This is a genomic window from Nocardiopsis sp. NRRL B-16309 (genome assembly GCF_001279585.1).
Classification (GTDB): Bacteria; Actinomycetota; Actinomycetes; order Streptosporangiales; family Streptosporangiaceae; genus Nocardiopsis.
Map to the genome: position 1 here is coordinate 57,672 of NZ_LGEC01000027.1, position 57,364 is coordinate 115,035.

A 57,364-nucleotide genomic window follows, 5' to 3' on the forward strand; every position below is an offset into this window, starting at 1 on the left:
CTCGTCGCCGGGGCGGTGGCCCTGCCCGCGCAGGGCAGCACCGTGTCCACGGTCGACCCGCCGTGGCTGCCCGAGGAGCGCCCGGCCGGCCAGCGGCTGCGCATCACCGCCAGCCGGACCCGTCCGCCCGCGTTCGTGCAGCGGATGGCCACCCAGCTCGGCGCCGAGGTCGTCCCGATGGGGTCGGCGGGCGCCAAGATCTGCGCTGTGATGCTCGGCATAGCCGACATCTACGTGCACGCCGGGGGCCAGTACGAGTGGGACAGCGCCGCGCCGGTCGCGGTGGCGCGTGCGGCCGGTCTGCACACCTCGCGCATCGACGGCTCGCCGCTGCGCTACAACGTAGCCGACCCGCTACTCCCCGATGTCCTTGTATGTCGATCGGAATTGTCGGGTATGTTGTTGGCAAGCATCCGCGACGGCGCGGACCTGGACAGCGCCGGTCCGCACGCGGGGGGCTGAGCGAAGGACCCCTCCGCCGTCGGCCGTGACAGGATTACTAAGGCGGATTCATGGGTCAGGCGAGTCAGCAGGCACCCGGGCGGTACCAGCTTTCCCAGCTGGACGTTCTCGAGGCCGAAGCGATCTTCATCATGCGCGAGGTGGCCGCGGAGTTCGAGCGGCCCGTGCTGCTCTTCTCCGGCGGCAAGGACTCCATCGTCATGCTCCGCCTGGCCGAGAAGGCCTTCTGGCCCGGCGCCGTCCCCTTCCCCGTGATGCACGTGGACACCGGTCACAACTTCGAGGAGGTCATCGAGTTCCGTGACCGGCGGGTGGCCCAGGCCGGGGTGCGCCTGGTGGTGGCCTCGGTCCAGGAGCAGATCGACGCGGGCAAGGTCAGCGAGCCCACCGGCCGCTGGGCCAGCCGCAACCGCCTGCAGACCGCCGCGCTGCTGGAGGCGATCGAGGAGAACGGCTTCGACGCCGCCTTCGGCGGAGCCCGCCGCGACGAGGAGAAGGCCCGAGCCAAGGAGCGCGTCTTCTCCTTCCGGGACGAGTTCGGCCAGTGGGACCCCAAGAACCAGCGGCCCGAGCTGTGGAGCGTGTTCAACACCCGGATCAACCGGGGCGAGCACATCCGGGTCTTCCCGATCTCCAACTGGACCGAGCTCGACGTGTGGAACTACATCCGCCGCGAGCGCCTGGAACTGCCCTCCATCTACTTCGCCCACGAGCGCCGGGTCTTCGAGCGGGACGGCATCCTGCTCTCCGACTCGCCGCTCATCCAGCGCGACGAGACCGAGACCGTGTTCTCCGAGACCGTGCGCTACCGCACCGTCGGCGACCTGACCTGCACGGGCGCCGTCAAGTCCACGGCGGTGGAGCTGGACGACATCATCGCCGAGATCGCCGCGACCCGGATCACCGAGCGCGGACAGACCAGGGCCGACGACCGGACCAGCGAGGCGGCCATGGAGGACCGCAAGCGCGAGGGCTACTTCTAGGCCGCGCGGCCCCGCCTCGACGGGGAGCGTCCGCCGGACACCGGCCGGCCCCCGCCCACGACTCGCATCCCGGCGCTCCGGGCGCACGAACCTCTTCTCCAGGGACCAGGCAAGCATGAACAACGACATTCTGCGGTTCGCGACGGCGGGATCCGTCGACGACGGCAAGAGCACCCTGATCGGCCGACTGCTGTTCGACTCCAAGTCCATCTTCGAGGACCAGCTCGACGCGGTGGAGCGCACCAGCACGGCGCGCGGCGAGGAGCAGACCAACCTGGCGCTGCTCACCGACGGCCTGCGCGCCGAGCGCGAGCAGGGCATCACCATCGACGTCGCCTACCGCTACTTCGCCACGCCCAGGCGCACCTTCATCATCGCCGACACCCCCGGGCACATCCAGTACACCCGGAACATGGTCACCGGCGCCTCGACCTCCGACCTGGCGATCATCCTGGTGGACGCCCGCAAGGGCCTGCAGGAGCAGAGCCGCCGCCACGCCTTCCTCACCACCCTGCTCCAGGTGCCGCACCTGGTGCTGGCGGTGAACAAGATGGACCTGGTGGACTACTCCCAGGACCGCTTCGAGGAGATCAAGGCCGAGTTCGCCGACTTCGCGACCAAGCTCGACGTGCCGGACCTGACCTTCGTGCCGATCTCCGCCCTGCACGGCGACAACGTGGTGACCAGCTCGGAGAACATGCCCTGGTACTCCGGGCCCTCGCTGCTGCACCACCTGGAGAACGTGCACATCGCCTCGGACCGCAACCTGATCGACGCGCGCTTCCCCGTGCAGTACGTGATCCGGCCGCAGAAGTCCGCCGACCCCGAACTGCACGACTACCGGGGCTACGCGGGCCAGATGGCGGGCGGCGTGCTCAAGCCGGGCGACGAGGTCGTCCACCTGCCGTCCGGCCTGACCACGCGGATCGCCAAGATCCTCACCGCCGACGGCGAGGTCGCCGAGGCCTACTCGCCGATGTCGGTCACCCTCCTGCTGGAGGACGAGATCGACATCTCCCGCGGCGACATGATCAGCCGCCCCAACAACTCGCCCGCGGTCTCGCAGGACCTGGAGGCGATGGTCTGCTGGATGACGGACTCGCGCAAGCTCACGCCGCGTTCCAAGCTCCTCATCAAGCACACGAGCCGGACCGCCAAGGTCATGGTCAAGGACCTGCGCTACCGGCTGGACGTCAACTCGCTCCACCGCGACGAGCAGGCCGACCACCTGGCCCTCAACGAGATCGGCCGGGTGCGGCTGCGCGCGACCCAGCCGCTGTTCGTGGACGAGTACTGCAAGAACCGGCAGACCGGCGGGTTCATCCTCATCGACGAGGCCACCAACGTGACGGTCGGCGCCGGCATGGTCGTCAAGGCGGACTAGGCACTGTTTTTTGGAAGTGGGAGCAGAGCAAGGCCTGCTCTGGCAGGCTTGGTGAACGTGCCCGGACGCCATGAAGTCACCGATGCCGAGTGGGCCCTGCTCGCCCCGCTCATGCCCGACGATGCCCCCAAGGGCAAGAAGTGGGCCGACCACCGCAAGGTCATCAACGCGATCCTGTTCCGCACCCGCACCGGGATCCCCTGGCGTGACCTGCCCGAACGGTACGGACCCTGGGAGACCGCAGCTGGACGGCACCGCCGCTGGTCCCTGGACGGCACCTGGCAGAGGATCGCCGACCGGCTCAGGATCGACGCGGCCACCGGCGAGGAACTCATCGCGAGCATCGACTCCACCACCGTCCGGGCCCACCAGCACGCCGCCGGAGCAGCGAAAAGGGGGACACAGCGCGGGACGAACCGGACGGATCTGAAGCACTCGGGCGCTCCCGGGGCGGACTGACCACCAAGATCCACCTGATCGCCGATCAGCACAGGCGGCCCCTGGTGCTGGCCACTACCCCGGGCCAGCGCGGGGACAGCCCCATGTTCGAACCCCTGATGGGCGCCCTCCGGCTGCCCCGCAGCACCGGCCGACCGCGCACCCGCCCGGACCGGGTCCTGGGCGACAAGGCCTACTCCAGCCGCGCCAACCGGGACCACCTGCGCAAGCGCAAGATCAAAGCGACCATCGCCCAGCCCCGTGACCAGCGTGAACACCGCCGGCGCAGGGGGTCGGCTGGCGGTAGGCCCCCGGCCTTCGACCAGGCGGCCTACCGCGACCGCAACACGGTGGAGCGGGCGATCAACCTGCTCAAGCAGAACCGGGCGGTCGCGACCCGCTACGACAAGCGGGCCGCGATCTTCGACGGGACCGTGCAGGTGGCCTCGATCCGGATCTGGCTTCGGGACCTGACCCGTTCAAAAAACAGTGCCTAGGCGACGAGGCCGACCCGGGCCAACCGGGCCGCCCAGGCCGACAGGGCCGCGCGCACCGCGCGCGACCGGGACGAGCGGCCCCGGACCGGGAGGAACACCCCGGCCCGGGGCCGTCGTCGCGCCGGATTCGGAACCCGGACGGGTTGTCGCGTTTCGTGTGCACGCCATGACGCAAGGTCATACCCTGGCCGGGTGGATGACTATCGTCTGGTCTTCGTGGGTGGGATGGGCCGCTCCGGCTCGACCCTGATCGAACGGCTGCTCGGGGAGCTTCCGGGCTTCGTCGCGATCGGTGAGGTCGTGCACCTGTGGCGGCGCGGGCTGCTGGAGAACGAGCGCTGCGGCTGCGGGCGCCCGTTCGCCGACTGCGGTTTCTGGAGCGACGTGGGCAAGGAGGCGTTCGGCGGCTGGGACCGGCTGGACGTCCACGAGGTCCTGCGGCTCAAGGACGGCGTCGACCGGACCCGCTACCTGCCGGCCCTGCTCAGCATCGGGCGCGACGGGGTGCTGGCGTCCCGGGCCGACCGCTACACCGAGCTCTACCACCGCCTGTACTCGGCCGTGTGCCTGGTCAGCGGCGCGCACGTCATCGTGGACGCCAGCAAGCACGCCTCCCTCGCCGCGTGCCTGCGCCGGCGCTACGGCTCCCGCCTGCACCTGCTGCACATCGTGCGCGACCCCCGAGCGGTCGCCCACTCCTGGGGCAAGCGGGTGGCCCGGCCGGACGCCTCGCCCGCCAGCAGCGAGCCGGAGATGGCCCGCTACTCCGCCGGCCGGTCGGCGGTCCAGTGGCTCACACAGAACGCGGCGCTGGACGCCCTGGCCCGGCGGGGGACGCCCACGCTGCGGGTGCGCTACGAGGACTTCGTGGCCGACCCGGAGGCGGAGTTCGGGCGGGTGGCCGCGTTCGCGGGGCACGCCGGGCGCCCCCTCGACCTGGGTACGGACGGTGTGCGGCTCTCGCGCGGGCACGCGGTGTCGGGCAATCCCATGCGGTTCGCGGACGGTCCCGTCGGGGTGCGGGCCGACCACGGGTGGCAGCGGGACCTCGCCCCCTGGCGGCGGCACCTCGTCAGCGCGATGACCTGCCCCTCACTCCGACGGTACGGATACTGATGTCCGGAATGCCGCTGGTATGTCGCACGCCCGGAAACGGACCTTTGGTGATTGACTGAGTACTCTGCGTTGTCGAAACTCACTTGGGGGCGTGGACCGTGGACAGGGGACCGGTACGGGGTATGGCGGCGGCGGGCGCACTGGCGGTCGCGCTGACGGTGACGGGCGTGGGCGACGCGCCCGGACGGGAGTCCGAGCCGGCGGCCGGGCTCGACGAGCTCCCGGTGGACGGATCGGGCTCGCCCACCGCGGCGTTCCTCGGCATGCCGGCCGAGCTCGCGTGCACGGTCTCGGACATCCTGGAGCCCAGCTGCGGGGTCTGGTGGGGCGCCAGCCCCTACCGCGACGACGTCGGGCCGCTGGAGAGCGCCGTCGACCGCGACATGGACATCGTCTACACCTGGCGCGGCATCGACCAGGCCGGTGTGCCGGGCGAACGCGAGCGCCGCATGGTCGCCGAGGGCCGCTTCGTGCACACCAACATCGAGGCGCGGCGCTTCAACCGCCAGGGCCACCCCGCCATCGCCTACCGCGACATCATCGCCGGACGGTTCGACGACAGCCTGCGCTCCCAGGCCCGGGGCGTCGCCGAGCTGGGCGTCCCCTACTTCGTCACCTTCGACCACGAGGCCGACGGCAACCAGCGCTACAACAACCGCGGCACGCCCGAGGAGTTCGTCCGCAGCTGGCGCCACATCGTGGACCTGTACCGCCGGGAGGGCGCGGACAACGCCATCTGGGTGTGGAACGTGACGGGCTGGGCGGACAACCTCGACCGACTCCCCGGCCTGTGGCCCGGCAACGACTACGTCGACTGGATCAGTTGGGAGGCGTACAACATGACCAACTGCGACTTGATGCCGCACTGGGACGGGGTGGACTCCTTCGAGGAGGCGCTCGCCCCCGCCTACGAGTGGATCCAGCAGGAGGGGCCGCGGCACGGCATCGACCCCGACAAGCCGGTGATGATCGGCGAGATGGGCACCACCGACATCGGGCCCCGGGAGACGCTGCGCTGGTACGCCGACATCCCCCGGGTCCTGCGCGAGTACGAGCGGGTCCGTGCGGTCAAGGTCTGGGACAACAAGGTGTCCGAGGGGTGCGACTTCCGGATCGGCGCCAACCACTACGCGCGCCAGGGCTTCGAGATGGCCGGGCGCGACCCCTACGTGAACCTGCCCGACCGGGTCCGCCGGCTGGCCGAGTACGCCCACGGCCGGGACGCGGACTAGGACGGGTCCCCGGAACGCGCTTGCGGGGGCTCGCGTGCTGTCCGCTGGCGCAGGCGGGCTCCGGGCCCGTGGACGAGCGGGTGGCCCGGCCCGGCCCCCGCCCCGGCCGAGGGCCCGGCCGCCTCGCTAGACGCCCTTGCCGCGCAGGTGCAGGAGCCGCAGGATCCACGCGGGCGGCACCCCGCACACCACCAGCAGGGCCAGCGCCGCGCGCCCCTCCAGGGGCCGGTACCGCAGCGTCCGCCCGATCCACCGCAGCGCGGCGCCCCGGCGGCCCGCCGAGGCCTCCGCGAAGGCGATCTGACCGCTCACGCGCGCGTAGCCGCGCGGGACCAGGCGGAACTCGGGGTAGCGCTCCAGCAGCCAGCGCAGCGCGGTCGCGATGGTCTGCCAGCGCCCGGAGAAGTAGGAGCGCCGGTGCCACAGCACCCGGACCCCCGGCTCGGGGATGTTGCGGATCGGCGCCCGCCTGGCCAAGCGCAGCAGCAGCTCGTAGTCCTCGGCATAGCTGCCCGGGATCTCCTCGCTGACGGTCCCGCAGCCGTCGATCATCGCCCGGCGGCGGATGAGGAACGTGGAGGGGTGCAGTTCGGTCAGGCGCGACCGCAGCAGGTCCGCGAACGTGATGCTGGTGCGGTCCAGGACCCGCTCCGCCTGGACGCGGTCGTAGACCACCCGGATGCCGCAGCACACCATCTCGGTGTCGGGTTCGTCGAGCATGACCCTGACCTGGGCGGTGAGCTTGCCGGGCAGCCAGGTGTCGTCGTCGTCGCAGAACGCCACCAGGTCGGTGTCGGCGGCCAGCACGCCCGTGTTGCGGGCCCCCGCCAGCCCCGGCGTCATCGAGTTCGTCACCACGCGCACCGGGCGCGCGTCCCCGGCGCGGGCCAGCGCGGGGTCGGGCTGGTCGTTGTCGAACACCACGATCGCGGTGATGCGGCCGGGGTAGTCCTGGTCGTGGACGGCCTCCAACGTGCGGCGCAGCAGTTCGGGGCGGTCCCGGGTGGGGACGACCACGGTCACGTCCGGCCACGTCCGGGCCTCGGCGGGGCCCTCCGTCGCGGCGTCCGTGCTCCCGGAGGCGCCCGTGCCCTCGGCGGTGCCGGGTCCGTCGCCGTCCGCGCCCGCGGAGATGCCGGGCCCCGGGGAGGGCGCGGCACCGGCGGGGGTGGTCAGCAGGTCGATGAGGGCGCCCGCGCGCAGGGCCGCCCGCTCGGGGCCGTCCTCGCGGTCCTCGCTCACCCGGAACTCGTCGGGGGAGGCCAGCGCCCGGTCGATGAGCCCGGCCAGCTGCTGCGGGGTGGTGCACGAGCGCACCCGCTCGGTGTCCTCCAGCCGCCGGACGAACAGGAGCTGGTGATCGTCCACGTGCTCGTCCAGTTCGGGGTCGCGGGGCACCACGATCGGCAGGTGGCCCGTCCCGCGCGCCTGGAGGATGGTCCCGGGCCCGCCGTGGGTGACCACGACGCGCGCCCGGCGCATCAGCTCGCCCAGCTCCTCGCCGGGCAGGAACGGCGTTCCGTCGGCCTTCCTCGGCGCCGTGCTGTGCCCGTGCTGGACGAGCACGCGCAGGTCGCGGTGGCGGCGGGCGTAGTCGTCCATCCACCGCACCAGGCGGTCGAAGGAGTGGTGGTCCGTGCCCAGGCTCACCACCACGTCGGGGTGGTCGCTGTCGTCGGGCGTCGGAACCTCGGTGGTGGCGTGTTCGGTCACAAGAGCGGTCCTACCGTGATGGCGCTGGGCATGAACGAGCGCTGCTCCTCCCACTGGGCGAGGGACAGCCGGGTGAAGGGGCGGCACAGGCGTGCGGTGAGGGTGGGGGTGTCGATGCGGTCGTAGACCTCGATGTAGACCGTCGGGATCCGCAGGAGCCAGGCCAGCACGAAGAACGGCACGGCCACGCCGGCGCCCGTCGTGACGACCGCCGACGGCCGGAGCCGGCGCAGGACCCGCAGCGCCAGCCAGGTGTTGCGCAGCAGGTTGCCGAGGTGGCGGGTGGTGGGGTAGTGCGCCCAGCGCACGTCCTCACCGGCCAGGGCGGACTCGGCGTCGGGGGTACGGAAGGTCACCCACACGCGCTTCCTGTCCCGCCACCACGGGCGGAGCGCGCGCAGCTGGGCGAGGTGGCCCCCGCTGGACGCCACCAGGAGAACCGGTCGATCGAACATTTCGTCATCATCCCATAACTAAGAGTAGCCAACCAAGGGATCGGGGGAACATGGAACCGACCCTCACCGGCCCGGACACAGCTCCAGCGGACCGCGCAGGTACCACACCGTCGCCAGGTGCCCCAGGGCTCCCGCGCACACCGCCGCGGCCAGGGTCGGCAGACCGGCGCCCATGACCCACGTCAGCAGCGTCGGCAGGACGGCGAACCACACCAGCGCGCTGGCCGCCGCCGCCATCACGGGGCGACTGAACGGATGCAGCACCACCAGGGACCGCAGCTGCCACAGCGGCAGCACCCGGCGCAGGAGCACCGCCCCGACCAGGGCCGTCGCGGCCCCCGTCGCCCCCAGCGCGGGCACCAGCACCAGGCACGCCAGGACGTTGGCCGCCAGCGCCAGCACGTTGTTCAGCAGGTTGAGCCCGGTGCGGCCCGTCATCGCCAGGATCAGGTCGCCCATCCCCAGCGCCGAGGCCGCCAGCTGGCCCGCGCACACGACCACCAGGGCCGCCGCGCCCGTCCGGTACTCCGGTCCGAACAGCCGCATCACCTCGGGCGCGAACACCAGGGCGCCCAGGTACAGCGGCCAGGTCAGGCAGACCAGCCACCCGGTCGCCACCTGGTACAGCCCGCGCACCCCGGCGTGGTCGCCGGTGGCGACCTGCTCGGCGAACCGGGGCTGCGCCGCGTCCAGCACCGCCTGCGTGCCGAACTGGCCCACCGCCATCACCCGCGTCGCGGCGGTGAACACGGCGGCGCCCGCCAGACCGCTGAGCATCGCCACCAGGATCACGCCGCCGCGCTGGATCCCCATCTGCGCGACCCCGGCCACGGCCCTGGGCAGCGCGAAGGTCCAGAACGCGCGCGGAGTCGCCTCCTGGTCCGACGGGACGTCCAGCGCGCCCTCCGACGCGCGTACCGTCGCCGCGCCGGGCGCGCCGTCCGCCACCGCGGCCTCCTCGTCCCGGGCGGCCCGGCGCAGGACGCGCCCCAGCCAGAACCACGCCACCACCGCCGCGGGCAGGTACGGGCCCGCCCACGACAGCGCCAGCAGCCCGCCCGCCCCGCTGAGGGCCACCGCCCCCACCAGCACCACCTGCGCCAGCGGTCGGCCCACCTTCTCCACGACCGCCGTCCCCGACATGTCGTGGTGGGCGCGCGTCGCCGCCAGCGCCGTGTCGGTCAGCACCGCGAACGGCAGGAACAGCGCCAGCAGCCGCAGGTACGTGGCGGCCTCGTCGGTGCCCAGCGCCCGCGCCATCGGCTCGGCGAACATCAGCATCGCCAGCCCCAGCAGGCACGCCGCGGCCACCGTGGGCCCCATCGCCAGGCGCAGCAGCCGCCCGACCCCGTCGGTGCGCCCGAACACCCGCATGCGCGCGATGAAGTACACGAGCCCGTCCGGCGCGCCCACGTTCGCGACCGCCACCGCGACCATGAACACCGACGTCGCCGCGAACAGCAGTCCGGCTGTCTCCTGGGAGAGCGCCCGCGTGATCATCACGATCAGGGCGAGGTTGAGGACCGCGCCCACGGCCGTGCCCATGAGGTTGACGACTCCGCCGCGCAGGACGCGCCGCAGGGCGTGCGATCCGCTGTCCGCCGCGGCGGTCACCGTCGCCATGACGGCGTCCGGCCCCACCACTCGGCCAGGCGGGCGTCGCTGTCGGCGAACCGCGCGGAGAGCTCCTCGCGCAGGGACTCCGGCATCCGCCCCCGGACGCGCGCGTTGTGCCGCCCCGGACTCCGCCCCGACCCGGGCCGCAGGCCCACGAAGCGCTCGATCTCGGCCAGGGCGCGTCCGGTGCCGTCGAACAGGTCGGCGTGGTCCACCACGTGCACACGGTCCCGGCCCAGGTGCCGTTCCATCCGCAGGAGCTGGTCGACGTAGCGGCCGCGCGCCGCGTACGCGTGGTGCTGGTGGGAGTGGGAGCGGTAGTCGGGGTCCGCCGCCAGCCGCTCCTCCTCTCCCGCCAGCCGCTGGGACTCCAGCTCCAGCGCCTTCTCGAACGGCTGGTCCTCGAACCCGCGGGCGGTCTCGTGGGCGTGCGCGGAGTAGGCGCGCTCCACCGGGTCGCGCAGGATCACCACGACACGCACCCACGGCAGGTCCCGCGCGATCCGCTCGGCCGCCAGGGGGTGGAACAGGTAGTACGGGCTGGACTCGAAGACCCGGACCCGGGGACGGCCGCCGCGGGGACGCAGGCGGGACCGCGCCGGGAAGCGGGCCCGGTAGTGGTCGAGGTCGTCCCGGTAGTCCGTGTCGAAGTAGTGCACGCCCTTGCGCAGGGTGGGTCCGACGGCGCAGGGGTGCAGGGCGAGCGCCTTGAACAGCGACGTCGTGCCCGCGCGCTGCGCGCCGCAGATCAGGAAGTCGGGCAGCGCCCGGGTCGGGGCCGTCGCCGTCCCCCACGCGTCGGACAGGGGGAGCAGGGCACGGCGTCCTCGCTCGGCGAGGCGCCGGAGAGGGACAGGGGAGCGGTCCCTGGGCATCGCTGGATCCTTTCGTTGTTTGTTTCGGGCCTCCGCTCGTTTCTCGCTTCGGCCTGGGCGCCTTGAGAACGGGAACCTTCGCGCCTGGAGGTACACTTCCTCGTTCCTCGGGAGCGCACCTCCAGGCCCTCCAGAACCCCGTCGGCGCGGTCCGGCCTCAGCTACGCCCTCGGCCCGCAGAACACTGGCGCGCCCCCCGCGAACCCCCGGTGGTCCCGTCACCGAGCCACTGGGGGCTCTGGCTCCTTCGGGCGGGGCTCACACCGCGCCCAGGGGAGGGTCGTCGGCGTGGGAGGCCTCGTGTGCGGCTCTCTCCTGGAGGCCGTCGAGGGCGGGCAGCAGCCAGTCGTCGACGGAGGCCAGGTGGCCGCCGCTCTCGGACTGGCGGTCGTGCAGGTAGCGGGTGGCCAGGTCGATCAGGTACAGGGCCATCACGGTGGAGACGGTGTGCGCGCGCAGCCCGGTGTCACGGATCAGGGGGTCGCGCAGCAGCCGGGACCCGCTGTCCAGCCAGCGGTGCACCCCGGGGTGCACGCCCGCCTGGACGCACTCGTTGAGGTCGTAGTGCAGGGCGTCGAACCCCACGGGGGCGTCCATGGCCAACCGCTCCCAGTCCCACACGAAGGCGCGCCGGGACGTGCTGGCGATGTTCCAGCGGGTCAGGTCGCCGTGCCAGGCCCCGAACGGGACGCGTACGTCGGGCAGGCGGCGCAGGGCCGCCCGCAGCGGGGCGGCCTCGGGGCGCGCGCCCAGGGCCACGATCCGCTCCTCCAGGGCGCGCCGGTACGGGCTGGCGGACAGGAAGCGCTCGCGGACGCGGGCCAGGTTGACGATCTGGACCACGCAGCGGAGCAGTTGGCGCCGGGTGGGGCGGTCGGTCTGGTCGCCCACCGGCAGGGCCTCCTGGACGAGCAGCGGCTGGCCGTTCCACTCGCCCTCGTACAGCAGGCGCGGCACGGTCACGTCGCTGAGCCGCGCGTCGGCCAGGAGGCGCAGGGCGCGGGTCTCGGCGCGCACCAGGCGCCCGGTGAGCTCGTTGATGGCCACCTTGGCGTAGCCGATGGTGCGCCCGGCGGGGCTCAGGAGCAGCAGGACCGGCTTGCGGTTGGCCCGCGGGGGGCCGACGTGGATGGCGATCGCGAGGTCGCGGTCGAGCGCGGCGGTGAGCGCGTGCTCGATCCCGGGACCGGCTCCCACGTACAGCCGGTCGCGCAGGATCAGCGGGGCCAGACCGGTGGCGAAGGCCCCGGTGAGCAGGAGCGTGCGCAGCCGCTCGGCGAACGAGTGGCCCTGGGCGAACGAGGCGATCCCGCGCGCCGCCGCCCACCGGTTGTGCGCGGGCAGGATCACCCGCGGGCTCTGCGCGTTGGGCACGGGCAGGTACTGGCTGCCCCGGTCGCGGCGGACCAGCCTGCGCACGCTCCCGTCGCCGGGGCCGAGCAGTCCGCCGCACGGCCACAGCACGGCGGCCACGTCCGTGAGGTAGGTCGTCTCACTGTTCACCATCGACCTCCGTGGCGGTGCGCGGGGGCTCCGGCCGGCACCGACGCCCCGCCCCGCCAGAGCAGGGCGACGGCGATGAGGGTGACGGCCAGCGGAGACATCAGCGCGACGTAGAAGAGCATGTACCAGAACAGCAGCAGGATCGTGAGCAGCGCGGCCTGCCCGACCGGGGTGGTCACCGCGCGGTGGCGCCAGACCGTGAACGCGAAGAAGGCGAGGAAGAACGCGGTACCGACCCAGCCGTTCGCGATGAGGGTCATCCACAGCTGGCCGGCGTTGCCGATCACGTGGTGGCCGCACGTGGGGCACTCGGGGCTGGGGCCGATCGCGATGGACTGCTCGCTGCCCAGCCCCTCGCGGGTGGTGCCCCACCCCAGGACCGGGGACTGGTCGGCGGCCACCACGGACTGGGCGTTGGTGGCGGCGCGGCCGTCGTCGCTGTGCGGGTTGTCGGCGCGGGTGCGCACGACGTCCGCCAGGGGAGAGGCGGCCAGGACCAGCAGCGCCACCGCGGCCAGGACCGCGCAGCCGCCCACCAGGGCCACCCGCCCCCGGCGCAGCGCCTGGACCGCCGCGAACACCAGGGAGAGCGCCAGCCCCATCCACAGGGCGCGGTTGAGCGAGTAGACGATCGGGACGATGGACAGGGCGGCGACCGCGACCGAGGCCCAGCGCACCCACCCCGTGCGGTGGACCGACCACGCCACCAGCATCCACACCAGGAGCAGGGACAGCATGTAGCCCCAGAGGTTGGTGTACTCCCAGGGCGCCTTGGGCCGCGCGGACTCGTAGCCGAAGATGTCCATGACCTGCGCCGACGCGGGATGGATGAGGGCCTGCATGTAGGGGTCGCCGGCCAGCGACGCCGGGAGCAGGTACTCGGACGGTGCGGTGAACTCGAACCGGGGCGCGAACATCCCGAGGTAGCCCCCGGCGATGGTGGACAGGCACAGCAGTGCCAGCGCCCACAGCACGAGGCGGGTGGGCAGCTCGCGTTCGGACAGGTTGCCGACGTACAGCAGCAGGACGGTCAGAACCAGGTAGTTGACGACCCGCAGGACCGCCCCGCCGTAGCCGCCGCTGCCGGGCACGGTGCCGGGCAGGTCCATCGGGACCAGGAGCAGCCCGACCACCGTCCACACCAGGAACAGCGCCCACAGCCAGAACCCCGGCGGCACCCGGAGTCCCACGGTCCTGTGGCGGCGCACGAGTTCGGCGGCCATCGGCACCGCGAACAGCCAGTACGCGAACTGGCCGAGCCCCAGGGCCCACCACAGCGGATACCCCGCCAGCAGCCACAGCAGCGGCCACCCCGTGACCCGCTCCGCCCAGAGGCCCACCCCGAGACCTGCCCTAGAGCCCGGCCCGGGATCGGTATCCGGGCCGACACCGGTCGGCCGGGCCGCGGCGCCGGACGCGGGCGGACGTCGTGTCATCGGCGCCCGGCCTCGGCGTCGGCGGACACGCGCTCGTCCGGACCCGTCCCCGTGGCACCCGAGGCCGCCGTGGTCCCGGCGGCGCTCGTGGACCGCTCGGCCCCACCGGACGGCGCGCCCTCCCTGGCCGCGGGCACCCGGCCGGCCCCGGCAGGGGCGCCGGGGACGGTCGAGACGGCGGCGTCGGTGGCACCGCCGCGCGCGGGAGCGGGCACGGTGTCCTCGGCGCGCGGCTGGCGGGGGAGCACGACCGTGCCCGGGACCGGCGCGCCGAAGCGGTCGGCGGTCGCCAGGAGCCCGGCCAGGGCGGCGCGGGGCGTGCGCCCAAGCTCGACCACCGGCAGCAGCAGGTCGGCGGTCCCCGCCAGGGCGTGGGCGTCGGCGCGCTCGCCGGTCGAGGGCAGGGCGACGACGACGTACTCGGCGGTGGAGCGCAGCAGGTGCAGCAGGTCCTCCATGGCCGTGCCCCGCACGGGGGCGTCCAGGTCGGCCGAACCGTGGCGCAGGACCCGCAGCAGCGGGGCGGCGTCGGGCCGGACCGCCAGGTCGGCGGGGTCCTCGCCCTCGACCAGCGCCTCGGCCAGGCCGGGCCCGTCCGCCAGCCCCAGCAGCCCGTTGACCGGCGCGGTCCGCGGGTCGGCGCACACCAGCAGCGTCTGCGCGCCCGTGCGGGCCAGGGCGGCGGCCAGGTTGACCGCGGCGACCGCCCCGGCCCGGCCGGACGTGGTGGCGGCGGTGAACAGGATCCGCCCGGGCGCGGGCCCGTCGGCGGCGTCGGAGACCGGTTCGGCGTCGCCGACGGGGGCGAGCCGGGTGCGGACCAGGTGCGCGGCCTCGTTCACGCGCTGGCCATCGGCCTCGTCGTCGCCGAGCAGGCCGACGGCGCGCTCGGAGCGCCGCCCCCCGGACAGGTCGAGCAGGATCGGGACCCCGCTGAGCCGCGGGGTCTCCTCGGTGTCGCGCAGGCACGGGTCGAGGCGGTCGCGGGCCACGGCGGCGAGCAGGCCCGCCAGCAGGCCGAGCGCGGCCCCGCCCATCAGCCACAGCGCGGGGATCGGGGAGGCCGGGCCCTCCGGCGTCGACGCCGGGGTGATGACCTGGCCCGGGTCGATGGTCTCCTCCAGCGCGCCGAGCGGGCTGATGCCGTTGCCGAGTTCGGCGATCTCCGCGCGCAGCGCCTCGGCCCGGGCGTCCGCCCCGGCCCTGGCGGTGCCGGCCGTCCCGGCGCTCTCCGCGGCCAGTTCGGCCAGCGCCTCGTAGCGGGTCTCCTGTTCCGCGCGCAGCGCGTCGAGCTGGGAGCCCACGAGTTCGCGCACCTGCGCCTCGCGCCGGTCCAGGTAGGCCCGCGCGTAGGCGTCGGCGCCCGCGCGTGCGGCCTCGGCGCTGTCGGCGGTGTAGTGGATCTCCAGCACGTTGCTGTTGGGCGGCACCGTCACCTCGACCCGCTCGCGCAGGTCGGCGGTGTCGGGCGCGGCTCCGCCGGACTCCGCGAGCGCGTCGGCCGCCTGGGCCGCGACCTGGTCGGACAGCACGACCTGTGCCTCGGTGTCGAGGTTGACGTCCCCGGCCACGCGGCCGGAGCGCTCGCCGGTGAGTTCGGCCACGCCCGTCGGCCGGACCTGGACCGCCGCCGTGGCGGAGTACGAGGGGGGCACCATGAGCACCGCGGCCGTGGCGAGGACCAGTCCGCCGAGCACACCGGCGACCACCAGCCGCAGGCGGCGGCGCAGCAGGGCGGTGTACTCCCTTAGTTCCGGTCCGGACGAGCCGGGGGTCTCGGTGTCCATCGGATCCTCTCCGCACACGCGTAGGCAACACTTTTAGTGAACGATTGCATACTAAGTGTAGTCCCTTTGGGGGTGCCTGCTGCTTTGGGAATCAGCCGTTTCCACTAGGAGGAATGACCGGAATCGGGCCCAACGGGCGGCGCCGCCGGGCGGGCGGCAAGCGAAGGGGCGGCGGGAGAACTCCCGCCGCCCCTCGGAGACCGTGTGGTGCCGCTCGCCTCACCAGCCGACGGCGGTGGGCGGCAGGCCCGTCGACTCCTCCCAGGCCTCGTCGCACTCGGACTGCGTGGCGACCGTGTGCGCCCGCGCCGAGCAGTCCCGGTAGTCGGCGACCTCCTCCTGGTAGGCGATCGCCACATAGGTCATCGTCCCCGACATCACCAGGCCCACCAGGCCGACCGCCACGCTCAGGATCGCCCCCGGCGCCGTGGTGGAGTTGGCCCGCGCGGCCCGTCGTGCCCGGAAGCCCTGGACCACGCCGAACACCGACAGGACCGCCCCGTAGGGCGGGAGCAGCAGCCCGGCCATGCCGAAGAACAACCCCCACAGGCCGCCGCGCTCCATCCGGGGAGGCTGCCCGTCGGTCCGGGGCTGAGGGCTGTTGTCGGTCACAGGTTCACTCCTTAGGAACGCCCCCAGGGCGTCATGGTCCGCTTCCGCCTGCGCGGGAGCGTATCCGGTACCGGCACCCCGAGGGGTCCCGGGGCTCCGGTCGGTCCGCGGCGGGGTTCCCGAAACGTGTGGTCCCCGTGGGGTAGACGCTACCCGGACCGATAGGGTTGGGACGCGGACGGGCCCGGTCGGCCCGCCCGTCGCCCGACAGCGCCCACGGGGGCGGCTTCGCGGGGGAGGCGGGCCACCCCGAACGACGTCCGCGGTGCGGTCCGGCTCCCTGCCCGGACTCCGTGCCGGGTGTCCCTGTTCCTCCGGATGCTGCGCCGTCCCCCGGCGCCCCCGGACGCGGGAGGACTCTCCCGCACCGTTCTCTACGACACCTGGGAGAAGCATTTGTCCGCGCGAGTGGTCATCCTCATATCGGGCACGGGCAGCAACATGGCCGCCCTGCTGGAAGCGGCCCAGGACCCCGCCTACGGCGTGCGGGTCGCGGCCGTGGGATCCGACCGTGAGGGAACCCGTGGGATCGAACTGGCCCGAGCCGCCGGTGTGCCCACGTTCGTCGTCAACTTCCGCGACTATTCCGACCGCGGCGAGTGGAACCGGGCGATGGCCGAGCGGATCGACGAGCACGAGCCCGACCTGGTGGTCTCCGCCGGGTTCATGCGCATCCTCGGCCCCGACGTCGTCGGCAGCCACCCGGCGGTCAACATCCACCCCGCGCTCCTGCCCTCCTTCCCCGGCGCGCACGCCGTCCGTGACGCGCTCGCCCACGGTGTCCGGGTGACCGGCACCACCATCCACTTCCTCGACGAGGGCGTCGACTCCGGTCCGATCATCGACCAGGTCGCCGTGCCCGTCGAGGACGATGACGACGAGTCCAGCCTCCACGAGCGCATCAAGGCCGTGGAGCGCGAGATGCTGGTCGACACGGTCGGCAGGCTCGCCCGCGAGGGCTGGACCATCGACGGCAGGCACGTGCGGTTCGGTCGGACCGCGCCCGGCCGCACAGAGCACAGCGTCAGCGACGCGACCGACACGAAGGAGAACCGGTGACCCAGCAGGCCATCAGGCGTGCGTTGATCAGCGTGTACGACAAGACCGGCCTGGAGGAGCTGGGCACCGGTCTGGCCGAGGCCGGCGTGGAGATCGTCTCCACCGGCTCCACCGCCGCGAAGCTGCGCGACGCCGGCGTCCCCGTCACCAACGTCGAGGACGTCACCGGCTTCCCCGAGATCATGGAGGGCCGGGTCAAGACCCTGCACCCCCACGTGCACGCCGGACTCCTCGCCGACCGGAGCAAGCCCGACCACGTCGCCAGGATCGAGGAGCTGGGCATCGCCCCCTTCGACCTGGTCGTGGTCAACCTCTACCCCTTCCAGGACACCGTCGCCTCGGGCGCCTCCGAGGCCGACTGCATCGAGAAGATCGACATCGGCGGGCCCGCCATGGTGCGCGCCTCCGCCAAGAACCACGGCAGCGTCGCCGTCGTCGTCGACCCGGCGAGCTACGGCGCCACCCTGGAGGCCGTCCGTGAGGGCGGCTTCACCCTGGACCAGCGCAAGCGCCTGGCCGGGCTGGCCTTCCAGCACACCGCCACCTACGACGCGGCGGTCGCCTCCTGGTTCGCCGGCGCCTACGCCCCCGACTCGGAGGCCGCCGACTCGGGCTGGCCGGGCTACCTCGGCATCGGCTACGAGCGCGAGAGCGTCCTGCGCTACGGCGAGAACCCGCACCAGAAGGCCGCGCTGTACACGGTCGCGGGCGCCCCCGCCTCCGGCCTGGCCGGCGCCGAGCAGCTGCACGGCAAGGCCATGTCCTACAACAACTACGTGGACGCCGACGCCGCCCTGCGCGCCGCCCACGACTTCGACGAGCCGTGCGTGGCCATCATCAAGCACGCCAACCCCTGCGGCATCGCGATCGGCACCGACAACGCCGAGGCCCACCGCAGGGCGCACGCCTGCGACCCGGTGTCGGCGTTCGGCGGCGTCATCGCCACCAACCGGGCCGTGGGCGCCGAGCTGGCCGGGCAGATCGCGGAGATCTTCACCGAGGTCGTCGTCGCGCCGGGCTTCGAGCCCGCCGCGGTCGAGATCCTCACCAAGAAGAAGAACATCCGCCTGCTGGTCGCCGACGCCGCCGGTTTCGGCTCGGGCGTGGAGAACCGCCAGATCAGCGGCGGCCTGCTCGTGCAGTCCCGGGACGCGATCGACGCCGAGGGCGACGACCCCGCGACCTGGACCCTGGCCACCGGGACCCCGGCCGACGAGGACACCCTCGCCGACCTCGCCTTCGCCTGGAGGGCCGTGCGCGCCGTCAAGTCCAACGCCATCCTGCTGGCCTCCGGCCGCGCGACCGTCGGCGTGGGCATGGGCCAGGTCAACCGGGTGGACTCCGCCCGTCTGGCGGTCACCCGCGCCGGTGAGCGCGTGAGCGGCTCCGTGGCCGCCAGCGACGCCTTCTTCCCCTTCCCCGACGGTCTGGAGATCCTGACCGGGGCCGGGGTGAGCGCCGTCGTCCAGCCGGGCGGCTCCGTGCGCGACGCCGAGGTCATCGCCGCGGCCAAGGCCGCCGGCGTGACCATGTACCTGACCGGCACCCGCCACTTCTTCCACTAGAGCGAGGGGAACCGCATGAGCGCGACCGTTCTGGACGGCAAGGCCGTCGCGAAGACCATCCGCGGTGAGCTCGCCGAGCGGGTGGCCGAACTCAAGGCCCGGGGGATCACCCCGGGGCTGGGCACCGTCCTGGTCGGCGACGACCCGGGCAGCCACTCCTACGTGCGCGGCAAGCACCGCGACTGCGCGCAGGTCGGCATCGCGAGCATCCGCCGCGACCTGCCGGCGGACGCCACGCAGCAGGACGTGGAGCGGGCCGTCCACGAGCTGAACGAGGACCCGGCGTGCACCGGCTACATCGTGCAGCTGCCCCTGCCCCGGGGCCTGGACGAGAACCGGGTGCTGGGCCTCATCGACCCGAACAAGGACGCCGACGGCCTCCAGCCCTCCAACCTGGGCAAGCTGGTGCTGATGCAGGACGCTCCGCTGCCGTGCACCCCGCGCGGCATCGTGGAGCTGCTCGGCCGGTACGACGTGCCGCTCCGGGGCGCCGAGGTGGTCGTGGTCGGCCGCGGCGTCACCGTGGGCCGACCCCTCGGCCTGCTGCTGACCCGCCGGTCGGAGAACGCCACGGTCACCCTGTGCCACACGGGCACCCGTGATCTCGCCGCGCACACCCGCAACGCGGACATCATCGTCGCGGGCGCGGGCGTGCCCGGCCTCATCACCAAGGACATGGTCAAGCCCGGCGCGGCCGTGCTGGACGTCGGCGTCTCGCGCACCGACGACGGCCTGGTGGGCGACGTCGCCCTGGACGTTCCCGAGGTCGCCGGGTTCATGTCGCCCAACCCCGGCGGCGTGGGCCCGATGACCCGGGCCATGCTGCTGGTCAACGTGGTCGAGGCGGCCGAGCGCCAGGCGGGCTGACGGCCGGGTCCGGACGCCGGTCGGGGGCGGAGGCGCGACGGGCGCCTCCGCCCCCGCCGCCGTGCGGCCGGGAGGGACGTGGGCGCAGGCGGTCCTGGCATCCGCGGTCCGGGCACACGCGGTCGCCGCGGCCGGCCGCCGTACGGGCGCAGGCGGTCCTGGCATCCGCGGTCCGGCCGTCCGCGCCGCGGCCGTCCGCGCGGCGGACACCGGTCGCCTCGCTCAGCCGTGGCGCGGGCCCCGTCGGAGCGGCTGAGCCCGCGCCCCGACGTCGCGGGCCCGGTCAGCTGGCCCGGCGCGCGGACCCGCTGATGGGCATCGGGCGTACCAGCCCCAGGGCCACGACCTCGTTGGCCAGGCGGGTGCGCCGGTTCTGCCCCTCGGGGATGCGGAACTTCTGGTACAGCCGCAGCAGGTGCTGCTTGACCGCCGCCTCGGTGACCACCAGCGCCTCGGCGATGTCCTTGGCGGTGGCGGGCGCCACGAACGCCTCCTCCGACAGCGCCGGGCGGCACAGGGCCGTGAGTACGTCGAGTTCGCGGCGGGTGAGTTCGGGCGCGGCCCCGCGGCGCAGTTCGATGTCCGGGCTGATCTGCTCCCGGGGGAGCCCGCCCGTGCGGCAGCGCGCGGTGCCGAAGCTCACCACGTCGCCCTCCTCCAGGACCCGGCGGGCGATGGGGCGGCCGTTGACGCGGGTGCCGTTGCGCGACAGCCCGAGGTCGACGACGTAGACGTAGGGGCCGCGCCGGACGAGTTCGGCGTGCAGTTGGGAGACGCTCGGATCGTTGAGCCGGATGTCGGCGCCCTCGCCGCGGCCCACGGTGGTGACCTCGGCGGCGAGTGCGTGGATGTCCCCGGTGTCTTCCACCCGGAGATAGGGCCCGTCCACGGTGACTCCTCCCGGATAGGGCTGGCGTGTCCGGTGCGGGCGGCGGGGGTGGGGGATGGGTGACTGTCGGGGGACGGAGGGGCGGTCGGCGCGTTGAGTGGGGTTCATAGGGGGTGGTCCTCGCTCACCGGTGCACTCATCCCAAGCTTGGTTACCCGGGTGGTACGGGTTCTACGCGCTTACTCCGGAGTTAGGCGGACAAGGCCGGGGAATACGGCTCTGTGTCGGAATCGGCAGGGGGTATCGGACACCCGGTTGATCTGATGCGGTGAGACCGTTTCCGTGAGTGCAGAGGCGTGGCGACACTGATCCCTACAATGGTGGTGTCTCTCCCGTGCCGGCGTCCGGTTCCACCGCGATTCGTGCCGGGGTCCCGTCCGCGGAGCCAGGGAGGGTCGCGCGGGCAGGTCGGAGACCGGACGGGTCGGGGACACGGTGAACGAAGCGGGGTTGGCGGAGTTGTCGGACGCGGAGACACCTGACGAGACCCGGAAGAATCGGCCCCGGGAGCGCCCGGAGGTGCCCGACTGGCTCGCCCAGGTCCCCTACTTCCTCGTGATGTCCGCGCTGGCCGCGGGCACGGTGATCGTCGCTGCGGCCTACTTCAAACGCGGTCCGGCGATCATCGCGGGCGCGCTGCTGCTGGCGGCCGCGTTCCGGTTGTTCCTGCCCAAGGACTGGATCGGCATGCTCGCCGTGCGTCGGCGCTGGATCGATCTGACCACCCTCGTCGGCATGGCGGTGCTGCTGATCGTGCTCGCATGGGTGGCGCCGCAACTGTCCGCGTAGGCGTCGAATAAGCTTGACGTCGAGATACCGCGACACCGACACGCCACCGCCTCCCCGGTAGCACGGACGCCGGGCGGGCGTGGGACAACGCCGCGCGCGGACCTGGGAACGGCCACGAACCGGGACCGGCCCGTCGTACGAGGTGGTGGCGCAGACTGAAGGGACAGCCACACAGCCATGGCCAAGATCAAGGTCGAAAACCCCGTAGTCGAGCTGGACGGCGACGAGATGACCCGGATCATCTGGTCCTTCATCAAGGACCGGCTGATCCTCCCGTACCTCGACATCGACCTGAAGTACTACGACCTCGGGATCGAGGAGCGCGACCGCACCGACGACCAGATCACGGTCGACGCCGCCAACGCCATCAAGGAGTACGGCGTCGGCGTCAAGTGCGCCACGATCACGCCGGACGAGGCCCGGGTCGAGGAGTTCGGCCTCAAGAAGATGTGGCGGTCGCCCAACGGCACCATCCGCAACATCCTCGGTGGCGTCGTCTTCCGCGAGCCGATCATCTGTGAGAACGTGCCGCGCCTGGTCCCCGGCTGGACCAAGCCCGTCATCATCGGCCGCCACGCCCACGGCGACCAGTACAAGGCCACCGACTTCAAGGTGCCCGGCCCCGGCACGGTCACCATGACCTACACCCCGGCCGACGGCAGCGAGCCGGTCGAGTTCGACGTCGCGAACTTCCCCGAGGAAGGCGGTGTCGCGATGGGCATGTACAACTTCCGCAAGTCCATCGAGGACTTCGCGCGCGCCAGCCTGAACTACGGCCTGGACCGCAACTACCCGGTCTACATGTCCACCAAGAACACGATCCTCAAGGCCTACGACGGCATGTTCAAGGACGTGTTCCAGGAGGTCTTCGAGGCCGAGTTCAAGGAGAAGTTCGACGCCGCCGGCCTGACCTACGAGCACCGCCTGATCGACGACATGGTCGCCGCGGCGCTCAAGTGGGAGGGCGGCTACGTCTGGGCCTGCAAGAACTACGACGGTGACGTGCAGTCCGACACCGTCGCCCAGGGCTACGGCTCGCTCGGCCTCATGACCTCGGTGCTGCGCACCGCCGACGGCCGCACCGTCGAGGCCGAGGCCGCGCACGGCACGGTGACCCGTCACTACCGCCAGCACCAGCAGGGCAAGCCCACCTCGACCAACCCGATCGCCTCCATCTTCGCGTGGACCCGCGGTCTGGACCACCGGGGCAAGCTGGACAACACCCCCAAGGTCGTCGAGTTCGCCAACACCCTCGAGGACGTCGTCGTCAAGACCGTCGAGGGCGGCCAGATGACCAAGGACCTCGCGCTGCTGGTCGGCAAGGACCAGGAGTGGCTCACCACCGAGCAGTTCCTCGCCGCGCTGGACGAGAACCTGAGCAAGCGCCTGGCCTAGGGCTGTTCGTCCGATCCGCACTGAGCCCGCGGGTCGGGTGACCTTCACCACGCCCGGGCGTCCCCGAGAGGGGGCGCCCGGGCGTCGCCGTTCCCCGATCAGAGGAGGGATTGCGCGCGAACGCGCCGTTTGGGGCCTTCGGACACGGGGCGCCGCACAAGTTTCTCGGTGTGTTTACCGTGTTCGCCGGACAGCCGGTGTCTGTGGGTGGGAGTATGGCCACCCCGGGTGAGGGCCACCGCGCCCGGGTGCGACGTAAGACACGTGGGCAGGATTCGCACCTTTCGCGAACTTTGACCTATGGTGGAGACACGCCGGTGAGAACCGGCAGGCCAGAGCGGGTGCGAGCCCCTCGGCCACAACAGACCGACGTGCCGGCTTTGCGCCCGCTGGGGGGTAGGCGCGCACAGTACGGAACGTCACGAAGAAGGGCCCGTCACCATTGGTGGCGGGCCCTTCGCCGTGTTCGGGGTGTGTTCGGGGTGTGTTCGGGGTGTGTTCGGGGCGCTTCATGCCGGGGCCTTCGTCGTCGCCTACGCCTGCGCTCGTTCCTCGCTCCGGCTTGGCTCCTCCTGCAGTCACCGGCGCGCCCCTCACACCTGTGCTTTCTTTGGGCCTCCGCTCGTTCCTCGCTTTGGCCCGGATCAACCCCCTGTGGTTGCGGTGAGCTGGACCGCTCACGCCTCACCCCCTGGGGTCCCGTAGTCCCGCGTGTTCACGCCCAACCCCCTGGGGCTGGGGCGGGCTGAACGGCCACCTCTCACCCCCTGTAGCCCCGCCACGTGGACGGCCACCTGCCACCCCCGGGGCTGAGGCAGCCCGCGTGTGCACGTCCAACCCCCTGTGGTCCCCGTGAGCGGAACCGGGCACGCCCACCGCCTGCGATTTCGAAGGCGCGGACGCGCACGTCCCACCTCCTGTGCCCGGGGCCGGGGGTGGGACGTGAGCCGTTCATCGGTTGGGGGCGGTGCAGGGGGTGGGAGCTGCACGGGGACGGTCTACGTCCACCCGAGGGGGTGAGAGGTCGGCCGTTCATCCTGCCCTCAACCCCAGGGGGTTGAAGGTGGCCGTTCAGCCCGCCCGGGCCACAGGGGGGCTCGCGAGGGGCGGGCCAGTGTTCTGCAGGAGGAGACGGGGCCGCCGCGAGGAACGAGCAAGGCAAGTCGACGACGAAGAACGCTGGCTACTCGGCGCCCCGAGCACGGGGCCACGAAGAACGCTGGCTACTCGGCGCCCCGAGCACGGGGCCAAAGCGAGGAACGAGCGGAGGCCCCCAGAAAGCACAGAGCGGAGGCCCCAGAAAACACAGCAACTCACTCGGCCATGACGCTCTCCGGGATGGGCTCGCCCTCGCGGATGGCGGCGAACATCTGCCCCGAGCGCTCCTCGTCCCAGAGCACGACCGAGCCGACGCCGTCCAGGGTCGGGGTGCTGCCCACGGGCACCGAGGTGGTCTCCGTGCCTCCGCGCAGGGCCAGCATCATCGTGGCCAGGTGGCGGAGGCGGTCGCCCTCGTCCACCATGAACGTGTCCGTGCCGGCGGTGACGAGCGGGATGGCCCGGACCGGGTTGAACAGGGTCGAGGGGTCGCTGGCCTTCTGCACGAGCGCGGAGAAGAACTCGCGCTGGCGCTGGATGCGGTCGAGGTCGGCGCGCGGGGTGGCGCGGGTGCGCACGTAGCCCAGCGCCGTGCCGCCGTCCATCTCCTGGCAGCCCGCCTCGATGTCCAGCCCCGCCTTGGGGTCCACCATCGGCTCCTCGGGGCACAGTTCCACGCCGCCCACCGCGTCGACCAGGTCCACGAAGCCGCCCATGCCGATCTCGACGTAGTGGTCGACGCGCACGCCGGACGCGCGCTCGAAGGTCTCCACCAGGGGGGCGGGGCCGCCGCAGACCTCCTCGCCGTCCTCGTCGGTCCCGCACACGGCGTCGGCGAACGAGGCGTTGATCTTGTTGTCCGCGAACCCCGGGATGGCCATCGGCACGTAGGAGTCGCGGGGCACGCTGATGATCGTGGGGTCGCCCTCGTCGGGGATGTACAGCAGCATGATCGAGTCGGTGCGGCGGCCCTCGGCCCGGCCGGTGGCCAGGTCGCGGACCTGGTCGTCGTCCAGGCCGTCGCGGCTGTCCGAGCCCACGATGAGGAAGGTCGTGCCGTCCTGGCGCTCGGGGCGCCCGTCGTAGTCCAGCAGCGCCTCCACGTGCTGCAGGCGCGAGTCCGCCCACAGGTAGAACGCGGTCGGCACGCCGATGAGGACGACGAGCAGGACCACCAGCGTGCTCGTCACGATGGTGCTGACGCGCTTGCGCCGCCTCTCCTTGGCCCGGCGCTCGATCCCCCGGCCGTCGTACTCGCGCCCGGCCGAGTGCGTCCTGCGCCTGGGGGCGCTCCGGCGCACCGGGGGCACCTCGCCGGCCCTGGGCAGCCGGCGCGGACCGCCGGCGGCCTCCTGCTCGGACTCGCGCGAGCGGTAGAGCTTCTCGAACTGGTCAGGCCGACCGGGTGTGCCGCCCCTGCGGAACACACCCGCCTTGTCGTGTTCACCGGTCGAGCCGGGGTCGCTCCTGCGGTCAGCCATCGATTCGCCTATCTGCTCCGCGCCGTGGACGTCTGGGGGTGTGCTTCCTGGCTATGTGATCGCAGAAAGGGTAGCCGGGTTCGCCCCGATCCGTCCGAACCGAGGTCACCTCAAGCGGTGGGCACCGGCCGAGGGCACGGCCGCGCGCACGCGGGGCGCCACCCGGCCATGGTCGGCGAACGCCCGGGCGAGCGCGTCCGTGATCCGGTCGACGCGGTCCTCGGCGGCCAGAGCCAGCGCCGTGCCGCGCCACCCGGACATCCGCACGCCGCGGGCCCCCGCCCGGGACGCGGTCTCCGCGGCGAGGTCCACCTCCGGTGTGGGCAGGTCGAACCGGCGCAGCGACAGGTGCGAGGCGGTCAGCACCGGACCGACCTCCGCGGAGCGGCCCGCGCGCAGCAGGCCCACGGCGGCGTTGAGCCGGTGCGTCTCCGTGACCGCGTACTCCACCCGCGTACGCAGCACCGGGTCGCGCAGCTCGCGCAGCGCCGCGGGCAGGTCCCGGACCGCGCGCAGCGGGCCCAGGACCTCCTCGGCCCGTGCCAGTTCGGCCTCACGGACGGGGCGCGGATCGCGGCGGGGCAGGGCGCCGGTGTCGATGACGAGCAGCCGCAGCCCCTCGGCCGCGAGGTCGAACGGCAGGACCGTCGACTTCCTCCCCCGGGGATGGAAGCGCACCACGCAGCCGGGCCGGGCGACCATGGCCACGCGCCCGTCGGCCTCGTCCCGCTCGGGGGGCGGGTCGCCGCCCATGTCGGCCAGGGCCAGGGCCACCGCGCTGCCCGCGGCGGCCGTGCGGCCCAGGGAGGCGTGTTCCGGCAGGTCCGCGTCCAGGAGGACCCGCACCCCCGTGTCGGGGGCCAGGGAGCCGTTCCGGCGCGCGTCGGCCACCGCCGCGGCGACGGCCCGCGCCGCGGGCTCCCGGGGCCGCACGGCGCCGAGGGGCGTCGCCACGTGCACGCCCGCGCCCGGAGCCTCCCCGACCGCCGCCGTCACACCCCAGGGCAGGGCGGCGTACAGGGCGGCTCCGGCGGCGACCGCCGTGTGCTCGCCCATCAGCGCCAGCCGGCCCGGCGCGCGCCACACCCCCGCGGGCTCCGCGCCGAACCGCCGCAGGTACTCCTTGGCCAGCGCGTCCGGATCGGGGGCCCCGACCGGCCACTCGCCGCGCGGCCCCGCCGACCGCACCCCCAACACAGCACGCAACCGCGCCCCCGCGCCCCCCACCGGACGTCCCCCTTCTCCCCGATCCCCCTTGACGGCTCCTACCCCAAGTCTGCCGTGTACCGCGGCGCACCCGCGCGTGGCGCCCCCCTACCGCGGCGCGACTGCACTAGGGTGTCCCACACTTCCGGGCGTGCATGGGAAGGACCGTATGGCCGCAGCGCTGGACAGGGCGAAGGACGGGGCCCGGCACTACCGGAACCTGTCGATGGACGCGTACTGGCGTCTCAGGCGGCGCCACCCCGCCGTGGACCACGCCGTGCGCGCCTACGAGCGCTACGCCGACCGCAACGGCAACCAGCTCGCCGGGGCGGTCACCTACTTCGCGTTCCTGTCCTTCTTCCCCCTGCTCGCGCTGGCCTTCGCCGTGGTCGGCTACCTGGCCTCGATGCAGGTCGAGCTCACCGCCACCCTCGAAGAGGGGATCGACGGCGTGCTGCCGGGACTGTCCGAGCAGCTGCCCATGGACGACATCGCCCAGGCGCGGGTGGGCGCCGGAGTCATCGGTCTGCTCGGCCTGCTCTACGCGGGCCTGAACTCGGTGTCGGCGCTGCGCCAGGCCCTGCACTCGATCTGGCTCAAGAGCGTCAAGGAGGGCCCCAACGTCCTGCTGCGCAAGGCGGGCGACCTGTTCGTGATGGCCGGCCTGGGGCTGGCGCTGCTGCTCACCGTGTCCTTCACCAGCGTCGGGCAGGCGGCCACGACCTGGCTGCTGGCCCTGGTGGGGCTGGACGGCTCCGTGTGGGCCAACCTGCTGCTGCGGCTACTGGCGCTGGCCATCGCGATCTCGATGAACATGGTCCTGTTCGTGCTGGTGTTCACGCTGCTGTCGGGTAGCGGACGGCCGATGCGGATGATGTGGCGCGGGGCCCTGCTCGGCGCCGTGGGCTTCGAGGTGCTCAAGGCGACCGCGGCCGTACTGCTCGCCGGAACCCTCAGCAACCCCGTCTACGCGTCGTTCGCGGTACTCGTCGGGCTGCTCGTGTGGATCAACCTGGTGATGCGCCTGGTGATGTTCAGCGCGGCCTGGACGGCCACCTGGCTCCCGATGCCGGCGCCCTACACCGGGACGCTGCCGCTGCCCGGGGAGAACGGCCTGGACTGGTCGCGGCGGGGACCGGGGGCGCGCGTGTCCGCGTCCGCGCTCGCCCGGCACCGCGTCGACCAGCGGATCGTCGCGGGGATCGCCGCCCTGCTGGGCGCCGCCGGGGCCGGGGGAGCGGCCGCCGGGCTGCTCCGGCGGGCGCGGCGGCGCGATCGCTGAACCCGTTCCGAATCTTTTCAGGAATTCCTCCCGTGGGCGGGTACATATACCCGTATGCGCGCGGTGTGGGAAGGGTAGTCCTCTTCTGCCCCGGTTGACCGGTTCGCCGGGGCTCGAAGGTGCGCCGACCACGGCGGTCGGCAATCACCCCCCGGAGGGCAGATGGGAATCGCATTCAAGTCGTCCGAACGTGCGACGCTCGGTGTGGAGTGGGAACTCCAGCTCGTCGACCGCCGCAGCCGCCACCTGCGCCAGGAGGCGAGGGAACTCCTGGCCGACCTCCCCGACCTGAGCGAGGACGCCGCGCCCCCGCTCCGGCACGAGCTCATGCAGTCGCAGGTCGAGGTCGTGACGGGGATCTGCGAGACGGTGGACGAGGCCAAGAGCGACCTCGCGCGCAACCTCGGCCGCATGAGGGAGGTCCTCGACCCGCGCGGCACCACGCTGACCTGCTCGGGGACCCACCCCATCGACGACTGGCGGGACCAGTCCCTCAGCCCGGGCGCCCGCTACGGCGAACTCGTGGACCGCATGCAGTGGCTGGCGCGCAGGATCCTCACCTGCGGCGTCCACGTCCATGTGGGAGTGCGCAGTCCGGAGAAGGCCATTCCCATGGTGAACGCCCTTGCGAGGTATCTCCCTCATTTCCTCGCTTTGAGTGCTTCCAGCCCATTCTGGAGTGGTGCGGACACCGGGCTCGCGTCCTCGCGGTCGATCATCTTCGGTGCGCTGCCGACGTCCGGACCCCCCGTGAACCTCCCGCACTGGACGGCTTTTGAGGAATACATCGAAACGCTACTCAGGGCGGGTACCATCGCCTCTATCAAGGAAGTGTGGTGGGACATCCGTCCGCACCCTGATTTCGGCACCATCGAGATCCGGATGTTCGACGGGATTCCCACACTGCGCGAGGTGGGAATGGCCGCCGCGCTCTCGCAGAGCCTGGTGGAGCTGTTCGACCACCAGCTCGACCGCGGGTACGGCTTGCCCAGCCCGCCGTCCTGGCTGGTACGGGACAACAAGTGGCGGGCCACTCGCTACGGACTGGACGCCCGTGTCATCACGGATCTGCACGGAACCACCGTTCCGCTCCGGGACGACCTGTACGAGCTGGTACGCGAGCTGGCGCCCGTCGCGGCCCGCCTGGGCTGCGCCGAGGACCTGGACCTGATCTCCGAGATCCTGGACAAGGGTGCCTCCTACGAAAGGCAGCGCGCGGTCGTCGCCGCGGGCGGTTCGCTGGACGACGTCGTCGACATGCTCGCAGCCGAGCTCCAGGGCGACCACCCCACCCGTGCAGCGGTCGGTGTCGGCGATGGAGCCGGTGCGCGGTAAGACGTGAACGAAGAGGGGACCCTCGCATGCAGGGACGTGACCTGCCGGAACAGTTGACCGCTTTTCTGGCGCGCCATGAGCGGGAGTTCACCGGTTTCCGCCGGGACCTGCACATGCACCCCGAGCTGGCCTTCGCCGAACACCGCACCACGGGGCGGATCGCCGAACGGCTGCGCTCGGTCGGCCTGGAACCCAAGGAGCTCCCCCAGGGAACCGGCCTGGTCTGCGACGTGGGCTCCGGTTCCGGCCCCCTGGTCGCCCTGCGGGCGGACATCGACGCGCTGCCCCTCTCGGACGAGAAGGACGTGCCCTACCGCTCCACCGTCCCCGGCGTCGCCCACGCCTGCGGACACGACGTGCACACCACGGTCCTGCTGGCCACGGGGGTCTTCCTCGCCCAGCAGGCCCGGGCGGGCGCCCTGCCCGGCCGCGTCCGGCTCGTCTTCCAGCCGGCCGAGGAACTGCCCGGCGGCGCCGTGGAGGTGGTCAACGCGGGCGCGCTGGAGGGTGTCGACCGCATCTTCGCCCTGCACTGCGACCCCCGCCTGATGGTCGGGAAGGTCGGGCTGCGCTCGGGAGGCATCACCGCCGCCTGTGACCAGCTCATGGTGCGCCTCTCCGGGCCCGGCGGGCACACCGCCCGCCCGCACCTGACCTCCGACCTCGTCTACGCCATGGGCAAGGTGGTCACCGAACTGCCCGCCGCGCTGTCCCGGCGCATCGACCCCCGCGCGGGCTTCAGCCTGGTCTGGGGCCGGATCAGCGCCGGATCGGCGCCCAACGTCATCCCCGACGACGCCGTCGCGGAGGGCACCGTGCGCTGCCTGGACGACGAGGCCTGGCACGCGGCCCCCGACATCGTCAAGGGCCTGGTCGAGTCGGTGGCCGGTGCCTACGGCGCCGAGGCCGAGGTGACCTACCGCCGGGGCGTGCCGCCCACCATCAACGAGGCGGGCAGCGTCGAGATGATGCGCGAGGCGGTCACGCTGTCGCTGGGCTCCGACGCGGTCGCGGCCACCCCGCAGAGCCTGGGCGGGGAGGACTTCGCCTGGTACCTGGAGCACGTCCCCGGCGCGCTGGCGCGGCTGGGCACGCACTCCCCGGAGTGGGAGGGCCCGATGCTGGACCTGCACCGCGGCGGATTCGACGTGGACGAACGGGCCATCGGCGTCGGCACCCGGTTCATGGTGACCTCGGCCCTGACCGCGCTGTGGGAGACCGCCCGCCCCCACGCCGACGTGGACGACCAGGCCCTCGCCTGAGAGAGCGCCGACCGACCAGGGGGACGTCCGGCCACCCGCGCGAGACAGCGCATAGCACGACACCGCGGCACGGGCGCCCCACCTCGGCTTCTACCGGATTTTCGGCAACTTCACCCCGGCGTGGCGGAGCGCACGGCGGCCAGATGGCATCCTGAAACGCATGAACCAGCCACTCACCATCGAGCAGATCCGTCGGGCGCCGAAGGTCCTCCTGCACGACCACCTCGACGGCGGCCTCCGTCCCTCCACCGTCGTGGAACTGGCGGCCGCGGTCGGATACACCGGCCTGCCCACCAACGACCCCGCCGAACTGGGCGTGTGGTTCCGCGACGCGTCGGACTCGGGGTCGCTGGAACGCTACCTGGAGACCTTCGCGCACACCACCGCCGTCATGCAGACCCGGGAGGGCCTGGTCAGGGTCGCCTCCGAGGCCGCGGAGGACCTGGCGGCCGACGGCGTCGTCTACGCCGAACTGCGCTACGCGCCCGAGCAGCACCTGGAGGGCGGCCTGACCCTGGAGGAGGTCGTGGAGGCCGTCCAGGAAGGGCTGGAACTGGGCGAGAAGCGCGCCGCCGACCGCGGCCGCAGCATCCGCACCGGGCAGCTGGTGACGGCCATGCGGCACGCCGCGCGCTCCTCCGAGATCGCCGAATTGGCGGTCCGCTACAGGGACGCGGGCGTGAGCGGCTTCGACATCGCCGGCGCCGAGGCGGGCAACCCGCCGACCCGCCACCTGGACGCCTTCGAGTACCTGCGGCGGGAGAACTTCCACTTCACGATCCACGCCGGTGAGGCGTTCGGCCTGCCGTCGATCTGGGAGGCCCTCCAGTGGTGCGGGTGCGACCGGCTCGGGCACGGCGTGCGCATCATCGACGACATCACCGAGAACGAGAACGGCGTGCCCGTGCTGGGCCGCCTCGCCCAGTACGTGCGCGACAAGCGCGTGCCGCTGGAGATGTGCCCGAGCTCGAACGTGCAGACCGGCGCGGCCGAGTCCATCGCCGAGCACCCCATCCGGCTCCTGCACGACCTGCGCTTCCGGGTCACCGTCAACACCGACAACCGGCTGCAGAGCGGGACCAGCCTGTCGGAGGAGTTCGCCAAGCTCTCCCGGGCGTTCGGGTACGGCTGGGACGACCTGGAGTGGTTCACGGTCAACGCGATGAAGTCGGCCTTCCTGCCCTTCGACGAGCGCCTGGCCCTGATCAACGGCATCATCAAGCCGGGCTTCGCGCAGCTGAAGTGGGCGACCGACTGATGGAGCCGCCCCACCCCACGAGTCACTACTCCACGTCCACCCGCCTGCTGGCGGCGGCGTGGATCGTGATCGCCGTGCTCCTGATCCTGGACGTCCTGCTCCGGGGCGAGGGACGCCAGGCGTGGATCGCCGGCGCCGTGCTGGCCGCCAGCGTGGCCGTCGTCTACCTCGTGTGGATACGGCCGCGCGTGGTGGTCACCGAACGGGGCCTGCGGGTGATCAACCCCCTGCGGGAGACCTTCGTCCCGTGGGCGGCGGTCCGGTGGGTGGACGTCACCGACGTGCTCCGGGTGCACACACCGCAGGCGATCGTGCGCTCGTGGCCGCTGCGGGAGACCAAGCGCGCCAGGGTGCGGGAGAACATGCGCCGGGACGCCGGCTTCCTCGACGCCGACCACGACGAGGACCCCGCGGCCATGCGGCCGGTCGACCTCGCCGCGCGCCAGCTGCGCCAGGACGCCGAGCGGTACAGGACGCGCCCGCTGACCGGGCCGATCAAGGACGTCGACGAGGCCGGACCCGCCGCCCTGGGCGCAGAGGACGCGCCCCAGACCATGGTCCCGGTCGAGGTGATCGTGGTCCTGGCCGCGACCGTCGTGATGCTGGCGGGCGCGGCGTTCCTCACCTGATCCAGCGGACCCGACCGGACCCGGCGCCAGGGCGGCCGGGTCCGTCGTGTTTCCAGGGGTGCCGGGGTTGACGCGGACCCCGGCATCTGGTTAGGTAAGGCATGCCTAAGGGAGAGTGTTCCGGGCGGGCGGACTTCGCGCGGATGGTCGCCCACCCGGACTTCCCCCGAAGGCGGCGCGCGCGGTTCAACTGAATATGGAACGGTGTCGGGTTCGCGAGTCCAACGGGGTCTGCGGGGATCCCGCGCGACACGACACCACAACAGCACAGCCTTCGACCGAGCCACGGCCGGTGCCGTCCATCCCAAGGCCTCGGGGTGTACGCTCGCCACGCCGGTACCGGCCCGCCCGGTCGGAGGCTGTGCTTCTTCGTCCTCTGGGGGCCTCACCGTCGTGGGGCCTCCGTTGCGTTGTCCGGAGCCTCCCAGACGAGAGGGCCCCCGTCCACCAGGCGCCCGGGGTCGAAGCGAGGAACGAGCGGCGGCCCGAGGAAGGCACGGTGAGGGCGCCGACGGGTCCTGGAGTGGCTGGAGGTGCGCTCCCGAGGAACGAGGGCGTGCACCGGAAGGCGCGAAGGCCCCGTCTTAGGGGCGCCGGGGTCGAAGCGAGGAACGAGCGGAGGCCCGAGGAAGGCACGGTGAGGGCGCCGACGGGGTTCTGGAGTGGCTGGAGGTGCGCTCCCGAGGAACGAGGGCGTGCACCGGAAGGCGCGAAGGCCCCGTCTTAGGGGCGCCCGCGTCACACCGTGGCGAGGACCCGGTTGATCAACGAGCCCAGGCGCGGGGCGCGCTGCTCCACGACCTCCAGCGCGCGCTCGGACTCGAAGGGGTGGAACACCGCCCCCAGGGCGTCGTTGCTCACCATCGCCAGCGCCAGCACCTCGGCGCCCATCTCCACGGCGGCGATCGTCTCCAGGGCGATCGAGCGGCCCACGACGTCCGCGCCGGCCTGGCCCAGGACCTGGAGCTCGGCCGGGGTCTGCAGCTGAGGGCCGATCGTGGCCACGTAGACGCCCTCGGCGAGGGTGGCGTCGGCGTCGTGGACGATCTGGCGCAGCCGGGGGCTGTACGCCTCCGACAGGTCGACGAAGGAGGCGCCCTTGAGCGGCGACGTCGAGGTGAGGTTGATGTGGTCTCGCACGACCACCGGCTGACCGGGGGCGATGTCCGCCCGTAGGGAGCCGGCCGAACCGGTGAGCACGACCGTGCGCGCGCCCGCCGCGATGCCGGTGCGCACCGCGTGCGCCGTCTCGATGGCCTCGTAGCCCTCGTACACGTGCACGCGCCCCATGAACACGGCGACGCGCTTCTCGCCCACCCACATACTGCGGACCTTGGGGGAGTGCCCGTCGGCGGTGGGCGGGTGGAATCCGGGCAGTTCGGTGGAGTCGAACTCGATGTCCGCCGAGCCCAGCGTGTCCGCCGCGCCGGTCAGGCCGGAGCCGAGTACGACCATGGCGTCGAAGTGGTCCGCACCGGCCCGCGCCAGCAGCTCCTTCGCGGCGGTGGCCGCCAGGGCCTTCGCCTCGTCGGTGGTCCGGGGCGGCTGCTCTGTTTCGCTCACAAGTCGGATGCTACCGCTGTGTAGTGGGATTGTTCCGGAACGCAACGCAGTGTGTCCGGAGACCGGAATCCCAGACGAACCGCGGTTCGCGGACGCCGGGGTGGCTGAGGTGGGCACAGGTCCCCATAGACGACAATGGAGGCAACCGATACATCCAGGTGGCGCCCCGCCATGCCCGAATGTCACCCGGACCGGGAACGGGCCAGGGGCAGCCCGCAGAGGGAGTGAAGCAGCGTGACGAAGGTCGTGATCATCGGGGGCGGACCCGGGGGCTATGAGGCGGCGCTGGTCGCCGCGCAGCTCGGCGCGGACGTGACGGTGGTGGACCGCGACGGTATCGGCGGCGCCTGCGTCCTCACCGACTGTGTGCCCTCCAAGAGCCTCATCGCCACCTCGACCCGCACCACCTACGTGCGCGAGGCCGACATCCTCGGGATCAACATCCCCTCGATCCACGAGGACAAGGCCGAGGTCGAGGTCGACATCTCGCAGGTCAACCCCCGGATCAAGGACCTCGCCCAGGCCCAGTCCGAGGACACGCGCAAGCGGCTGGTCAAGGAGGGCGTCAAGGTCATCGAGGGCGAGGCCCGTCTCGTGGACCCGCACATCGTCGCGGTCGGCGAGCAGCGGCTGCGCGCCGACGTCGTGCTGCTGGCGACCGGTGCCCACCCGCGTGAGCTGCCCACCGCCAAACCCGACGGCGAGCGCATCCTCACCTGGCGCCACCTCTACGACCTGGAGGAGCTGCCCGAACGGCTCATCGTGGTCGGGTCCGGCGTGACCGGCGCCGAGTTCGCCAGCGCCTACCAGTCGCTGGGCTCCGACGTGTCCCTCGTCTCCTCCCGCGAGCGCGTCATGCCAACCCAGGACGCCGATGCCGCCGAGGTCCTGGAGGAGGTCTTCATGCGCCGCGGCATGACGGTCCTCAGCCAGACGCGCGCCGAGTCGGTCCGGCGCACCGACGACGGCGTCGTCGTCACCCTCTCCGACGGCCGGACGGTCGAGGGCAGCCACTGTCTGATGACGGTCGGCATGATCCCCAACACGGAGGGCCTGGGGCTGGAGGAGGCCGGGGTCCGCCTGGCCCAGGGCGGCTTCGTCGAGGTCGACCGGGTCTCGCGCACCACCGTTCCGGGCGTGTACGCCGCCGGGGACTGCACGGGCGTCAACATGCTGGCCTCCGTGGCGGCCATGCAGGGCCGCATCGCCATGTGGCACGCGCTGGGCGAGGCGGTGTCCCCGCTCAAGCTGTCCACCGTGGCCTCCACGGTGTTCACCCACCCGGAGCTGGCGGCGGTCGGGGCCAGCGAGGACGACGTCCGCAGCGGGCGCATCGACGGCCGGTCGGTCACCCTGCCGCTGAACACCAATCCGCGCGCCAAGATGAACGAGGTCAAGGACGGCTTCGTGAAACTCATCTGCCGCCAGCACACGGGCATCGTGCTGGGCGGCGTCATCGTCGGACCGCGTGCCAGCGAGCTGATCCTGGCCGTGTCGGTGGCCGTCCAGCAGCGCCTGACGGTGGACGACCTCGCGCACACCTTCGCGGTGTACCCGTCGCTGTCGGGCAGCGTCACCGAGGCAGCCCGCTCCCTCATGCTCGCCTCCCCCGAGTAGACCGGGCCCGTGACGCCCTCCCGGCCCCCAGGGCTCCGGTAGGGCGTCCCACGGCCGGGAGCTCCGGGGCCCGCGGAGGGCCCCGTTCCCCGCGCCCGCGGCCCCGGTCGAGCCCGCGAGGGCGTCAATGGGGGCAGGCCGGACCCGGGTCCATATGTGAACCAGACACCGGAAGCCGTAGGATCCGGACATGATCTGTCCCAAGTGCCAAGGGCACATGCGTACCTTCGACCGGCACGGCGTCCACATCGAGCGCTGTGAGGGCTGTCAGGGCATCTTCCTGGACCGTGGCGAGCTGGAGGCCATCGCCAACGCCGAGCAGCGGCACTACGGTGCCGTCCCGCCCGACCCCTCCGCGCCCCCGCCCCCGCCGCCCGCCTATCCGGCCCAGGGCGGCGGCTACCCCGCCCGCGGCGGCTACGGCGGCGGTTACAAGGACTCGCCGCGCCCCTACGGCGGCGGTTACAAGGACTCCCCGCGCCCCTACGGCGGCGGCTACAAGGACTCTCCCCGCCCCTACGGCCGCAAGCGGCGCAAGAGCTTCCTCGAAGACCTCTTCGACTGAGGCGGCGGTGCATCCGCTGATCTGTACGCACTGCGGTGCGTGGAACGGCGTCCCCGACACGAGCGCGGGGGCGTCGGTCCTGTCGTGCGCGGACTGCGGCCGGACCCGGCCCTTCCTGCGGCGGCCGCTGTACTGCGTGTCCGGTCCCAGCGGCACCGGCAAGTCCACCATCGCCGGGCTGCTGCTGGAACGGCTCCGGGACCGGTTCGTCGTCCTCGAACAGGACCTGCTGTGGGTGGGCGGTCTTCGCGATCCCGCCGACGAACACCGGCTGTTCCGCTCCACCTGGCTGCGCACGGCCGCCATGGTGCAGCAGAACGGGCGTCCGGTCGTGCTCTGCGGGACGGTCGTCCCGCCCGAGTTCGAGCCGCTGCCCGAGCGCGCCCTGTTCACCGACGTGCACTACCTGGCGCTGACCTGCGATCCCGGGGTCCTGGCCGCACGGCTGCGGGCCCGTCCGGCCTGGCGCGGTTGGGACGAGGAGCGCATCGCCGAGACGCTGGACTTCGCCGACTGGGTGGAGGAGGAGGCCGAACGCCTCACGCCGCCGCTGACCCTGCTGGACACCACCGCGGCGGAGCCCGCGGAGACCGCGGCCGAGGCCGCCGCCTGGGTCGAGCGCCTCGACGCCGCGGCCGGAGGGCGGTCGGAGGCGTAGGGCGCGTTCCGTGCGGTTCCGCCGCCGACTGACGAGAACGCGGTGGGAGCGCTGTCGGGCCGTTCGACCTTGGCAAACGACACGGTGGCCGCAACCTCCCCGAAGTCAGGGTGTTGCGACCACCGCTGGAACCCGAGCCGATGCCTCGGGGCCGTGCGTCATACGGGTGCGCGTCGGTCAGAAGTCGAAGCCGCCGAAGTCGCCGCCTCCGCCGAAGTCACCTCCGAAGTCGCCGCCCATGTCACCGCCGCCCATGTCGCCGGCGCCCATGTCTCCGCCCATCATGCCGCCGCCGAGCATGGACCCCATCATGGAGCCCATCATCATGCCGGTGAACATGCCCATCATCATGTCCATCCCGAAGTAGCCGCCGGCGTAGGGCGAGTAGGCCGGGCCCGCGTCGTAGTAGGGCCGGCGCTCGCCGTCGACCTCGACCAGGCGCACGTCGGGCTGTCCGCCCGTGCGCACGGCCTGGGCGCAGCTGTCGCAGGCCGTGACCGACCTCGGGGAGCCGCCGGGCGGGGCCCACTCGACGTCCGTGGTGGACGGGCCGTGCTGCGGGTTGAAGAAGCAGGGCCCGCGCCGTGCGGGCACCTCCTGGCCGTTCAACCGCGCCCGCGTGGCCGTCATGTAGTAGCGGCCGTCCTCCAGCGCACCGGTCACCATGCGCACCTGGTCGGGTTCCTGGAGGGTGTCGAGCAGGGACTTGGCCTGGTCGTAGGAGTCCATGGCCCGGGAGTAGTCGGTGCGGGTCTCCTCGTCGACCGCGGAGAGGTCGATCTCCAGCCGCGCGACGTCCTCGCCCAGCCGGACGACGTCCTCGGTGGCCATCTGCTTGATCTCGGCGAGCTGCTTGGCCTTCTCGGCGGCCCGCTTCTTGCGCTGGTTGTAGACGAACCAGCCGCCGCCCGCGACGAGCAGGACGAGGATGGCGAGCAGGACGACACCGGACGTGGCGCCCGCGGCGGCGTCCTCCTCGACGGTGTCGATGGCCTCGGGCACGGCCGCGAGCGTCGTGATCTGGTTGTTGTCGCCCTCGGCGAGCGCGGCCTCGCGGATGGCCTCGGTGTCCTCGACGTTGGGCGACAGGACGCGGAAGGCGTCGCTTCCGGCCAGGACGCCGTAGACGCCGTCACCGACCTCGCCCATGACGGGTTCGAGGTAGGTCTCCAGACCGGCCTCGGAGCCGACCGTTCCGGACGGCAGGATCACGTAGTAGACGGGGACGTCGGAGCCGGCGGCGGCGGACTCCAGCGCGCTCTCGTCGGCCGACGGGATCTGGTCGGCGATGGTGGGGTCGATGAAGACACCGTCGTTCTCCAACTCGGCGACGATGTCCTGGGTCTCGGGTGCCTCGGGCTCGGCCTCCGCCGCGGCGGGCACCACCGAAGCGGTCACCACCGCCGCCGCGAGTCCGGCGGTCAGCACTGTGGGTGTTACCAAGCGGCGCAACATGTCGTTCCTCTCGCCTCCCTCATCCGTAGGGACGAACAAGGCACCTGGACAGTTCCCGTCAGTCCCAGTGTCTCACCGCACGGACGCGCGCGACGGCCCGCCGGAGGAGTCCGGCGGGCCGTCGCGGTCGGGTCGTGAGGGTCCTGTCGAGGTCAGGTCGTGCTCGACCCGGCCGTCTCCTTCTCGTCTGACTGCTCGGACGACGCGGACCGCTCGGACGCCGTCGCGCCGGAGTCCCGGTCCGCGGCCCCGTCGGTGTCGGCACCGGTCGGGACGGAGTCCGACTCCTCGTCGAGCGGCACGAAGCCGGTCACGCCGCGGGGAGCGTGGTAGCGGGCGGTGTCCAGGATGCCCTCGCGCTTGGCCACGATCGCCGGGATGAACGCCTGGCCGGCCACGTTGGTGGCGGTACGGCCCATGTCCAGGATCGGGTCGACGGCCAGCAGCAGGCCCACGCCCTCCAGGGGCAGCCCCACGGTGGACAGGGTCAGGGTCAGCATGACGGTCGCACCGGTGGTGCCGGCGGTGGCGGCCGAACCGATGACCGAGACGAAGACGATCAGCAGGTAGTCGGTGACGCCCAGGCCGATGCCGAAGAACTGGGCGACGAAGATCGCCGAGATCGCCGGGTAGATCGCGGCGCACCCGTCCATCTTGGTGGTCGCGCCGAACGGCACCGCGAACGCGGAGTAGTGGCGGGGCACGCCGAAGTTCTGCTCGGCGACCCGCTGGGTCACGGGCAGGGTGCCCATGGAGGAGCGGGACACGAAGCCGAGCTGGGCGGCGGGCCACACACCGGTCAGGTACTTGACCGGGGAGAGCCCGTTGACGGCGGCGAGCAGCGGGTAGACGACGAACACCACGAGGGCCAGGCCGACGTAGATGGTGACGGAGAACTGCCCGAGCGCGCCGATGGTGGTCCAGCCGTAGCTGTAGACCGCGTTGCCGAGCAGGCCGACGGTGCCGATCGGGGCCAGGCGGATGACCCACCACAGGGCCTTGAGCACGACGTCCAGGGCCGACGCGGTGAAGTTGATGAACGGCTCGGCGGACTTGCCGACCTTCACCGCGGCGATGCCCAGAACCACGGCGATCACGATGAGCTGCAGGGCGTTGAACGACAGCGAGGTCGACAGCGAGCCGTCGTCGGCGGCCGAGGTGCTGGCGGCCAGGCCGAGGAAGTTGGCCGGGACGATGCTCTCGATGAACGCCAGCCAGGAGCCGGTGGTGCTGGGTTCGGCGGCGGTGGAGGCGTCCACCGCGCTGTTGAGGCCCGGACGGAAGACCAGTCCGAGCGTGATGCCGATCGCGACCGCGATCAGCGCGGTGATGGCGAACCACAGCAGCGTCTTCCAGGCCAGCCGGGCGGCGTTGGCGACGTTGCGCAGGTTGGCGATGGAGGAGATGACGGCGAGGACGATCAGCGGCGGGACGATCGTGCGCAGCAGCGAGACGAAGGTCGAGCCGACGGTCTCCAGGGTGACGGCGAGCCAGTTCGGCTCACCGTCGCCGGTGGTGCCGAGCTGGAGGGCGACGACGCCCAGCAGGAGGCCGAGGACCAGGCCGGCCAGGACCTGGGCGGCGAACGGGAAGCGTGGACGCTTGCGCTTGACGGTGGTCTGCGCGGACACGGCAGGTGACTCCAGACGTGGTGGAAGGCGTCCGGGCGCGGGTGAACGACGGCGCGGTCGGCGCCGTGGGACAGCAGGGGCCCGGCTCGGGGGATGGGGCGGGATCACCGCGGGAGGGTGATCTGGGGGTGGGTACGGGTGTGCGGCGCGCAGCCCGGACGGGCGCGCGTGAACCTAGCTACACGCGTGGCTGTCGAAGCGGCACAGGTCGATGTGCCACCTTCGCGTCAGTCCCCAGATGTTCGTCACAATGGAGAACAATAACCGTGGTTCCCACTTTGTTCCATACGGTCATCGGATGAATCTTGGCGGCGGGGGCCCGCAGCGCCCGTGTGGCGGGCGTCCTGGCGCCCCGAGGGCCACGGGAGTGCGGCGAGGATCACCCTCGGCGCGGCCTCGGGTGAGACGATCCAGGAAGACACCGTGACGGGGTGACAGAGCTGGCCACCGTGGGCGACGAGAACGATCCGACGACCGGAGGCAGCGACATGTCTGTTCCAACCGTGGCCGAGCGCCCGGTCTCCGAGTTCGGCGAGGTGAGGCTTCCCATGCCCCCGCAGGATGGCTGCACCGCCGACGACCTCGACCGCATCCCGGATCTTCCGCCGCACACCGAACTCATCGACGGAAGCCCTGTACTCGCGAGCCCCCATGCTTCAGCGCTGACCTGGAACGTTGGCGGGGGAGGCCCCGGCTCTCCGGTGCCTCCCCCTCGTGTCCGCCCGGAGCGGGTGGGCGCTACGCGTCCTTGATCTCGCAGACCACCGCGCCGTTGCCGATGGTCTCGCCCGCGGCGACCTTCAACCCGCTGACCGTGCCCGCCTTGTGGGCGGTCAGGGGCTGCTCCATCTTCATGGCCTCGATGACCACGACCGTGTCGCCCTCGGAGACCTGGGCGCCCTCCTCGGCCACCAGCTTGACCACCGTGCCCTGCATGGGCGAGACCAGCGCGTCACCGCTGACCGCCGCCGCGCCCCCGCCGCCCTTGCGCGAGGCGCGCTTGCGGCGCTCGCCGCCCGATTCGGCCGGAGCCGCCGCGGCGGCGCCCAGCCCCGCGGGCAGCACCACGTCCAGGCGCCTGCCGCCCACCTCGACGGTGACCGTCTCGCGCTCGGCCGCACCGGCCTCGCCGGGCGTCCCCGTCCACGGTTCGATGGTGTTGTCGAACTCGGTCTCGATCCACCGCGTGTACACCCCGAACTCCCGCTCCGGGTCGGCCGGGGCGAACGCCGGATCGGACACCACCGCCTGGTGGAACGGGATGACCGTGGGCATCCCGCCCACGGTGAACTCCGCCAGCGCCCGCCGCGAGCGCTCGAGCGCCTCGGCGCGGGTGCGCCCCGTCACGATGAGCTTGGCCACCATCGAGTCGAAGGCCTGCGGGACGGTGAACCCGGCCTCGCACCCGGTGTCCACCCGCACGCCCGGCCCGCCCGGCAGCGACAGCTTGGTGATCGTGCCCGGCGCCGGCATGAAGCCCCGGCCCGCGTCCTCGGCGTTGATCCGGAACTCGAAGGAGTGCCCGCGCGCCGGCGGATCGTCGAAGCCCAGCTCCTGCCCGTCGGCGACGCGGAACATCTCCCTCACCAGGTCCACCCCGGTGACCTCCTCGGTCACCGGGTGCTCCACCTGGAGCCGGGTGTTGACCTCCAGGAAGGAGATGGTGCCGTCCGCCCCGACCAGGAACTCACACGTGCCCGCGCCCACGTACCCGGCCTCGGCCAGGATGGCCTTGGAGGCCGCGTACAGCTGTTCGTTCTGCTCCGGGGTCAGGAAGGGGGCCGGGGCCTCCTCCACGAGTTTCTGGTGGCGGCGCTGCAGCGAGCAGTCGCGGGTGGAGACCACCACGACGTTGCCGTGGGTGTCGGCCAGGCACTGGGTCTCCACGTGGCGGGGCCGGTCCAGGTAGCGCTCCACGAAGCACTCCCCGCGCCCGAACGCGGTGACGGCCTCGCGCACCGCCGACTCGTAGGCGTCGGGGACCTGGTCCAGGGTGTGGGCGACCTTGAGGCCGCGGCCGCCGCCGCCGAAGGCGGCCTTGATCGCGAGGGGCAGCCCGTGCTCCCGTGCGAAGGCCACCACCTCCTCGGCGGACTCCACCGGGTCCGGGGTGCCCGCCACCAGCGGGGCGCCGACCCGCTGCGCGATGTGGCGGGCCTGGACCTTGTCGCCCAGGGCGGTGATCGCCGAGGGGGGCGGGCCGATCCAGGTGAGCCCGGCGTCGATGACGGCCTGGGCGAAGTCGGCGTTCTCGGCCAGGAACCCGTAGCCGGGGTGGACGGCGTCGGCGCCCGACTCCGCGGCCACGGCCAGCAGTTTGGCGATGTCGAGGTAGGAGTCGGCGGGGGTGGCCCCGCCCAGGGCGTGGGCCTCGTCGGCGACCTTGGCGTGCAGCGCGTCCAGGTCGGGTTCGGCGTAGACGGCGACGCTGCCCAGGCCCGCGTCGCGACAGGCGCGGGCGATGCGGACGGCGATCTCGCCGCGGTTGGCGATCAGAACTTTACGCACGGTGGGAAATCCTCCTGCTGTGGCGTGGGACGCTCACACGCCGCACGCTCGACGAGTCGGTGCTGTGGTCGCGGGACACGGGGCTCACCGCAGGCTCCGGCGCCAGGTGCCGGGTCCGGGGTGGAGCCGGGGCCGCAGCGTGCGGGAGCGGTCCCGCCAGCCGGAGGCGGGCGCGGTCGGTGCCGGTGCCTCGGCGGCGGCCCTGGCGGCGGCCGCGTGTGCGCTGAGCACGGCGGTGAGCGCCGCGAGCTCCTCGGCGGTCGGTTCGCCCCGGACCACGACCAGGTGGGGCTGCTTCTCGTGCCCGGTCACAGCGGAATATTCCCGTGCTTCTTGGGCGGTAGCTGCTCGCGCTTGTTCTGCAGCGCCCTGAGCGCCTTGGCGACCTGGTCGCGGGTCTCGGACGGCAGGATGACGCCGTCCACGTAGCCGCGCTCGGCCGCCGAGTAGGGGTTGAGGAGCGTGTCCTCGTACTCGCCGACCAGCCGCGTGCGCTCGGCCTCGACGTCCTCGGCCTCGGCCAGCGTGCGCCGGTGCAGGATGTTGACCGCGCCCTGGGCGCCCATGACCGCGATCTGCGCGGTCGGCCAGGCCAGGTTGACGTCGGCGCCCAGGTGCTTGGACCCCATCACGTCGTAGGCGCCGCCGAAGGCCTTGCGGGTGATCACGGTGATGAGCGGGACCGTGGCCTCGGCGTAGGCGTACAGGAGCTTGGCGCCGCGGCGGATGATGCCGTCCCACTCCTGGTCCGTCCCGGGCAGGAACCCGGGCACGTCCACGAAGGTCAGCACCGGGACGTTGAACGCGTCGCAGGTGCGCACGAAGCGCGCGGCCTTCTCGGAGGCGTCGATGTCCAGGCAGCCGGCGAAGCTCATCGGCTGGTTGGCGACCACTCCGACCGACCGGCCGTCCACGCGCCCGAAGCCCACCACGATGTTGGTGGCGAACTGGGCGTGGACCTCCAGGAAGTCGCCGTCGTCGAGTACCGCCTCCACGACCTGCCGCATGTCGTAGGGCTGGTTCGCCGAGTCCGGGATGAAGGTGTCCAGCGCCAGGTCGGTGTCGGTCGCCTCGGCGCCCGCGGGGGACTCCGCGGGCAGGATCGGCGCCTCTTCCAGGTTGTTGTCCGGCAGGTGCGAGAGCAGGGTCCGGACGTAGTCGATGGCGTCCTGCTCGTCGGCGCCCATGTAGTGGGCCACGCCCGAGCGGGTGTTGTGGGTGCGGGCCCCGCCGAGCTCCTCCATCGACACGTCCTCGCCGGTGACCGTCTTGATGACGTCCGGACCGGTGATGAACATCTGGGAGGTCTCGTCGACCATGACGACGAAGTCGGTCAGGGCGGGGGAGTAGACGTGCCCGCCGGCCGCCGCGCCCATGATCAGGGAGATCTGCGGGATGACGCCGGAGGCGTGGGTGTTGCGCTTGAAGATCTCGGCGTAGAGCCCCAGCGCGACCACCCCCTCCTGGATGCGCGCGCCGCCGCCCTCGTTGATGCCCACGACGGGGCACCCGTTGGTGAGGGCGTGGTCGAGCACCTTGCAGATCTTCTCGCCGTACACCTCTCCCAGCGATCCGCCGAAGACGGTGACGTCCTGGCTGAAGACGGCGACGGGGCGTCCGTCGACCGTGCCGTGGCCGGTGACGACGCCGTCGCCGTAGGGGCGGTTGCGGTCCAGACCGAAGTTGGTGGATCGGTGTCGGGCCAGGGCGTCGAACTCCACGAACGAGCCGGGATCGAGGAGTGCGTCGATCCGCTCGCGTGCGGTCATCTTGCCTTTGGCGTGCTGTTTCTCGACGGCTCGCGCGGACCCGGCATGGACGGCTTCGTACCTGCGCCGTTGCAGGTCGGCGAGCTTGCCCGCGGTGGTGTGGATGTCGATCTCAGCCGCGGACAGCGGTTCAGGGGCTTCGTTGGCCATAACAGCTCAGGTTAGCCCTCGCGTGCCGACGGCCGGGAACCTGGCCCACGGTTTCCCGGCGGTCCGTGCGGCCGGGTCCACGTGCGGCGACTCAGGGGGGACGGGCGCGGAATGGTCCGCTTCGGTTCCGAGAACGGCGTGATTTCCTGTTCACGGAACCTCGGGAGTAACAATGATTAACGCGTTGGCAAAACCGTCAAAATACACCCCCGCGCACCTGCCCACGTGCGCGATCTCTGTATGGTCGGGCCTATGACAGCGGTAAGCGCAGAACGCGACAGTGCCCGGCAGGAAGTCCCCGAGCAGCTTCGGAATGACGTCAAACTGCTCGGAGAGATGCTCGGAACGGTCCTCGCCGAAAGCGGCGGAGCGGACCTCCTCTCCGACGTCGAACGGCTCAGGCACGCCGTGATCGGTGCCCGGGACGGCGCGGTCACCACGGAGGAGATCACCGCGATCGTCGCGGCGTGGCCGCTGGAGCGGGCCAAGCAGGTCGCGCGGGCGTTCACGGTCTACTTCCACCTGGCGAACCTGGCCGAGGAACACCAGCGCATGCGCGCCCTGCGCGAGCGCGACGACGCGGCCAACCCGCCCCGCGAGTCGCTCGCCGCGGCCGTGCGCGCGATCCGCGAGGCCGAGGGCGGCGAGGAGCGGCTCGACGAGCTGATCGCGGGGATGGAGTTCCACCCCGTGCTCACCGCGCACCCCACCGAGGCCCGCCGCCGCGCCGTCTCCACCTCCATCCTGCGGATCAGCGCCCAGCTGGACGCCTGGCACGCCTCCCACGAGGGCAGCTCCGCCGCCGCCGAGGCGCACCGGCGCCTGCTGGAGGAGATCGACCTCCTCTGGCGGACCTCGCAGCTGCGCTACACCAAGCTCAACCCGCTCGACGAGGTGCGCACCGCCCTCGCCGCGTTCGACGAGACGATCTTCGACGTCATCCCGCACGTGTACCGGGCGCTCGACGCGGCGGTCGACCCCGAGGCGACCGGGGTCCGCCCCCCGCGCGCGACCCCGTTCGTGCGCTACGGCACCTGGATCGGCGGCGACCGCGACGGCAACCCGTTCGTCACCTCCGAGGTGACCCGCGAGGCCATGAACATCCAGTCCGAGCACGTGCTGATCGGGCTGGAGAGGTCGTGCGACCGGGTGGCGCGCACCCTCACCGCGTACTCGAACCTCACTCCGGCCTCTCCGGCGCTGCTCGACGCCCTCGCCACCGGCAAGGCGGGCCAGCCCGCGCTGATGGCGCAGATCACCAGCCGTTCGCCCAACGAGCCGCACCGCCAGCTCCTGCTGCTGGCCGCGGCCAGGCTGCGCGCCACCCGCGAGCGAGACGCCGACCTGGCCTACCCGGACGCCGACGCCTTCCTCGCCGACCTGCGCCTGGTCCAGGACTCGCTCGTGGCGGCCGGCGCCGTCCGCCAGGCCTACGGCGAGCTCCAGCACCTCATCTGGCAGGCCCAGACCTTCGGTTTCCACCTGGCCGAGCTGGAGATCCGCCAGCACAGCGAGGTCCACGCGGCCGCGCTCGCCGAGCTGCGCGCCGGCGGACCGCGCTCGGAGCGCACCGAGGAGGTCCTGGACACCATCCGGGTGATCGCCTGGATCCAGGAGCGGTTCGGTGTGGAGGCGTGCCGCCGCTACATCGTCAGCTTCACCCGGTCGGCCGAGGACATCGAGGCCGTGTACGAGCTGGTGGAGCACGCGCTGGGGGAGCGGCGGCGGATCGTCCTGGACGTCATCCCGCTGTTCGAGACCGGCGCCGACCTGGACGCCTCGCCGCACGTGCTCGACGGCATGCTCAAGCTGCCCCAGGTGCAGCGGCGGCTGTCCGAGTCCGACCGGCGGATCGAGGTCATGCTGGGTTACAGCGACTCCGCCAAGGACGTCGGCCCGGTGAGCGCGACCCTGCGCCTGTACGACGCCCAGGCGCGCCTGGCGGCGTGGGCCGCCGAGCACGACATCCGGCTGACCCTCTTCCACGGCCGCGGCGGCTCGCTCGGCCGCGGCGGCGGCCCGGCCAGCCGCGCCCTGCTCGCGCAGGCGCCCGGCTCCGTGGGTGGCCGCTTCAAGGTGACCGAGCAGGGCGAGGTCATCTTCGCCCGCTACGGCCAGGCGGCGATCGCCCGCCGCCACGTGGAGCAGGTCGGCCACGCGGTGCTGATGGCCTCCACCGACAGCGTGCAGGAGCGCGAGCGCGCCGCCGCCGAGCGGTACCGGCCCCACGCCGACCGCATCGCGGCCGCCGCCCAGGAGGCGTACCTGGACCTCATCAACACCGAGGAGTTCGCGGTGTGGTTCTCCCGGGTGAGCCCGCTGGAGGAGCTGGGCGAGCTGCGGCTGGGCTCGCGCCCGGCCCGCCGCGGCGCCGCGCGCGGTCTGGGCGACCTGCGCGCCATCCCGTGGGTCTTCGCGTGGACGCAGACCCGCGTCAACCTGCCCGGCTGGTTCGGTCTGGGCACCGGCCTGGCCGCCGTGGAGGACCTGGAGGTGCTGCGCGCCGCCTACCGCGAGTGGCCGATGTTCTCGTCGCTGCTGGACAACGCGGAGATGAGCCTGGCCAAGACCGACCGCACCATCGCCGAGCGGTACCTGGCGCTGGGCGGCCGCGAGGAGCTGAGCGACCGCGTCCTGGCCGAGTACGACCGCACCCGCGACCTCGTGCTCAAGGTGACCGGGCACAGCCGCCTGCTGGAGAACCGCGCCGTGCTCTCGCGCGCCGTGGACCTGCGCAACCCGTACGTGGACGCGCTGTCGCACCTGCAGCTGCGTGCCCTGGAGGCCCTGCGCGGCGAGGAGGCCGACTCCCTGTCGGAGCAGGACCAGCAGCACCTGGAGCGGCTGCTCCTGCTGTCGGTCAACGGCGTGGCCGCCGGCCTGCAGAACACCGGCTGACCCCGCGCGCGGACCGCGCGGCGGCGCCCCCGTACCCGTCCGGGTGCGGGGGCGCCGCCGCGCTGTGAGCGGTCCGGCCGGGACCGGGCCGGTTCAGGCCGGGAGGCCGGAGGCGTCGAGCGTGAGGTCGAACGGCTCGGGCAGGTGGATGTCCTTGCCGAACGGGACCTTGGTGATGTCGGTATACCGACCGTCCTCGGGGCTGGAGAAGAGCGTGACTTCTCCACGCCCGGTGATGGGGTCCCAGCGGTCCACCAGGAGGTACAGGGGAATGTGTGCGTGCGCGTAGCCCCGGAGCTTGGCCCTGCGGTCCCTGTCCGCCGTGCTCTTCGACGTGACCTCGACTACAAGGAGAGCGTCGGCAGCGGAATGCTCGGGGGCGCGGTCCAAGATCCGGCCCGGAAGGATCACCAGGTCCGGAATGGACAGACTGCCGTGTGCCGGGATGCGCAGGTCGATGTTCTGGTGGACAGTGCACTCGCTGATCCGGCTCCCGTCACGGAACTTCTCTCGGAAGAGGCGTGTCTGGAGCTGGTCGATGATCTCGCTGTGTTCGTCCTTGGGGGGAGTCACGATGTGGATGTCGCCTTCGATGATCTCGGCCCGCCAGCCCTCGGGCAGGTCCAGCTGTTCCCAGGCGCGCAACACGACTTCCCAGTGGGACGGCACGGTGTCCACTGTCTCCGCTTCTGCTTCCGCTTCCGCGATACTCATCTGCCGCGTCACCTCCGGTAACCGGACGTAGCAACTCGCCATCATCGCTGTGCTGGTTCCAGGGTAACCGGCGGCGTTCCGGGGCACAGGGGTTTCCGGTTCGGGATTCGGCGCTGCTGTAATGGGGGCATGCCGAGTGACACCGAGACCTTCCCCCGCCCGCCGCTCGACGCCGCGGCGCTCAACGCCGCACTCGTCCGCCCCGGGAGGATGTGGCGCGGCGTCGAGGTGGTGCCCGCCGTGGGGTCGACCAACTCCGAACTGGTCGCGCGGTCCGCGACTGGGGCGCCGCACGGCAGCGTCCTGGTGACCGAGCACCAGACGGCGGGGCGGGGGCGGCTGGGGCGCGTGTTCACCACGCCGGACCGCGCGGCGCTGACCTTCTCCGTCCTGTTGCGTCCCCGGGTGCCGACCAACGCGCTGGGCTGGATCCCCGTGATCATGGGCGTGGCCGCGGTCGTCGCCGTGCGGCGGGTGTCCGGGGTGGCGGCCGTGCTCAAGTGGCCCAACGACCTCCTCGTTCCCGCCGCGGAGCGAGCCGGGGAGTCCGAGGAGGACGGCAAGCTCGCGGGCATCCTGTCCGAGGCGGACTTCTCCGCTCCGGACGCCCTGGGGGTGGTGGTGGGGATCGGCCTCAACGTCTCCCAGGACCGCTCCGAGCTGCCCGTGGACACCGCGGTCTCACTGCGGGGCGAGGGTGCCGCGAGCCTGGACCGGGGCGACCTCCTCACCGCGCTGCTGGAGGAGTTCGAGGAGCTCTACACCCCCTGGTCGGCCGCCGGCGGCGACGCCGGCGCGTGCGGTCTGGCCGCGGCCTACCGTGAACTCTGCGTGACCATCGGCCGTCGGGTCCGTGTCCACCTGCCCGGCGACGGACTGCTGGAGGGCGTCGCGGCCGGTGTCGACGGCGACGCCCGCCTGTTGGTCGACGGCCCCGAGGGCCGGACGGCGCTGAGCGCGGGCGACGTCGTCCACGTGCGGCCGGGCGGCTGAGCGCTCCCCCCGGTTGTCCACAAGCGGCCGTCGGAGGCCTCCCGCGGCGGGGCGGCTTGTGCCATGATCACCGTTATGGCTATCGCGGACCGATATCTCTCCGACGACGAGGAACTCGTCCACGTCGCCCGTCAGCACTGGACCGTCCTGGCGGGCGAGTTCGTGGCGCTGGCGCTCATCGTCGCGGTCGTCGGTGCCGCACTGTGGTTCCTTCCGTGGGATCAGGACTGGAGCCTGATCGCGATGGCCGTGGTGGTGGGCCTCGGCCTGGTCGCCGCACTCCTCTTCTGGCTGGTCCCCATGCTCAAGTGGTCGACCACCGTCTTCATCCTCACCAACCGGCGCCTGATGATGCGCGACGGCATCATCTCCAAGCAGGGCCGGGACATGCCCCTCACCCGGGTCAACGACGTCTCCTTCGACATCTCGCTCTGGGAACGCCTCATGCGGTACGGAACGTTGTCCGTACAGTCGGCGTCCGAGCAGGAGGGCATGGTCCTGCGCCGGGTGCCGAGGCCCCAGTGGTTCCAGTCCGAGATCTATCGACAAGTCAACGCCGTCCACATGGCCCAGAGACCGGGCGTCCCCCCGGACTACCAGGGCTGAGGCCGCCATCGGTGAGCGCCCGCCCCCTCGCGGGGAGTGACCACGGGCGTAAGCTGGTGGTGAGCCGGTGCCGCACCGTCGGCCGGATGACGAAGCGCTCGCTCCCCACCGCCGTGGGGACGGTCCTGTGAAAGAGAACGAATGCCGTCGCGTCCCGACCCGAAAGCGATCGAAACCGTCCTGCTCGGCGGTGAAGCGGTCTACACCAGGGAACAGGCGATCGAACTCGCCGGTGCCGAGCCCGAGATCGCCGGGCGCGTCTGGCGCGCCCTCGGCTTCCCCGCCCTGGGCGACGACTCCGTCATCTTCGCCGAGAGCGACGTCGAGGCCCTGCGCATCACCAACTCGCTCCTGCAGGAAGGCGTGCTGGACGAGGAGGGCGTGGTCCGCTTCGCCCGCGCCATGGGGCAGACGATGGCGCGGCTGGCCGACTGGCAGACGAGCATCCTGAGCACCCTCATCTTCAAGGAGGGCGACACCTCCGCCGCCAGTCCGCTGATGAACCACGTCAAGGAGCTGCTGCCGGACGTCGAACGGCTGCTGCTGCACATCTGGCGCCGCCAGCTCGCCGCGTCCACCGCCCGCACGCTGGCGGTGATGTCCAACGGCGACGACGTCGTCCCCAACTACTACCCGCTGATCGTCGGGTTCGCCGACCTGGTCTCCTTCACCACCCTCAGCCGCGAGCTCGACGAGGTCGAGCTGGCCGAGGTCGTGGAGGGCTTCGAGGCCACCGCGGCGGACATCGTCGCCTCCGGCGGCGGACGCGTGGTCAAGACGCTCGGCGACGAGGTGCTCTACGTCGCCGACGCCCCCCAGCAGGCCGCCGACATCGCGCTGCGGCTGGCGTCGGGGGTCAAGACGCACGTCGAGGTGCCCGACGTCAGAGTCGGCGTGGCCTACGGCCCGGTCCTGACCCTGCACGGCGACGTCTTCGGCACCACCGTGAACCGCTCCAGCCGCCTGACCTCCTTCGCCCGGCCCGGCACCGTGCTCATCGACGACGCCCTGGCCGAGAGCCTCTCCGACCACGACGATCTCCAGGTGGTCAAGGTCCGGGCCCGGCACGCGCACGGACTCGGACTCATCCAGCCCTACGCCCTGCGCCGCAACTTCGAGCCCGGCGGTCACTGAGACGGGGATACGCGTGTGCGCGCCGTGGGCGGGGGATAAGGTCGACGTGGCAGGACCAGCAGGACCAGCAGGACCAGCAGGACTGGGGCACCTCCCGGTCATCTCCTCAGACGTCAGGTGGTGAACCCGTGCATGACTCCTCCCCCGTCCAGCGCCTTCGGACCTCGGGCATCTTCAGCCTGGAGGGCGGCGAGTTCGACGTCGAGAACAACGTGTGGATCGTGGGCGACGGCGAGCACGCGATCGTCATCGACGCCGCGCACGACCACGAGGCCATCGCCCGGGGGCTGGGCGACCGCGAACTGATGGCCATCGTGTGCACCCACGGGCACAGCGACCACGTCAACGCGGCGGTCGCCCTGGCCGAGCTCACGGACTCGCCCATCCTGCTCCACCCCGACGACGCCGAGCTGTGGCACCAGGTCCACCCGGCGCGCGAACCCGACGCCCCGCTGCTGCACGGCGAGGTGCTGCGGGTCGGCGGTATGGAGCTCTCCGTGCTGCACACGCCCGGGCACACCCCCGGAGGTGTGAGCCTCTACGCGGCCGAACTCGGCGTGGTCTTCACCGGCGACACCCTCTTCCCGGGTGGGCCGGGCGCCACGGGGCAGCCGTTCTCGGACTTCCCGACGATCATCGCCTCCATCCGCGACCAGCTCGTGGGCCTGCCGGGGGAGACGGTCGTCCACCCCGGCCACGGCGAGTCCACGACCATCGCCGAGGCCGCGGCGCACCTGGACGACTGGGCCTCGCGGGGGTTCTGACCCCGCGGGACCGGAGGCCGCTTCCCGGCCCGAACCCGGCCCCGCTGAGCGCGGCCCCGCGCCTCGACGCAGGTCACGCCCAGGGAGTAAAGAAATATGTAGTGTTGGCCAACTCCATTGTGGTCCGCGTCAAGGGCTGTTAGGTTCGCCAGCGTGGTGAACGACACATCCCCCGCCGCCATCGGCGCCCGGCTCCGCCGCCGCAGGCGGGCCCTCCAGCTCACGCTCCGGGACGTGGCGGACCGGTCCGGTCTGACCGAGGGCTACCTGTCGCAGATCGAACGCGACCAGGCCAACGCCAGCGTGCGCGCGCTCCAACGGCTGTGCGCCGTCCTCGGGCTCCGCGTCGGCGACCTCTTCGACCAGGACACGGCCTCGGCCGGCGCCGTCCTGCGCTTCCGCGACACCCGGGGACTGTCGTTCGGTGAGGACGCGACCAAGGTCAAGCTCACACCGCCCGCCTTCGACCACCTCGAAGTCCTTCTCGGCCACTTCGCCCCGGGCGGCTCCACCGGCGTGGAGCCCTACACCCACGGCGACTCGGAGGAACTGCTCCTGGTCCTGTCCGGCGAGGTGGAGGTGTGGGTCGGCGAGCAGCGCCACCGGCTGGGCGCGCTCGACTCGGTCCACTACCGCAGCAGCGAACCGCACCGCGTCACGGAGACGACGGGACGCGACGAGGCCCGGGTGCTCTGGGCGATCGCCCCGCCCACGTACTGAGCACCGCGACCGGAACCGGATCCGGTCACCTTCGGCCGCCCGCCGTTCGGGCCGCCGGTCCACACGACGGGAGACTCCGATGACCGCCTATCGCAACGGCGAGGTCTCGCACTGGATGCGCGCGTCCGCCCCTCCGGCCGCGACCGAGACCGCGCCGCCCTCCGCGGATTCGTCCGCGACGGAAGCGCCGCCCGGGACGAACGCGCTACCCGAGAAGGCCGGGCCGCCCGGGACGGACGTGCCACCCGGGACGGACGCCGACCACCGGTCGTCCGCGCCGCTCCCGGAACAGCAGGACCTGGTGATCGTCGGCGGCGGGCTGACCGGCCTGTGGGCCGCCTACCAGGCCGTCGTCGAGGACCCGGACCGGTCCGTCACCGTGCTGGAGGCCGAGCACGTGGGCTACGGCGCCTCCGGGCGCAACGGCGGCTGGATGTCCACGCTGCTCCCGGGCAACCGCGCCGTCTACGCCCGCGCCGCCCGCGCCCGCGGCCTCGACGGCGCCGCCGAGGTCGCCGCCTTCCAGCGCGAGATGAACGCGACCATCGACGACACCCTGCGCGTCCTGGCGGAGGAGGGCATCGACGCCGACCAGCACAGGGGAGGCCACCTGCAGATCGCCACCACCCCCGCGGCGCTGAAGCGGCTGGAGCGGGCGCACGCCGCGAACCTCGCCCACGGCTACCACGCGTCGGAACTCGACCTCCTCGACGCCGACCAGGTCGCCGAGCGCGTGGCCGTCGCCCCGGCCCTGGGCGGGCTGTACTACCGGCCCACCGCCCGGGTCGACCCCGCCAAGCTCGTCCGGGGCCTGGCGCGCGTCGTGGAACGCCGGGGCGTGCGGGTGCTCGAAGGCACCCGCGTCACGCGTATCGGGCCCGGCCTGGTCACGACCGCCCGCGGCGACGTGCGCGCCACCACGGTCCTGTGCTGTCTGGAGGCCTACTCCGGGCAGGTGGAGGGCGACGTGCCCGGCCTGGGGCGGCGCGAGGTCATCCCCGTCAACTCCTCGATGATCGTCACGGCCCCGCTTCCACGGGCGGTCTGGGAGCGGATCGGGTGGGAGGGCCGCGAGTGCCTGAGCGACGCGGCGCACACCTTCGTCTACGCCCAGCGCACCGAGGACGGCCGCGTCGCGATCGGCGGGCGCGGCACGCCCTACTCCTACGCCTCGGGTACCCCCGGCCCCGGGGTGGTCGACGCCCGCACCGTGCGCACGCTGCGCGACCGGCTCCGGTTCTTCTTCCCCGACACGGACCTCACCGTCGAGCACGCCTGGCGCGGCGCGATCGGCGTGACCCGCGACTGGTGCGCCGGGGTCTTCTTCGACCCCGCGACGCGCGTCGGCGTCGTCCGCGGGTTCGCCGGGCACGGAGTGACCGCGGCCCGCCTCGCGGCGCGGACCCTCCTGGACCGCGCGGCCGAGCGCGACACCCCGCTCACCCGACTGCCCTGGAACGACCACGACTCCGGCCGCTGGGAGCCCGAACCGGTCCGGTGGGCCGGTGTGCACGCCATGTACCGGCTCTTCGGGGTCGCCGACCGCTGGGAGGAGAGCAGGCACTCCCAGGAGACCTCGCTCCTGGCCCGCTGCGGGTCCCGCCTGGCCGGGCTGCACGAATGACGTCCACCCATGCGGACACCCCCCGCGCAACCGCGTTCGACGCCGCTCAGCGACCGGGCTTCTCCCACACGGACACGTGCTCGGTGCTCTCGTGCGTGAACGGCTTCCTGTTCCAGTCCTCCCAGCGCTCCACCAGCCGCATACCCGCGATGCGTGCCATGAGGTCCAGCTCCGAGGGCCACACGTAGCGGAACGGGATCGACCAGACCGACCCCTTCCCGCTGTCCACGGTGACGTAGTTGGAGCTCATCGCCTGGGTGGCGCAGTCGTAGACGTCGAAGGCCCACTGCGTGCCGCTCTGCCCGAACGGGAGCACCTGCTGCCCGGCCGGCAGTCGGCGCAGCTCGGGCACCCCCACCTCCACCACGAACCGGCCGCCCGGCCGCAGGTGCGCGGCGGCGTTCTCGAAGCACGCCACCTGCGCGTCCTGGGTGGTGAGGTTGCCGATCGTGTTGAACACCAGGTACACCAGGGAGCGGTCGCCCTCGACGCGCGTGGAGGCGAAGTCCCCGATCGTGGTGGCCACCGCGTCCGCGCCCGGCTTGGCGCGCAGGCGGTCGACCATCGCCCGCGACAGGTCGATGCCGTGGACCGGGACACCGCGCCGTGCCAACGGCAGGGCGATCCGTCCCGTGCCCACGCCGAACTCCAGCGCGGCCCCGTCCCCGGCCAGCTCCGCCAACAGGTCCACCGCCGGTGCGACGGCTTCGGGGGCGAACATCGCGGCCGACGAGTCGTCGTAGTCGGCGGCGATCTCCTCGCCGAAGTACCCGTCGTCATGTGTCATTCGGGGACCGTAACCCGGCCGCGCGCGGCCCCGCACCCGGTTTTCACGCCCAGAGATGACCGGGAACGCGGCGGGGGAGTTCGGCGAGGCACGCCTCAGCGTCACCCTGGACGGCACCATTGGGCACACACGTCACGTTGCTGAAGGGACCTCCCGGGGGCGGTTCCTTGGACTGACGCTGCGGGTGGTCGAGCCCTGAAGGACGACCCCCTGGGGCTCAGCTCTCGTGGAGGTATCCGTCGAGGATCTTGGTCCAGTTGTTAGAACGTCGCGATGCCCCCGAGTGAAGCCAAACTCGGGGGCATCGGGAAGCCAAGGAAGTCAGAGAAGGCTGCTCTTCACATCACTGAGGAACGTAGTCCAAGCCTCGGTCGTGTAGTCGATGTGGCCAAGTCCCCGATTCTGTGTGTCCCGCACCAGGACGGTCGCTCCCTCGGCCACCTCAACACAGCTCCCTTGCGAGGCGCTGTAGCTGCTCTTGTGCCACTGAGGGTCACGTTTCGTTGTCATCGAGTTCTTCCTTGACCTTCCTGATCAGATCCCGGCTCTCGCGAGTTGAGAGCGCCTCGCTTTGCAAGAGACCGAACACCGCCGCGCAGTGCTGCACCTTGTTCATCTCATCCATGAGCTGCTCACCCCCCATGTGCTCCGCCGAGACGAGCGTGGGCTTGTCCGGAAAACCGTAGATCCGGAAGGGGCCTGCTCCACCATGATGGAAGCTGGGGCGTGGAGGAACGACCTGGAGCCGGATGACCCCCTTGTCGATCAAGTCGAGAAGGTACCCCAGTTGCTCCCTTAGTACATCCGTACCCCCGATGGGACGGTAGAGGACCTCGGCCTCGACCACTACCGAGATCTTAGGCGGATCGTCCTTGCTCAGGATCTTCTGCCTGCGCTCCCGGGACTCGACCATGTCTTCCAGCTCGGTCTTCTTGGCCAGCGGCGTGGTGTCACGCAAGACCGCTGTGGCATAGCGGACGGTCTGGACGAGTCCTGGGAAGACAAGTGGCTGGTACTCACGCAGCTCGGACATCAACGCTTCAAGCTGCTCAACCTCTTCATACCAGTCTGGAAGAGCTGATGGTGTATTTGCGGTGTTCCAAGCACGCAGAACTACACCGGATGTCTTGTAGAGGAGGTCGAGTTCCCTCGCCGCCTCCTCTTGCAGCCCCCGGGTTCCTCTCTCCCATGCCGAGACCGTAGACGGAACCACCGCCATCGCCTTGGCCGCTTGGGCTTGGGTCATCTTGGCGCGCCTCCGAGCCTTGGTGATCTCGGCCCCCAACCGCCGCCACTTCGGGTTTGGCTTTCGATCCATGGACGCTCCACTCGACCAGACCTCTACCAACAAGACCGATACAACGCGATTCCTCTTCCAAGCTCTACAGGTTCGACCCGATCGTGACCCTGTGGTGATCTCTCTAGCGGAAGCGTTCGGAAGCATTCATGGTGTTGCTCACAGAGGCGCACAGTGACGAGCCGCAACCAACCGAGTCACGGGCTCGGTCTGGTCGCCCCGGGGAGAGGACTGCGGCTACTCGTAGCGACGATCCGGAATGTGATGGTGATTTTTGTGGGGACAGTGATCACAATGGACTCCAGCCAGGACCGAGAGGTCCGGACCGAGGCCGAACCACGGCCGCCAAGGCGATCCACCAATCCACGCGAACGTGCCCCGATCGACGTAGAACAAGCCATCGAGCACACCGGTTCAGTGGTGATCGTTGAGGGTCTGCCGGAGCAGTCCGCCGTGGTCCGCCGCCACATCCTGTCCCGCGTCTCGTGGCGTCAGCGGGAAGCCGAGTCGCTGCTCCTACTCGCCAGCGAACTTTTCAACAACGCGATCACGCACACCCGCTCAGGTGACCCCGGAGGCGACGTCACCGTCGCGATCATCAAGATTCAGCGGCGCGTCCAGATCAAGGTCATCGACCAAGGCCCGCGCCATCAAGAAATCGCGAACCCGCACGTCCGCCCCCTACAGCCCGACCGCCCGGGAGGGCTTGGGCTTCGGCTCGTCGCGACCCAAGCGAACCGATGGGGCACCGTTCACCACGAGACGGGGACCACGGTGTGGTTCGAGATTGACCGCGACGCCCGGAGGTGACCCGGAATGGTGGGAGACCCCGGCGAAGACGAGCCGTTCAGGAAGACTGCGGCGCTTCTCCAGAAGTATGCCGGAAACACGTGGCTTGTGTTCTGGGGGTCGGAGTCACGCCAGTACTGGGCGTTCAGGCGAGGAGGTACCTCCTCGCTCATCCTCTCCCACTCCGAACCGAGCCAGTTATACGCACTGTTCCATCAACGGGCGACTCCGGCCCTCAGAGAGCCGGTGAGAGAGCCGTTCGAGCGAAGCACATGACAAGCCCCGTACACCAACCGGTGTACGGCCACGCCCTGCCGCTTCGAGGCTGGGCACAAACGAAGGAAGGACACCGTTCATGGACGCCATCACGCAGGGTCCGACGACTTCCGACCTGGCCGAGCTGACGGCCATCATGACCCGCACCCTGCCCCAGCTCGGCATGGACCGCATGACCGCGCCGCAGGTCGAGGAGACCCTGTCCTGCTCGGCGCTGACCGCGCACTACTAGGCCGACGACATACAACGCGAACAGGAGACACCTGAGTGAGTAAGTGGGAACGGGTCACAGCGCTCTTCGCGAACGGCGCCCGTTCGCTCGCGCCTGCGGACGAGCTGTCCTTCGCCGATCTGCTTCGGGCCAACCGCATGCCCCCCTCGATGTTCCAGGCATACGAAGTCCCCGGAGATGGGAGTCTTCGACCCGTTCCCATCACTCACACGCTCGGGCAGATTCCGGAATCGAGCACGGTGATCCTGCAATGTATGCGCAATACCGATGTGGAGCTCCTGCCCTTCACCCTGCATACCCAGGAACACAGCGCCGATCCCGTTGCCGCCATGTACGACCTGCGGTACGCCGAGAAGGACCCGGAGCATCGGGTCCACCTCCTGGACGAC

49 protein-coding genes and 2 pseudogenes (2 of these 51 only partly in view) are annotated in these 57,364 nt (G+C 71.9%); 30 read left to right on the top strand and 21 right to left on the bottom strand.

What is annotated here, in order from left to right:
* From ADL05_RS04915 to ADL05_RS04945, 6 genes and pseudogenes are all read left to right on the top strand, one after another.
* Nucleotides 1-462, top strand: partial view of a 3'(2'),5'-bisphosphate nucleotidase CysQ gene (locus ADL05_RS04915; RefSeq protein WP_053615663.1) — the 3' portion only. Its footprint begins 330 nt before the window's first position; 462 of the gene's 792 nt are visible here — the last part of the coding sequence; its start codon lies off the left edge, out of view; its stop codon occupies nt 460-462.
* A 50-nt stretch (nt 463-512) separates the two neighbouring features.
* Entirely contained in the window at nt 513-1,445 is a 933-nt protein-coding gene (gene cysD / locus ADL05_RS04920; protein WP_053615664.1) for a sulfate adenylyltransferase subunit CysD, read from the top strand.
* A 115-nt stretch (nt 1,446-1,560) separates the two neighbouring features.
* Nucleotides 1,561-2,829, top strand: a complete 1,269-nt coding sequence (gene cysN, locus ADL05_RS04925) for a sulfate adenylyltransferase subunit CysN (protein ID WP_053615665.1) — start codon at nt 1,561-1,563, stop codon at nt 2,827-2,829.
* A 111-nt stretch (nt 2,830-2,940) separates the two neighbouring features.
* A pseudogene (locus ADL05_RS29360) lies at nt 2,941-3,764 on the top strand (IS5 family transposase).
* A gap of 225 nt (nt 3,765-3,989) precedes the next feature.
* Nucleotides 3,990-4,880, top strand: coding sequence for a sulfotransferase (locus ADL05_RS04940; protein WP_053615667.1), 891 nt, complete (start codon nt 3,990-3,992; stop codon nt 4,878-4,880).
* Between the two features lie 122 nt (nt 4,881-5,002).
* Nucleotides 5,003-6,112 (top strand): glycoside hydrolase family 26 protein, encoded by a 1,110-nt coding sequence (locus ADL05_RS04945; protein ID WP_053615668.1) that lies wholly within the window; start codon nt 5,003-5,005, stop codon nt 6,110-6,112.
* Nucleotides 6,113-6,238: 126 nt separating this feature from the next.
* Here ADL05_RS04945 and ADL05_RS04950 read toward each other — a convergent pair whose 3' ends face one another.
* The 8 genes from ADL05_RS04950 to ADL05_RS04985 all read right to left on the bottom strand — a co-directional run bounded on the left by ADL05_RS04950 (nt 6,239) and on the right by ADL05_RS04985 (nt 16,110).
* Nucleotides 6,239-7,825 (bottom strand): glycosyltransferase, encoded by a 1,587-nt coding sequence (locus tag ADL05_RS04950; RefSeq protein WP_053615669.1) that lies wholly within the window; start codon nt 7,823-7,825, stop codon nt 6,239-6,241.
* The gene (locus ADL05_RS04955) at nt 7,822-8,280 is read right to left on the bottom strand and encodes a polysaccharide biosynthesis protein (RefSeq protein ID WP_053615670.1); all 459 of its coding nucleotides are present in this window, start codon (nt 8,278-8,280) and stop codon (nt 7,822-7,824) included. Before ADL05_RS04955 ends, ADL05_RS04950 begins: the two co-directional genes overlap by 4 nt.
* A gap of 63 nt (nt 8,281-8,343) precedes the next feature.
* The gene (locus ADL05_RS04960; protein ID WP_053615773.1) at nt 8,344-9,903 is read right to left on the bottom strand and encodes a lipopolysaccharide biosynthesis protein; all 1,560 of its coding nucleotides are present in this window, start codon (nt 9,901-9,903) and stop codon (nt 8,344-8,346) included.
* Nucleotides 9,891-10,772, bottom strand: a complete 882-nt coding sequence (locus ADL05_RS04965; RefSeq protein ID WP_053615671.1) for a sulfotransferase domain-containing protein — start codon at nt 10,770-10,772, stop codon at nt 9,891-9,893. The genes ADL05_RS04960 and ADL05_RS04965 overlap by 13 nt, the downstream gene beginning before the upstream one ends.
* A gap of 258 nt (nt 10,773-11,030) precedes the next feature.
* Complete coding sequence (locus tag ADL05_RS04970) at nt 11,031-12,275, bottom strand: phosphotransferase (protein ID WP_053615774.1); 1,245 nt, start codon at nt 12,273-12,275, stop codon at nt 11,031-11,033.
* Nucleotides 12,272-13,711, bottom strand: coding sequence for a ligase (locus ADL05_RS04975; RefSeq protein WP_369800890.1), 1,440 nt, complete (start codon nt 13,709-13,711; stop codon nt 12,272-12,274). Before ADL05_RS04975 ends, ADL05_RS04970 begins: the two co-directional genes overlap by 4 nt.
* A complete protein-coding gene (locus tag ADL05_RS04980; protein WP_053615673.1) occupies nt 13,708-15,498 on the bottom strand; it encodes a Wzz/FepE/Etk N-terminal domain-containing protein in 1,791 nt (596 codons plus the stop codon). Before ADL05_RS04980 ends, ADL05_RS04975 begins: the two co-directional genes overlap by 4 nt.
* A gap of 219 nt (nt 15,499-15,717) precedes the next feature.
* On the bottom strand, nt 15,718-16,110 hold the full coding sequence (locus ADL05_RS04985; protein ID WP_053615674.1) for a hypothetical protein: 393 nt from the start codon (nt 16,108-16,110) through the stop codon (nt 15,718-15,720).
* 408 nt (nt 16,111-16,518) lie between these two features.
* On the opposite strand from ADL05_RS04985, the gene purN reads away from it, so the two are divergent.
* Genes purN through ADL05_RS05000 form a run of 3 tightly spaced genes read left to right on the top strand, consistent with a single transcriptional unit; the run spans nt 16,519 to nt 19,601 of the window.
* On the top strand, nt 16,519-17,169 hold the full coding sequence (gene purN / locus ADL05_RS04990) for a phosphoribosylglycinamide formyltransferase (protein WP_053615775.1): 651 nt from the start codon (nt 16,519-16,521) through the stop codon (nt 17,167-17,169).
* The gene (gene purH, locus ADL05_RS04995; protein WP_053615675.1) at nt 17,166-18,734 is read left to right on the top strand and encodes a bifunctional phosphoribosylaminoimidazolecarboxamide formyltransferase/IMP cyclohydrolase; all 1,569 of its coding nucleotides are present in this window, start codon (nt 17,166-17,168) and stop codon (nt 18,732-18,734) included. The genes purN and purH overlap by 4 nt, the downstream gene beginning before the upstream one ends.
* Nucleotides 18,735-18,749: 15 nt before the next feature.
* A complete protein-coding gene (locus tag ADL05_RS05000; protein WP_053615676.1) occupies nt 18,750-19,601 on the top strand; it encodes a bifunctional methylenetetrahydrofolate dehydrogenase/methenyltetrahydrofolate cyclohydrolase in 852 nt (283 codons plus the stop codon).
* Between the two features lie 283 nt (nt 19,602-19,884).
* On the opposite strand, the gene ADL05_RS05005 is transcribed toward ADL05_RS05000, so the two are convergent.
* Complete coding sequence (locus ADL05_RS05005; protein ID WP_053615677.1) at nt 19,885-20,490, bottom strand: FHA domain-containing protein; 606 nt, start codon at nt 20,488-20,490, stop codon at nt 19,885-19,887.
* Between the two features lie 435 nt (nt 20,491-20,925).
* Between ADL05_RS05005 and ADL05_RS05010 the strand changes: the two genes are divergently transcribed.
* Together ADL05_RS05010 and ADL05_RS05015 are read left to right on the top strand one after the other, a co-directional pair.
* Entirely contained in the window at nt 20,926-21,279 is a 354-nt protein-coding gene (locus tag ADL05_RS05010; protein WP_053615678.1) for a DUF3017 domain-containing protein, read from the top strand.
* Between the two features lie 177 nt (nt 21,280-21,456).
* Complete coding sequence (locus ADL05_RS05015) at nt 21,457-22,674, top strand: NADP-dependent isocitrate dehydrogenase (protein ID WP_053615679.1); 1,218 nt, start codon at nt 21,457-21,459, stop codon at nt 22,672-22,674.
* Nucleotides 22,675-23,987: 1,313 nt separating this feature from the next.
* Here ADL05_RS05015 and ADL05_RS05020 read toward each other — a convergent pair.
* Together ADL05_RS05020 and ADL05_RS05025 are read right to left on the bottom strand one after the other, a co-directional pair.
* On the bottom strand, nt 23,988-25,253 hold the full coding sequence (locus ADL05_RS05020) for an LCP family protein (RefSeq protein ID WP_053615680.1): 1,266 nt from the start codon (nt 25,251-25,253) through the stop codon (nt 23,988-23,990).
* A gap of 105 nt (nt 25,254-25,358) precedes the next feature.
* Entirely contained in the window at nt 25,359-26,480 is a 1,122-nt protein-coding gene (locus ADL05_RS05025; RefSeq protein ID WP_053615681.1) for a galactokinase family protein, read from the bottom strand.
* A gap of 148 nt (nt 26,481-26,628) precedes the next feature.
* Between ADL05_RS05025 and ADL05_RS05030 the strand changes: the two genes are divergently transcribed.
* From ADL05_RS05030 to ADL05_RS05050, 5 genes are all read left to right on the top strand, one after another.
* Nucleotides 26,629-27,741, top strand: a complete 1,113-nt coding sequence (locus ADL05_RS05030) for a YhjD/YihY/BrkB family envelope integrity protein (protein WP_053615682.1) — start codon at nt 26,629-26,631, stop codon at nt 27,739-27,741.
* A 162-nt stretch (nt 27,742-27,903) separates the two neighbouring features.
* Nucleotides 27,904-29,076, top strand: coding sequence for a glutamate--cysteine ligase (locus ADL05_RS05035; RefSeq protein WP_053615683.1), 1,173 nt, complete (start codon nt 27,904-27,906; stop codon nt 29,074-29,076).
* A gap of 26 nt (nt 29,077-29,102) precedes the next feature.
* The gene (locus ADL05_RS05040; protein WP_053615684.1) at nt 29,103-30,338 is read left to right on the top strand and encodes a M20 family metallopeptidase; all 1,236 of its coding nucleotides are present in this window, start codon (nt 29,103-29,105) and stop codon (nt 30,336-30,338) included.
* A 160-nt stretch (nt 30,339-30,498) separates the two neighbouring features.
* On the top strand, nt 30,499-31,596 hold the full coding sequence (locus ADL05_RS05045) for an adenosine deaminase (protein ID WP_053615685.1): 1,098 nt from the start codon (nt 30,499-30,501) through the stop codon (nt 31,594-31,596).
* Complete coding sequence (locus ADL05_RS05050; protein ID WP_053615686.1) at nt 31,581-32,225, top strand: PH domain-containing protein; 645 nt, start codon at nt 31,581-31,583, stop codon at nt 32,223-32,225. Before ADL05_RS05045 ends, ADL05_RS05050 begins: the two co-directional genes overlap by 16 nt.
* A gap of 738 nt (nt 32,226-32,963) precedes the next feature.
* On the opposite strand, the gene ADL05_RS05055 is transcribed toward ADL05_RS05050, so the two are convergent.
* Nucleotides 32,964-33,788 (bottom strand): purine-nucleoside phosphorylase, encoded by an 825-nt coding sequence (locus tag ADL05_RS05055; RefSeq protein WP_053615687.1) that lies wholly within the window; start codon nt 33,786-33,788, stop codon nt 32,964-32,966.
* 234 nt (nt 33,789-34,022) lie between these two features.
* Between ADL05_RS05055 and ADL05_RS05060 the strand changes: the two genes are divergently transcribed.
* From ADL05_RS05060 to ADL05_RS05070, 3 genes are all read left to right on the top strand, one after another.
* Entirely contained in the window at nt 34,023-35,405 is a 1,383-nt protein-coding gene (locus ADL05_RS05060; protein ID WP_053615688.1) for an NAD(P)H-quinone dehydrogenase, read from the top strand.
* A gap of 190 nt (nt 35,406-35,595) precedes the next feature.
* The gene (locus tag ADL05_RS05065) at nt 35,596-35,970 is read left to right on the top strand and encodes a zf-TFIIB domain-containing protein (RefSeq protein WP_082376111.1); all 375 of its coding nucleotides are present in this window, start codon (nt 35,596-35,598) and stop codon (nt 35,968-35,970) included.
* Nucleotides 35,971-35,977: 7 nt separating this feature from the next.
* Complete coding sequence (locus ADL05_RS05070) at nt 35,978-36,628, top strand: AAA family ATPase (protein ID WP_053615690.1); 651 nt, start codon at nt 35,978-35,980, stop codon at nt 36,626-36,628.
* Between the two features lie 177 nt (nt 36,629-36,805).
* On the opposite strand, the gene ADL05_RS05075 is transcribed toward ADL05_RS05070, so the two are convergent.
* Nucleotides 36,806-38,056, bottom strand: coding sequence for a hypothetical protein (locus ADL05_RS05075; RefSeq protein ID WP_053615691.1), 1,251 nt, complete (start codon nt 38,054-38,056; stop codon nt 36,806-36,808).
* A gap of 179 nt (nt 38,057-38,235) precedes the next feature.
* A complete protein-coding gene (locus ADL05_RS05080; RefSeq protein ID WP_053615692.1) occupies nt 38,236-39,714 on the bottom strand; it encodes a dicarboxylate/amino acid:cation symporter in 1,479 nt (492 codons plus the stop codon).
* Nucleotides 39,715-40,202: 488 nt separating this feature from the next.
* On the opposite strand from ADL05_RS05080, the pseudogene ADL05_RS31545 reads away from it, so the two are divergent.
* A pseudogene (locus tag ADL05_RS31545) lies at nt 40,203-40,364 on the top strand (Uma2 family endonuclease); the annotation flags it as partial.
* 88 nt (nt 40,365-40,452) lie between these two features.
* On the opposite strand, the gene ADL05_RS05085 reads toward ADL05_RS31545, so the two are convergent.
* The 3 genes from ADL05_RS05085 to ADL05_RS05095 all read right to left on the bottom strand — a co-directional run bounded on the left by ADL05_RS05085 (nt 40,453) and on the right by ADL05_RS05095 (nt 44,141).
* Nucleotides 40,453-42,222 (bottom strand): biotin carboxylase N-terminal domain-containing protein, encoded by a 1,770-nt coding sequence (locus tag ADL05_RS05085; RefSeq protein ID WP_053615693.1) that lies wholly within the window; start codon nt 42,220-42,222, stop codon nt 40,453-40,455.
* 84 nt (nt 42,223-42,306) lie between these two features.
* The gene (locus tag ADL05_RS05090; RefSeq protein WP_053615694.1) at nt 42,307-42,534 is read right to left on the bottom strand and encodes an acyl-CoA carboxylase subunit epsilon; all 228 of its coding nucleotides are present in this window, start codon (nt 42,532-42,534) and stop codon (nt 42,307-42,309) included.
* Nucleotides 42,531-44,141 (bottom strand): acyl-CoA carboxylase subunit beta, encoded by a 1,611-nt coding sequence (locus ADL05_RS05095; RefSeq protein WP_053615695.1) that lies wholly within the window; start codon nt 44,139-44,141, stop codon nt 42,531-42,533. Before ADL05_RS05095 ends, ADL05_RS05090 begins: the two co-directional genes overlap by 4 nt.
* A 336-nt stretch (nt 44,142-44,477) precedes the next feature.
* On the opposite strand from ADL05_RS05095, the gene ADL05_RS05100 reads away from it, so the two are divergent.
* Complete coding sequence (locus ADL05_RS05100; RefSeq protein WP_053615696.1) at nt 44,478-47,039, top strand: phosphoenolpyruvate carboxylase; 2,562 nt, start codon at nt 44,478-44,480, stop codon at nt 47,037-47,039.
* A 93-nt stretch (nt 47,040-47,132) separates the two neighbouring features.
* Here ADL05_RS05100 and ADL05_RS05105 read toward each other — a convergent pair whose 3' ends face one another.
* The gene (locus tag ADL05_RS05105; RefSeq protein ID WP_053615776.1) at nt 47,133-47,753 is read right to left on the bottom strand and encodes a Uma2 family endonuclease; all 621 of its coding nucleotides are present in this window, start codon (nt 47,751-47,753) and stop codon (nt 47,133-47,135) included.
* Nucleotides 47,754-47,882: 129 nt separating this feature from the next.
* On the opposite strand from ADL05_RS05105, the gene ADL05_RS05110 reads away from it, so the two are divergent.
* From ADL05_RS05110 to ADL05_RS05135, 6 genes are all read left to right on the top strand, one after another.
* Complete coding sequence (locus ADL05_RS05110) at nt 47,883-48,746, top strand: biotin--[acetyl-CoA-carboxylase] ligase (protein WP_053615697.1); 864 nt, start codon at nt 47,883-47,885, stop codon at nt 48,744-48,746.
* 75 nt (nt 48,747-48,821) lie between these two features.
* Nucleotides 48,822-49,352 carry a PH domain-containing protein gene (locus tag ADL05_RS05115; RefSeq protein ID WP_053615698.1) on the top strand — a complete coding sequence of 177 codons (531 nt, stop codon included), beginning with the start codon at nt 48,822-48,824 and terminating at the stop codon, nt 49,350-49,352.
* A gap of 141 nt (nt 49,353-49,493) precedes the next feature.
* Nucleotides 49,494-50,486 carry an adenylate/guanylate cyclase domain-containing protein gene (locus ADL05_RS05120; protein WP_053615699.1) on the top strand — a complete coding sequence of 331 codons (993 nt, stop codon included), beginning with the start codon at nt 49,494-49,496 and terminating at the stop codon, nt 50,484-50,486.
* 128 nt (nt 50,487-50,614) lie between these two features.
* Entirely contained in the window at nt 50,615-51,250 is a 636-nt protein-coding gene (locus ADL05_RS05125; protein ID WP_053615700.1) for an MBL fold metallo-hydrolase, read from the top strand.
* Nucleotides 51,251-51,403: 153 nt separating this feature from the next.
* A complete protein-coding gene (locus ADL05_RS05130; RefSeq protein ID WP_053615701.1) occupies nt 51,404-51,970 on the top strand; it encodes an XRE family transcriptional regulator in 567 nt (188 codons plus the stop codon).
* Nucleotides 51,971-52,049: 79 nt separating this feature from the next.
* Nucleotides 52,050-53,594, top strand: a complete 1,545-nt coding sequence (locus tag ADL05_RS05135; RefSeq protein ID WP_082376112.1) for an FAD-dependent oxidoreductase — start codon at nt 52,050-52,052, stop codon at nt 53,592-53,594.
* Nucleotides 53,595-53,640: 46 nt separating this feature from the next.
* Here ADL05_RS05135 and ADL05_RS05140 read toward each other — a convergent pair whose 3' ends face one another.
* The 3 genes from ADL05_RS05140 to ADL05_RS05145 all read right to left on the bottom strand — a co-directional run bounded on the left by ADL05_RS05140 (nt 53,641) and on the right by ADL05_RS05145 (nt 55,699).
* Entirely contained in the window at nt 53,641-54,381 is a 741-nt protein-coding gene (locus tag ADL05_RS05140; RefSeq protein WP_053615702.1) for a class I SAM-dependent methyltransferase, read from the bottom strand.
* 321 nt (nt 54,382-54,702) lie between these two features.
* Nucleotides 54,703-54,891: a DUF397 domain-containing protein gene (locus ADL05_RS29375; RefSeq protein ID WP_082376113.1), complete on the bottom strand. Its 189-nt coding sequence runs from the start codon at nt 54,889-54,891 to the stop codon at nt 54,703-54,705.
* Nucleotides 54,875-55,699: a helix-turn-helix transcriptional regulator gene (locus tag ADL05_RS05145; protein WP_053615703.1), complete on the bottom strand. Its 825-nt coding sequence runs from the start codon at nt 55,697-55,699 to the stop codon at nt 54,875-54,877. Before ADL05_RS05145 ends, ADL05_RS29375 begins: the two co-directional genes overlap by 17 nt.
* Before the next feature lie 273 nt (nt 55,700-55,972).
* Here ADL05_RS05145 and ADL05_RS05150 point away from each other — a divergent pair, with 273 nt between their 5' ends.
* From ADL05_RS05150 to ADL05_RS05155, 3 genes are all read left to right on the top strand, one after another.
* Nucleotides 55,973-56,488 (top strand): ATP-binding protein, encoded by a 516-nt coding sequence (locus ADL05_RS05150; protein ID WP_197285687.1) that lies wholly within the window; start codon nt 55,973-55,975, stop codon nt 56,486-56,488.
* A gap of 334 nt (nt 56,489-56,822) precedes the next feature.
* Nucleotides 56,823-56,975: a hypothetical protein gene (locus ADL05_RS30995; protein ID WP_197285688.1), complete on the top strand. Its 153-nt coding sequence runs from the start codon at nt 56,823-56,825 to the stop codon at nt 56,973-56,975.
* Between the two features lie 254 nt (nt 56,976-57,229).
* Nucleotides 57,230-57,364, top strand: partial view of a hypothetical protein gene (locus ADL05_RS05155; protein WP_231640600.1) — the beginning only. The gene runs 882 nt beyond the window's last position; the window shows 135 of its 1,017 coding nt (coding positions 1-135); the start codon lies at nt 57,230-57,232; its stop codon lies off the right edge, out of view.

Excerpts from the sequence above, each read along its gene's own strand:
- cysD (WP_053615664.1), top strand. The coding sequence starts at position 513 with ATGGGTCAGGCGAGTCAGCAGGCACCCGGGCGGTACCAGCTTTCCCAG.
- cysN (WP_053615665.1), top strand. The coding sequence starts at position 1,561 with ATGAACAACGACATTCTGCGGTTCGCGACGGCGGGATCCGTCGACGAC.
- ADL05_RS04940 (WP_053615667.1), top strand. The coding sequence starts at position 3,990 with ATGGGCCGCTCCGGCTCGACCCTGATCGAACGGCTGCTCGGGGAGCTT.
- ADL05_RS04945 (WP_053615668.1), top strand. The coding sequence starts at position 5,003 with ATGGCGGCGGCGGGCGCACTGGCGGTCGCGCTGACGGTGACGGGCGTG.
- ADL05_RS04955 (WP_053615670.1), bottom strand. The coding sequence starts at position 8,280 with ATGTTCGATCGACCGGTTCTCCTGGTGGCGTCCAGCGGGGGCCACCTC.
- ADL05_RS04960 (WP_053615773.1), bottom strand. The coding sequence starts at position 9,903 with ATGGCGACGGTGACCGCCGCGGCGGACAGCGGATCGCACGCCCTGCGG.
- ADL05_RS04965 (WP_053615671.1), bottom strand. The coding sequence starts at position 10,772 with ATGCCCAGGGACCGCTCCCCTGTCCCTCTCCGGCGCCTCGCCGAGCGA.
- ADL05_RS04975 (WP_369800890.1), bottom strand. The coding sequence starts at position 13,711 with ATGACACGACGTCCGCCCGCGTCCGGCGCCGCGGCCCGGCCGACCGGT.
- ADL05_RS04980 (WP_053615673.1), bottom strand. The coding sequence starts at position 15,498 with ATGGACACCGAGACCCCCGGCTCGTCCGGACCGGAACTAAGGGAGTAC.
- ADL05_RS05000 (WP_053615676.1), top strand. The coding sequence starts at position 18,750 with ATGAGCGCGACCGTTCTGGACGGCAAGGCCGTCGCGAAGACCATCCGC.
- ADL05_RS05015 (WP_053615679.1), top strand. The coding sequence starts at position 21,457 with ATGGCCAAGATCAAGGTCGAAAACCCCGTAGTCGAGCTGGACGGCGAC.
- ADL05_RS05020 (WP_053615680.1), bottom strand. The coding sequence starts at position 25,253 with ATGGCTGACCGCAGGAGCGACCCCGGCTCGACCGGTGAACACGACAAG.
- ADL05_RS05030 (WP_053615682.1), top strand. The coding sequence starts at position 26,629 with ATGGCCGCAGCGCTGGACAGGGCGAAGGACGGGGCCCGGCACTACCGG.
- ADL05_RS05035 (WP_053615683.1), top strand. The coding sequence starts at position 27,904 with ATGGGAATCGCATTCAAGTCGTCCGAACGTGCGACGCTCGGTGTGGAG.
- ADL05_RS05040 (WP_053615684.1), top strand. The coding sequence starts at position 29,103 with ATGCAGGGACGTGACCTGCCGGAACAGTTGACCGCTTTTCTGGCGCGC.
- ADL05_RS05045 (WP_053615685.1), top strand. The coding sequence starts at position 30,499 with ATGAACCAGCCACTCACCATCGAGCAGATCCGTCGGGCGCCGAAGGTC.
- ADL05_RS05065 (WP_082376111.1), top strand. The coding sequence starts at position 35,596 with ATGATCTGTCCCAAGTGCCAAGGGCACATGCGTACCTTCGACCGGCAC.
- ADL05_RS05095 (WP_053615695.1), bottom strand. The coding sequence starts at position 44,141 with ATGGCCAACGAAGCCCCTGAACCGCTGTCCGCGGCTGAGATCGACATC.
- ADL05_RS05100 (WP_053615696.1), top strand. The coding sequence starts at position 44,478 with ATGCTCGGAACGGTCCTCGCCGAAAGCGGCGGAGCGGACCTCCTCTCC.
- ADL05_RS05105 (WP_053615776.1), bottom strand. The coding sequence starts at position 47,753 with ATGAGTATCGCGGAAGCGGAAGCAGAAGCGGAGACAGTGGACACCGTG.
- ADL05_RS05110 (WP_053615697.1), top strand. The coding sequence starts at position 47,883 with ATGCCGAGTGACACCGAGACCTTCCCCCGCCCGCCGCTCGACGCCGCG.
- ADL05_RS05115 (WP_053615698.1), top strand. The coding sequence starts at position 48,822 with ATGGCTATCGCGGACCGATATCTCTCCGACGACGAGGAACTCGTCCAC.
- ADL05_RS05120 (WP_053615699.1), top strand. The coding sequence starts at position 49,494 with ATGCCGTCGCGTCCCGACCCGAAAGCGATCGAAACCGTCCTGCTCGGC.
- ADL05_RS05135 (WP_082376112.1), top strand. The coding sequence starts at position 52,050 with ATGACCGCCTATCGCAACGGCGAGGTCTCGCACTGGATGCGCGCGTCC.
- ADL05_RS05140 (WP_053615702.1), bottom strand. The coding sequence starts at position 54,381 with ATGACACATGACGACGGGTACTTCGGCGAGGAGATCGCCGCCGACTAC.
- ADL05_RS29375 (WP_082376113.1), bottom strand. The coding sequence starts at position 54,891 with ATGACAACGAAACGTGACCCTCAGTGGCACAAGAGCAGCTACAGCGCC.
- ADL05_RS05145 (WP_053615703.1), bottom strand. The coding sequence starts at position 55,699 with ATGGATCGAAAGCCAAACCCGAAGTGGCGGCGGTTGGGGGCCGAGATC.
- ADL05_RS05150 (WP_197285687.1), top strand. The coding sequence starts at position 55,973 with ATGGACTCCAGCCAGGACCGAGAGGTCCGGACCGAGGCCGAACCACGG.
- ADL05_RS30995 (WP_197285688.1), top strand. The coding sequence starts at position 56,823 with ATGGACGCCATCACGCAGGGTCCGACGACTTCCGACCTGGCCGAGCTG.